53 protein-coding genes and 1 other RNA gene (1 of these 54 cut by a window edge) are annotated in these 56,650 nt (G+C 68.1%); 27 read left to right on the plus strand and 27 right to left on the minus strand.

Translation table 11 applies throughout. The annotated features are described in order from the left end of the window. Positions 1–108 precede the first annotated feature (108 nt). On the plus strand, positions 109–873 hold the full coding sequence (locus tag SBI80_RS27160) for an HNH endonuclease family protein (protein ID WP_318978182.1): 765 nt from the start codon (positions 109–111) through the stop codon (positions 871–873). On the opposite strand, the gene SBI80_RS27165 is transcribed toward SBI80_RS27160, so the two are convergent. Both SBI80_RS27165 and SBI80_RS27170 read right to left on the minus strand, forming a co-directional pair. Beyond that, on the minus strand, positions 870–1,973 hold the full coding sequence (locus SBI80_RS27165) for a hypothetical protein (protein ID WP_318978183.1): 1,104 nt from the start codon (positions 1,971–1,973) through the stop codon (positions 870–872). The two genes, SBI80_RS27160 and SBI80_RS27165, sit on opposite strands and share 4 nt — an antisense overlap. A 2-nt stretch (positions 1,974–1,975) precedes the next feature. Next, positions 1,976–3,292: a DNA cytosine methyltransferase gene (locus SBI80_RS27170; protein ID WP_318978185.1), complete on the minus strand. Its 1,317-nt coding sequence runs from the start codon at positions 3,290–3,292 to the stop codon at positions 1,976–1,978. A gap of 626 nt (positions 3,293–3,918) precedes the next feature. Between SBI80_RS27170 and SBI80_RS27175 the strand changes: the two genes are divergently transcribed. Further along, on the plus strand, positions 3,919–4,161 hold the full coding sequence (locus tag SBI80_RS27175) for a hypothetical protein (protein WP_318978187.1): 243 nt from the start codon (positions 3,919–3,921) through the stop codon (positions 4,159–4,161). After that, positions 4,158–4,481 carry a hypothetical protein gene (locus SBI80_RS27180; RefSeq protein WP_318978188.1) on the plus strand — a complete coding sequence of 108 codons (324 nt, stop codon included), beginning with the start codon at positions 4,158–4,160 and terminating at the stop codon, positions 4,479–4,481. Before SBI80_RS27175 ends, SBI80_RS27180 begins: the two co-directional genes overlap by 4 nt. A gap of 122 nt (positions 4,482–4,603) precedes the next feature. Here SBI80_RS27180 and SBI80_RS27185 read toward each other — a convergent pair whose 3' ends face one another. After that, on the minus strand, positions 4,604–5,176 hold the full coding sequence (locus SBI80_RS27185; RefSeq protein WP_318978189.1) for a class I SAM-dependent methyltransferase: 573 nt from the start codon (positions 5,174–5,176) through the stop codon (positions 4,604–4,606). Here SBI80_RS27185 and SBI80_RS27190 point away from each other — a divergent pair. The 3 genes from SBI80_RS27190 to SBI80_RS27195 all read left to right on the plus strand — a co-directional run bounded on the left by SBI80_RS27190 (position 5,170) and on the right by SBI80_RS27195 (position 8,338). After that, positions 5,170–5,784 carry a dihydrofolate reductase family protein gene (locus SBI80_RS27190; RefSeq protein WP_318978191.1) on the plus strand — a complete coding sequence of 205 codons (615 nt, stop codon included), beginning with the start codon at positions 5,170–5,172 and terminating at the stop codon, positions 5,782–5,784. The genes SBI80_RS27185 and SBI80_RS27190 overlap by 7 nt on opposite strands. A 115-nt stretch (positions 5,785–5,899) precedes the next feature. After that, entirely contained in the window at positions 5,900–6,172 is a 273-nt protein-coding gene (locus SBI80_RS28275) for a CDGP domain-containing protein (protein ID WP_413232828.1), read from the plus strand. A gap of 498 nt (positions 6,173–6,670) precedes the next feature. Beyond that, positions 6,671–8,338, plus strand: a complete 1,668-nt coding sequence (locus SBI80_RS27195; RefSeq protein WP_318978193.1) for a cellulase family glycosylhydrolase — start codon at positions 6,671–6,673, stop codon at positions 8,336–8,338. A gap of 7 nt (positions 8,339–8,345) precedes the next feature. Here the strand turns inward: SBI80_RS27195 and SBI80_RS27200 are convergent, their stop codons facing one another. From SBI80_RS27200 to SBI80_RS27210, 3 genes are read right to left on the minus strand one after another with little or no spacing between them, the layout of a single operon-like run. Next, positions 8,346–9,170, minus strand: coding sequence for an SURF1 family cytochrome oxidase biogenesis protein (locus SBI80_RS27200; RefSeq protein ID WP_318978194.1), 825 nt, complete (start codon positions 9,168–9,170; stop codon positions 8,346–8,348). After that, positions 9,170–9,667 carry a low molecular weight protein-tyrosine-phosphatase gene (locus SBI80_RS27205; RefSeq protein WP_318978195.1) on the minus strand — a complete coding sequence of 166 codons (498 nt, stop codon included), beginning with the start codon at positions 9,665–9,667 and terminating at the stop codon, positions 9,170–9,172. The genes SBI80_RS27200 and SBI80_RS27205 overlap by 1 nt, the downstream gene beginning before the upstream one ends. Then, positions 9,660–10,307: an HAD-IA family hydrolase gene (locus SBI80_RS27210; RefSeq protein ID WP_318978196.1), complete on the minus strand. Its 648-nt coding sequence runs from the start codon at positions 10,305–10,307 to the stop codon at positions 9,660–9,662. The genes SBI80_RS27205 and SBI80_RS27210 overlap by 8 nt, the downstream gene beginning before the upstream one ends. A 47-nt stretch (positions 10,308–10,354) precedes the next feature. Between SBI80_RS27210 and SBI80_RS27215 the strand changes: the two genes are divergently transcribed. From SBI80_RS27215 to SBI80_RS27225, 3 genes are read left to right on the plus strand one after another with little or no spacing between them, the layout of a single operon-like run. Further along, positions 10,355–11,488, plus strand: coding sequence for a Nif3-like dinuclear metal center hexameric protein (locus SBI80_RS27215; RefSeq protein ID WP_318978197.1), 1,134 nt, complete (start codon positions 10,355–10,357; stop codon positions 11,486–11,488). Then, entirely contained in the window at positions 11,485–12,231 is a 747-nt protein-coding gene (locus SBI80_RS27220; RefSeq protein ID WP_318978198.1) for a zinc ribbon domain-containing protein, read from the plus strand. Before SBI80_RS27215 ends, SBI80_RS27220 begins: the two co-directional genes overlap by 4 nt. Then, positions 12,228–13,307: a bifunctional RNase H/acid phosphatase gene (locus SBI80_RS27225; RefSeq protein ID WP_318978199.1), complete on the plus strand. Its 1,080-nt coding sequence runs from the start codon at positions 12,228–12,230 to the stop codon at positions 13,305–13,307. Before SBI80_RS27220 ends, SBI80_RS27225 begins: the two co-directional genes overlap by 4 nt. Before the next feature lie 6 nt (positions 13,308–13,313). Here SBI80_RS27225 and SBI80_RS27230 read toward each other — a convergent pair whose 3' ends face one another. Continuing rightward, the gene (locus tag SBI80_RS27230) at positions 13,314–13,889 is read right to left on the minus strand and encodes a helix-turn-helix domain-containing protein (protein ID WP_318978200.1); all 576 of its coding nucleotides are present in this window, start codon (positions 13,887–13,889) and stop codon (positions 13,314–13,316) included. Positions 13,890–13,936: 47 nt separating this feature from the next. Here SBI80_RS27230 and SBI80_RS27235 point away from each other — a divergent pair, with 47 nt between their 5' ends. From SBI80_RS27235 to SBI80_RS27245, 3 genes are all read left to right on the plus strand, one after another. After that, positions 13,937–14,908 carry an NAD(P)/FAD-dependent oxidoreductase gene (locus SBI80_RS27235; protein ID WP_318978201.1) on the plus strand — a complete coding sequence of 324 codons (972 nt, stop codon included), beginning with the start codon at positions 13,937–13,939 and terminating at the stop codon, positions 14,906–14,908. Beyond that, positions 14,895–15,527: an SAM-dependent methyltransferase gene (locus tag SBI80_RS27240; RefSeq protein ID WP_318978203.1), complete on the plus strand. Its 633-nt coding sequence runs from the start codon at positions 14,895–14,897 to the stop codon at positions 15,525–15,527. Before SBI80_RS27235 ends, SBI80_RS27240 begins: the two co-directional genes overlap by 14 nt. A 137-nt stretch (positions 15,528–15,664) precedes the next feature. Beyond that, complete coding sequence (locus tag SBI80_RS27245; protein WP_318978204.1) at positions 15,665–17,119, plus strand: HNH endonuclease signature motif containing protein; 1,455 nt, start codon at positions 15,665–15,667, stop codon at positions 17,117–17,119. On the opposite strand, the gene SBI80_RS27250 is transcribed toward SBI80_RS27245, so the two are convergent. Together SBI80_RS27250 and SBI80_RS27255 are read right to left on the minus strand one after the other, a co-directional pair. Then, a complete protein-coding gene (locus SBI80_RS27250; RefSeq protein WP_318978205.1) occupies positions 17,116–17,535 on the minus strand; it encodes a VOC family protein in 420 nt (139 codons plus the stop codon). The two genes, SBI80_RS27245 and SBI80_RS27250, sit on opposite strands and share 4 nt — an antisense overlap. Before the next feature lie 10 nt (positions 17,536–17,545). Continuing rightward, positions 17,546–17,998: a helix-turn-helix domain-containing protein gene (locus tag SBI80_RS27255; RefSeq protein ID WP_318978207.1), complete on the minus strand. Its 453-nt coding sequence runs from the start codon at positions 17,996–17,998 to the stop codon at positions 17,546–17,548. A 29-nt stretch (positions 17,999–18,027) separates the two neighbouring features. On the opposite strand from SBI80_RS27255, the gene rnpB reads away from it, so the two are divergent. Continuing rightward, positions 18,028–18,421, plus strand: an RNA gene (gene rnpB, locus SBI80_RS27260) — RNase P RNA component class A. A gap of 196 nt (positions 18,422–18,617) precedes the next feature. On the opposite strand, the gene SBI80_RS27265 is transcribed toward rnpB, so the two are convergent. After that, the gene (locus SBI80_RS27265; protein WP_318978209.1) at positions 18,618–18,818 is read right to left on the minus strand and encodes a three-helix bundle dimerization domain-containing protein; all 201 of its coding nucleotides are present in this window, start codon (positions 18,816–18,818) and stop codon (positions 18,618–18,620) included. Between the two features lie 109 nt (positions 18,819–18,927). Here SBI80_RS27265 and SBI80_RS27270 point away from each other — a divergent pair, with 109 nt between their 5' ends. After that, entirely contained in the window at positions 18,928–19,122 is a 195-nt protein-coding gene (locus SBI80_RS27270) for a hypothetical protein (RefSeq protein WP_318978210.1), read from the plus strand. Between the two features lie 102 nt (positions 19,123–19,224). Continuing rightward, positions 19,225–19,509 (plus strand): ANTAR domain-containing protein, encoded by a 285-nt coding sequence (locus tag SBI80_RS27275; RefSeq protein WP_318978212.1) that lies wholly within the window; start codon positions 19,225–19,227, stop codon positions 19,507–19,509. A gap of 119 nt (positions 19,510–19,628) precedes the next feature. On the opposite strand, the gene SBI80_RS27280 is transcribed toward SBI80_RS27275, so the two are convergent. Then, positions 19,629–21,140 (minus strand): CYTH and CHAD domain-containing protein, encoded by a 1,512-nt coding sequence (locus SBI80_RS27280; protein WP_318978265.1) that lies wholly within the window; start codon positions 21,138–21,140, stop codon positions 19,629–19,631. Between the two features lie 118 nt (positions 21,141–21,258). On the opposite strand from SBI80_RS27280, the gene SBI80_RS27285 reads away from it, so the two are divergent. After that, on the plus strand, positions 21,259–22,038 hold the full coding sequence (locus SBI80_RS27285; RefSeq protein ID WP_318978214.1) for an enoyl-CoA hydratase/isomerase family protein: 780 nt from the start codon (positions 21,259–21,261) through the stop codon (positions 22,036–22,038). On the opposite strand, the gene panB is transcribed toward SBI80_RS27285, so the two are convergent. Next, positions 22,035–22,877, minus strand: coding sequence for a 3-methyl-2-oxobutanoate hydroxymethyltransferase (gene panB / locus SBI80_RS27290; protein WP_318978216.1), 843 nt, complete (start codon positions 22,875–22,877; stop codon positions 22,035–22,037). The genes SBI80_RS27285 and panB overlap by 4 nt on opposite strands. Before the next feature lie 157 nt (positions 22,878–23,034). Between panB and SBI80_RS27295 the strand changes: the two genes are divergently transcribed. The 6 genes from SBI80_RS27295 (at position 23,035) to SBI80_RS27320 (ending at position 34,185) form a co-directional block, all read left to right on the plus strand. Next, positions 23,035–24,426, plus strand: a complete 1,392-nt coding sequence (locus tag SBI80_RS27295; RefSeq protein WP_318978218.1) for a WS/DGAT/MGAT family O-acyltransferase — start codon at positions 23,035–23,037, stop codon at positions 24,424–24,426. 55 nt (positions 24,427–24,481) lie between these two features. Beyond that, positions 24,482–25,990, plus strand: a complete 1,509-nt coding sequence (locus SBI80_RS27300; protein WP_318978219.1) for an alpha/beta hydrolase — start codon at positions 24,482–24,484, stop codon at positions 25,988–25,990. Positions 25,991–26,112: 122 nt separating this feature from the next. Then, a complete protein-coding gene (locus SBI80_RS27305) occupies positions 26,113–27,621 on the plus strand; it encodes an alpha/beta hydrolase (protein WP_318978220.1) in 1,509 nt (502 codons plus the stop codon). 48 nt (positions 27,622–27,669) lie between these two features. Then, positions 27,670–29,010 (plus strand): type I glutamate--ammonia ligase, encoded by a 1,341-nt coding sequence (glnA, locus tag SBI80_RS27310; protein WP_318978222.1) that lies wholly within the window; start codon positions 27,670–27,672, stop codon positions 29,008–29,010. A 22-nt stretch (positions 29,011–29,032) separates the two neighbouring features. Beyond that, complete coding sequence (locus SBI80_RS27315) at positions 29,033–31,996, plus strand: bifunctional [glutamine synthetase] adenylyltransferase/[glutamine synthetase]-adenylyl-L-tyrosine phosphorylase (RefSeq protein ID WP_318978224.1); 2,964 nt, start codon at positions 29,033–29,035, stop codon at positions 31,994–31,996. Positions 31,997–32,661: 665 nt separating this feature from the next. After that, entirely contained in the window at positions 32,662–34,185 is a 1,524-nt protein-coding gene (locus tag SBI80_RS27320) for an Ig-like domain-containing protein (RefSeq protein WP_318978225.1), read from the plus strand. Positions 34,186–34,274: 89 nt separating this feature from the next. On the opposite strand, the gene glnA (SBI80_RS27325) is transcribed toward SBI80_RS27320, so the two are convergent. Further along, positions 34,275–35,711 carry a type I glutamate--ammonia ligase gene (gene glnA / locus SBI80_RS27325; RefSeq protein WP_318978226.1) on the minus strand — a complete coding sequence of 479 codons (1,437 nt, stop codon included), beginning with the start codon at positions 35,709–35,711 and terminating at the stop codon, positions 34,275–34,277. A 128-nt stretch (positions 35,712–35,839) separates the two neighbouring features. On the opposite strand from glnA (SBI80_RS27325), the gene SBI80_RS27330 reads away from it, so the two are divergent. Next, the gene (locus SBI80_RS27330) at positions 35,840–36,334 is read left to right on the plus strand and encodes an RDD family protein (protein ID WP_318978227.1); all 495 of its coding nucleotides are present in this window, start codon (positions 35,840–35,842) and stop codon (positions 36,332–36,334) included. On the opposite strand, the gene SBI80_RS27335 is transcribed toward SBI80_RS27330, so the two are convergent. The 6 genes from SBI80_RS27335 to sucB form a co-directional block, all read right to left on the minus strand. Then, positions 36,331–38,157: an amidohydrolase gene (locus SBI80_RS27335; RefSeq protein ID WP_318978229.1), complete on the minus strand. Its 1,827-nt coding sequence runs from the start codon at positions 38,155–38,157 to the stop codon at positions 36,331–36,333. The genes SBI80_RS27330 and SBI80_RS27335 overlap by 4 nt on opposite strands. 71 nt (positions 38,158–38,228) lie before the next feature. Next, on the minus strand, positions 38,229–38,984 hold the full coding sequence (locus SBI80_RS27340) for a DUF4191 domain-containing protein (protein WP_318978231.1): 756 nt from the start codon (positions 38,982–38,984) through the stop codon (positions 38,229–38,231). Between the two features lie 32 nt (positions 38,985–39,016). Then, a complete protein-coding gene (gene lipA / locus SBI80_RS27345) occupies positions 39,017–39,949 on the minus strand; it encodes a lipoyl synthase (RefSeq protein WP_318978267.1) in 933 nt (310 codons plus the stop codon). 41 nt (positions 39,950–39,990) lie between these two features. Next, positions 39,991–40,680, minus strand: a complete 690-nt coding sequence (gene lipB / locus SBI80_RS27350; protein WP_318978232.1) for a lipoyl(octanoyl) transferase LipB — start codon at positions 40,678–40,680, stop codon at positions 39,991–39,993. A 19-nt stretch (positions 40,681–40,699) separates the two neighbouring features. Beyond that, on the minus strand, positions 40,700–41,608 hold the full coding sequence (locus SBI80_RS27355) for a TIGR01777 family oxidoreductase (protein ID WP_318978234.1): 909 nt from the start codon (positions 41,606–41,608) through the stop codon (positions 40,700–40,702). Between the two features lie 3 nt (positions 41,609–41,611). Continuing rightward, entirely contained in the window at positions 41,612–43,372 is a 1,761-nt protein-coding gene (gene sucB, locus SBI80_RS27360) for a 2-oxoglutarate dehydrogenase, E2 component, dihydrolipoamide succinyltransferase (RefSeq protein ID WP_318978236.1), read from the minus strand. 145 nt (positions 43,373–43,517) lie between these two features. Here sucB and SBI80_RS27365 point away from each other — a divergent pair, with 145 nt between their 5' ends. Beyond that, entirely contained in the window at positions 43,518–43,871 is a 354-nt protein-coding gene (locus tag SBI80_RS27365) for an oxidoreductase (RefSeq protein WP_318978269.1), read from the plus strand. A 15-nt stretch (positions 43,872–43,886) separates the two neighbouring features. Here SBI80_RS27365 and SBI80_RS27370 read toward each other — a convergent pair whose 3' ends face one another. Further along, a complete protein-coding gene (locus tag SBI80_RS27370) occupies positions 43,887–45,395 on the minus strand; it encodes a leucyl aminopeptidase (protein WP_318978237.1) in 1,509 nt (502 codons plus the stop codon). Between the two features lie 27 nt (positions 45,396–45,422). On the opposite strand from SBI80_RS27370, the gene gcvT reads away from it, so the two are divergent. Together gcvT and SBI80_RS27380 are read left to right on the plus strand one after the other, a co-directional pair. Next, complete coding sequence (gene gcvT / locus SBI80_RS27375) at positions 45,423–46,532, plus strand: glycine cleavage system aminomethyltransferase GcvT (RefSeq protein WP_413232827.1); 1,110 nt, start codon at positions 45,423–45,425, stop codon at positions 46,530–46,532. A 22-nt stretch (positions 46,533–46,554) separates the two neighbouring features. Continuing rightward, positions 46,555–47,661, plus strand: a complete 1,107-nt coding sequence (locus SBI80_RS27380) for a branched-chain amino acid aminotransferase (protein WP_318978240.1) — start codon at positions 46,555–46,557, stop codon at positions 47,659–47,661. Here the strand turns inward: SBI80_RS27380 and SBI80_RS27385 are convergent. Then, on the minus strand, positions 47,658–48,017 hold the full coding sequence (locus SBI80_RS27385; protein ID WP_318978242.1) for an ArsR/SmtB family transcription factor: 360 nt from the start codon (positions 48,015–48,017) through the stop codon (positions 47,658–47,660). The genes SBI80_RS27380 and SBI80_RS27385 overlap by 4 nt on opposite strands. Before the next feature lie 97 nt (positions 48,018–48,114). Here SBI80_RS27385 and mgtA point away from each other — a divergent pair, with 97 nt between their 5' ends. Beyond that, positions 48,115–50,757, plus strand: coding sequence for a magnesium-translocating P-type ATPase (mgtA, locus tag SBI80_RS27390; protein WP_318978244.1), 2,643 nt, complete (start codon positions 48,115–48,117; stop codon positions 50,755–50,757). A 4-nt stretch (positions 50,758–50,761) separates the two neighbouring features. Here mgtA and SBI80_RS27395 read toward each other — a convergent pair whose 3' ends face one another. From SBI80_RS27395 to SBI80_RS27420, 6 genes are all read right to left on the minus strand, one after another. Beyond that, positions 50,762–51,070, minus strand: a complete 309-nt coding sequence (locus tag SBI80_RS27395; protein WP_318978245.1) for a hypothetical protein — start codon at positions 51,068–51,070, stop codon at positions 50,762–50,764. A 169-nt stretch (positions 51,071–51,239) separates the two neighbouring features. Further along, positions 51,240–52,901 (minus strand): NRAMP family divalent metal transporter, encoded by a 1,662-nt coding sequence (locus SBI80_RS27400; protein WP_318978246.1) that lies wholly within the window; start codon positions 52,899–52,901, stop codon positions 51,240–51,242. Next, positions 52,894–54,192 (minus strand): magnesium transporter MgtE N-terminal domain-containing protein, encoded by a 1,299-nt coding sequence (locus SBI80_RS27405; protein ID WP_318978248.1) that lies wholly within the window; start codon positions 54,190–54,192, stop codon positions 52,894–52,896. The genes SBI80_RS27400 and SBI80_RS27405 overlap by 8 nt, the downstream gene beginning before the upstream one ends. Positions 54,193–54,362: 170 nt before the next feature. After that, on the minus strand, positions 54,363–55,088 hold the full coding sequence (locus tag SBI80_RS27410) for an adenosylcobinamide-GDP ribazoletransferase (RefSeq protein ID WP_318978250.1): 726 nt from the start codon (positions 55,086–55,088) through the stop codon (positions 54,363–54,365). Further along, positions 55,085–56,143, minus strand: a complete 1,059-nt coding sequence (cobT, locus tag SBI80_RS27415; protein ID WP_318978251.1) for a nicotinate-nucleotide--dimethylbenzimidazole phosphoribosyltransferase — start codon at positions 56,141–56,143, stop codon at positions 55,085–55,087. Before cobT ends, SBI80_RS27410 begins: the two co-directional genes overlap by 4 nt. Beyond that, a protein-coding gene (locus tag SBI80_RS27420; RefSeq protein ID WP_318978252.1) for a bifunctional adenosylcobinamide kinase/adenosylcobinamide-phosphate guanylyltransferase crosses the window boundary here: on the minus strand, positions 56,140–56,650 show its 3' portion. The gene runs 23 nt beyond the window's last position; 511 of the gene's 534 nt are visible here — the last part of the coding sequence; its start codon lies beyond the right edge, outside the window; its stop codon occupies positions 56,140–56,142. The genes cobT and SBI80_RS27420 overlap by 4 nt, the downstream gene beginning before the upstream one ends.

Here is a 56,650-nt window from a genome sequence, read left to right on the forward strand (position 1 = left end):
CGAGTTCGAAGCCGCATTCTACGATGCACAGCGGACCGACCAAACCCTGGTCGAAATCCAATAGCTCGAGCCTCCGACAGAACCAGGGCGTTTCAGGAGGGTGTCCGAATGCTCGGTGCGAAGGTGTTGCTGCCCGCGCTGCTCTCTGGGCGGGCAGTGCTTGCAGACGAAGCACCCAAAGAGAACCTTCGCGCTCTGGCCTCGGCCCTGACGACACTATTCGTCCGACACACCGTCATCGGTGGTCGGGAGTCGACCACGCTCGAGTCGACCGTCTACTCAGTGGCAGCCGAACTTCGCGAGGGCAAGGACTTCGATGCTGCTATCTCCGCCTTGCAGTCCTTCGCGCCAGACGCCGATGATTTCGTGGCCCGATTTGCACGCGCCAGCGTGAGCCGCACCGCCACGGCTCGCTATCTGCTACGCGAAATTGAGCACGCTAAGCGCGTGACTCAGGAGGTCGCCGTTGAGTTAGGTGATCGCGTCCATGTAGAGCACATCTACCCCCAGACCCCTGAAGAAGGTGCCCGGTGGAGCAACCATGCACAGATGGTCAACCGGCTCGGAAACTTGACACTGCTCGGAAAACGAATCAACACCTCACTAAAGAATGCGGACTTCGAGACCAAGAAGAAGCTAGGGTACAGCAGTTCGGAAATTCTTCTCACCAAAGATCTTCTCGCACAGAATATTTGGTCGGCGGACGCGGTGGAACAGCGCCAAAAAGAGCTGGCGAAGCTGGTATTCGATATTTGGAAGTTTCCCGGCGAAGCATCCCCCACTACCGCACAGACCGCCGAGCTGGCGGACTCCATCTCGAAGGACGAGAACGATGCACAAGTCCTCGACGAACTTCCTGAAGTGCCAGCTTAAGGGTCGACCCGCGCACCAAGGCGTGAGAGCCAGGCCTCAAGACTCGCTATGCGTCCCGAGTCGATATAGTCTAACGCGCGCGTAACGCCGCTGTTCTGCCGCTGAGCGGCTGCGCTGACCGACGTCTCGTAAACAACCCGCGGTCCCCGCGGATTCACATGGACGACGTCACTGAAGATCGCTTGATTGAGTCGCCGCATGTCACAGGCGGCCGCGAGTCGAGCGGGGTCGAACTCATTGGTGACCAAGACGTAGTCGAAGGAACGGCCGCTCGCCTCAAGGCGCGCGTAAGTGTCGAAGTCCGTGGCGAACTGTTCTTCACGATCGCTGCGTACGGACCATTTGCAACTCACGAGCACGCGGCGCCGATCTTGACGTTGCACAAGTGCCAGATCTACCTTCCGGGTCTTCTCACCACCGCGTGGCGGGTTGAATCCCGGCAGCTCATGAAGAGCGGGACGCACGAGTATCTCGTAGTTCGCCTCGATGGCCGGCAGGCGCCTAAATAAAACCGCGAGTGTGTCCTCGAATCCCTCTCCCACCAGGTTCTTTCGCTTGTTTTCGCTGCTTCTGTAAGCCTGTATTCGCTGGGAAAGGAGGCGGATCAACTCCATGGGTGGAACTTCACCAAGACCGGAAACGAGCGTGTCCTTGATTAGTGCTTCGAGCTCGAGATCCTCGCCGGGAAGTGGCATGTTGTCACGCGCGTATAGCTCTCGCTGGCCCCGGGCCCGCTCCTGAAGAGTTATCGCCCTCGTGTTAGCGGCGCGAGCAAGGTCCTCGGCAGCTGCCGTAAACAGCCAGTCGATTTCATCGGCCAGACCTCGTGCGGATGCGCCGAGCTCACCAGCCAGCCACTGATGGAACCTCAATGACCTTGCGTACCAGGGCCGGCCAGGCTGGCACTTATCACTCTCATAGCAATGTGCCAATCCGATCGTCCGGTCGATCCACATCAGAAGGCGATATGTGTGCCGCCACGCGGACTCTGCGGAGACAGGCTCACTCGCGACCGACAGAAAGTAGATGTCGAGCAGCCTCGCCCGGTTCTCGGCGCCAAAGGCCCTGTCGACATCAAAATCGACTCGCCGCTCAGCCATTGTCAGGCGCGGATTGTCGTTTTTAGTGGCAAGTATTCGAGGACGGAATCAGCGATAGCCCGGGCCAGTAGCGGGGGCACTGCATTGCCGATCTGTCGGTACCTACTGTGTGTTGCGCCGTTGGGCAGGCGGCCGGGTATCTCGCCCCGTCTCTCATCAGTGATGACTACGAAGTCGTCGGGGAACGATTGAAGCCGACAGAACTCCCTGACGCTCAACGCTCTTGATTCCGCATAGTGATAAACCGCGTCTGCCTTAGTATTAAGGGTCCACGCCCATAGTCCGGGGTGGAGCCGCCGATAAGCGTAATAGTGCTTACGGGCGAGGAAATCAGAGCCGGTGCTGGGTCCCCATTTCTGCCCCGTGAGATACCGCGCCTTCAGCGATTCCGGCAAGTCACGGTAGTTGCCCCCGGGCGGAATTCCATCAAGCCGAAGCCTGGTGTCCCCGTTAATTTTTGGCACGCTCAAGTTAGATACCGTCTTCGAGGTACGCATGAGTCTTTGATAAGCGGACGTCGCGGACCGGAGTTGCCTTATCTGGAGCGTGTCCTCACGATTCCCAGCTAGGAGAAAATTCAAGTCGCCGATTGCCTGCTCCGCCGAAACCACCCCGAGGTCGCGAGGCTGGCGTAGGCGATCGAGTAGCTCCTCTGCGACTACGTCATTGCGCAATCCGAGACGGTAGCCGCCGCCCTGTACCGCGTCGTTCATCAGGGTTAGCGCGACGCTAGCCCCGGACCCGACTATTTCTGGTGGTTCTTGCCTGAGGTCGCGATGCAATCCGACGAAGATGAGGCGTTTGCGCGTCTGCGGCACGCCATAGTCCACAGCATCGAGCAGTTGAGCGCGCACTCGGTACTTTCCGGACTGCGCGAGGTCCTGCAGGACCTGCTCCTTCACTCCCATCTGGGCCATTCCCTGCACGTTCTCCATCACAAACGCACGTGGCTCAATCTTGCCGACCACACGCACGAACTCGCGGTAGAGCGAGTTCCGCGGGTCGTCGATGAGACGCGAGTGATTTCGAACTTGAGAGAACGCTTGGCAAGGGGGCCCGCCCACGACCACGTCGGCACCCCTGCCTGCCTCGATCACCTCACTGCGGATCTGGGGCTTGCGAATGTCTCCTACGACGATCGCGGCCGCAGGAAAGTTGCGAGCAAACGTGGCCATCGCATCAGGGTCGTGGTCAGAGCCGGCCAGAACCTCGAAGCCCGCCTGCTTAAAACCGACGGACAAGCCGCCCGCCCCGCAAAAGAGGTCCACTACCGACGGACGACGGCCACCGTCAGAGGGATTGCTGCTGCTTCTGGACACGAAAGTACTTTGTCATCCCCTGCCGACAGGTCAGGTGAGACACGCTTGGCCACGCGCCAACTCTGTCTCCCGTGCTTGAGCGGTAATGGCTTGAGGACTCAAGACGTGGGAACCATCGCAATCGCAATCAGCGACGATGGCGAGATTGATGAGGCCGAGCAAGCAACATTCGCTAACTGAGCGGGAGCAGGGTCGTGTCACACCCGGTATCGGCCCGCCCGAATGTCAAGGCTCGGCACAATGCGCTTACGTTCTGCTTCTCTTGACGGTCCTAGTGGAAGGCTACTGACTGCGTGACGCGCTCATAAGGGGGCCGCTCGTCGCCGTGAGGCACGACGCCTTACGTTAAATGCGGTGCTTCGTCGACAACCGAACGCCCCAACGAGGGCCAAAAAGTACACCCCCGCTGTGCCGAAAGTGTGCCAAGAAGGGCAAGTGCAGATGAAACGCCGTCGACGCCGTGAACGGCTGCGACCAGCTGACCTGCGCAGACCCAGAAGTAAAGCACCAGACGAGACGCCAGAGATACGTCAGAAAACCATTTACAAACCAGCGGTCGTGGGTTCGATTCCCTCTGAGCCCGCTAGTTGGGTCGCAGCACCCGCGCGGCCGGTAGCCTCGGGCGCGTGATCGCGTGGATCAACGGTACCCATGGCGTCGGCAAGACGACGACCAGCTACCTCGTCCAGGCGCTCATCGCGGATTCGCGCGTGTTGGATGCCGAGAAGGTCGGCGAGACGCTCATGAACATCACGCCGGGTCTGCCCAGCACGGACAACTTCCAGCACTGGCCGCCGTGGCGGACCCTGGTGGTCGAGACCGCCCGCCAGGTCCTCGACTACACTGGCGGCACGCTTGTCTTCCGATGACCGTCCTCGTCGAGCGGTACTGGCGCAAGATCAGCTCCGGCCTTGCCCGGCATGCGATCCCGGTGCGGCATTTCGTCATTCACGCCGACCAGGACACCCTGCGGCGGCGCATCGACGATGACGTCGTGATGGGCTCGTCGCCGTTCCGGCACGAATACTTCGAGCCCTACGCCGAGGCGGCCCGCACCTGGCTACATGCCGAGGCCGAGGTCGTCGACACCGTACGCACCACACCCGAGCAGGTGGCGAGGAGCCTTGCCGCAGCAGTCAACGAAGGGGCCGGCGGGCGATCAGGACCTCCAGGCCGACGGGTTCGGTGAGGACTCCGGACGGAGAGAGGGCGAGAATGGGCTCGGCGACCGCCTCCTCGAAGGCGGGTCTACGGTCGCCGAGTAGCCGGCGCAGGGGCAGCGACGTCGAGTACAGGTAGCCGATGACGTGGTCAGATGGTCCACGTCCGCGAGAACTCGTACACCCGTCGATCGACGTGGCGGAAGGCCGAGCCGGCCAGCACCCGTTGGTGCGTCGGGCCGCCGAGTGCAGCCGGCGCCGGGTTGGGCGGCAGGAAGCGTGCCTGCACCTGCTCGATGGCGCGCTGCCACGGGGCGTTCGCCTGCACGAGGCAGCCGTCGTTGACGATGACCAGGGCGCCACCGTCGACGACCAGATCGTCCAGGGCTTCCAGGACCCGTTCGCGGTCCATCCAATGGAAGCACCGGCCCATGGTGACCAACCGGAAATAGCCGAGGTCGGCGGGTAGATCGTTCGAATCACCCTGTGCCCAAATCACATTGAGGACACCCCCGTCGCCTGCCCGGCGGGCTGCTTCGGCGAGCATCTCGGGTTCGGGGTCGACACCGACGGCCTCGGCGACGTGGGCGGCCAAGGGGAGCGTCAGTTGCGATCGGTCCCGCCCAAGACGATCCCCCCTCGCCGGTCCGATGAGTTCTTCGGTCCGCCTCAGTCTGCATCGGCGAGACTTAGTCGACCACCCCCACCGGAGGACACGTGCCACGAACCAATCTCTCGATGTCGATCTCGGCCGACGGCTACGTCGCTGGGCCGGACCAATCCGCGGACCAGCCGCTCGGCGTCGGCGGCCTGCGACTTCACGACTGGCACATCGGGCCCGCCAAGGACCATCCCGTCAACCAGCAGGTGGTCGCCGACATGATGGCCGGCATGGGGGCAACGATCATGGGCCGCAACATGTTCGGACCGATACGTGGCGAGTGGGGGGACTCGGACTGGACGGGTTGGTGGGGTGACGAGCCGCCCTACCACTGCCCGGTGTTCGTCCTGACCCACTACCCGCACGACCCCATCGAAATGCAGGGCGGCACCACGTTTCACTTCGTCACCGACGGAATCGAGTCGGCCTACGCGCAGGCCGAGGCGGCGGCGCAGGGCCGCGACATCTCGATCGCCGGAGGGGCGTCGTGCGCGCGGCAGGCGATCACCGCGGGACTGGTCGACGAGATCGACCTGCAGATCAGCCCGGTGATCCTCGGGTCGGGTGAGCGCCTGCTCGACGGATTCGAGACGGGTGCACCGGAACTCGAGCTAGCCCGGGTGCTGGAGGCCCCCGGCGTGGTCCACGTGCGCTACCGCGTCGTGAGGTGAGCCGAGTCCGGGACCTTCGTCCCTAGAGGGCCGACGTCCTCGGTGGTCCAATCGACTCGAGGATCCATCGCCCTCGGGGGTGCCCATGACTTCGACGATCAGGACGTCAGCCGGGATGGTACGGGCGTGCCGGCCCTCGGCGGCCCGGCTGGGTGCGACGGTGTGCCTCATCCTCCTTCTCGGCCCGCTCGGCACGGCCACGCTTCGAAGCGTGACCCCGCAGGTCGTCGCGGATCCTTGCGGCGGAGCTGTGGTCCTCGGCAACGGTGGATCCCAATGCGACGGGCCGCCCGCGCCCGACGGCAGCTTCCAGCGATGCGTCTCGGTGTACGTGCTCGGGATCGGTGGATGGAATTGCTACACGGTGTATCCGCCCGTCCCGCGGTGACCTCGCATGGGTCGCCGTCCCGTTGACGGTCGCGATGATTCTGGCGAACGTCGCAACTTTGCCACGAGGGACCTCTCGCCCGCTCATGGGCCGTCGATTTCACGAATTCGATAACTGCCTGGCAAACACCTGATCGTGATTCCAATTGATGTTGAAAACCTGTGCTCAGCTGTTTCATTTTCTGAACTGAGCAAACGAATATGCCGATCGGAGGCAATGCCTAGCCGGGCCAAGCGAACGGGACTTTGTTTGCTGAAAGTGTCTGGCGACGTCGAATTTCGAGGCACGTCAGCTGGAGTTCGGGCCATGTAATGGCTGTTCCAGCCTGTTTTCCTCCAGAAACGTGGGTTACGTCACCGAGCGATGGGGAACAGAACTGAGTAGTGGTGTTCGGCTCAGGGCGGGACGCCGACGTGAAGAAAAGGAAACGGCAAGATCATGAAGCAAATGAGTGGGAGTAGCTGGCGCCCGAACGTCACCCGACTTTTCGTGGCGGGCGTGGCTACCTTTGCAGTATCAGGTCTGGGAGCGTTGGCCTTGATGCCCTCGAGCGCGCAGACGGTAGCGATCGAGAACACGGCCGCGATTGACGAGTCCAATACGACCGTCGGCATCGCAGACTCCGACCTCTACTTCGCGTCACCGGCGCAAATGGATGCGGCACTGGACGAGATGCAGGCGATGGGCGTCAACACGGTCCGCGTCGGTATTCCGTGGGCGGGCATCAACCCGGTGCCCGGGTATTACGACTGGTCGCACTCGGACTATCTGATCAATGCCGCGGACGCCCGTGGCATGGGTGTTCTCGCGGTCATCACCACTACCCCCGGTTACGCGCAGAACCCCGCGTCACCCGGGGTCTACAGCGCCCCGACCAACCCGGCGGACTTCGGGACCTTCGCCGGCCTGGCAGCCCAGCGCTACGCCGGAAAGGTGGGCGCCTACGAGATCTGGAACGAGCCCAATGCCGCCCCGTTCTACGGCCCCCAGCCCGATCCCGCCGGCTACACCCAGCTGCTCAAGGCGGCGTATCCGACCATCAAGGCCGCCGATCCGAATGCGACCGTCGTCGGCGGCGTCGTCGGCTCGACCGTCACCTACGGCAACCTGACGATGAACCCGGTGGACTTCGTCGACGGCATGTATCAGGCCGGCGCCGCGGGTTCCTTCGACGCGCTGTCGTTCCACCCTTACCAGTACACGACACCGTTCTCCCAGGGTGAGCCCCTGCCCAACTCCCCGCTGAACCAGTTGGAGGACATCCGGGCGCTCATGGTCGCCAACGGCGACGCCGGCAAGACGGTGTGGGCCAGTGAATACGGCGAGCCGACTGCGGTCGCCAGCGAGGCCCAGCAGGCGGCCTATTTGCAGGACATGCTGTCGACGTGGCGGACGCTGAGCTACACGGGCCCGGCGTTCGTCTACACGCTGCAGGACACCGACAGCAGCAGCTCCGATCCCGAGGCGACGTTCGGGCTGATCCGCAGCGACGGGACCTGGAAGCCGGCGGCCTACATCGTCCGGGACCTGGCGACGAACCCCGGCACCACCGCGACGATGGCGAAGATGGCGCTCGCCATGCCGCAGGCGGCCCAGGCCGACCCGGCTGACCTCGCGACCCTCACTCAGCTGGCCGCCTCGGCGCCGGCAAACGTGCCGACCGCCACGACCACCGAGGCGACGACCGCAACGGCTCCAGTCATGCAAGCTCCGGTGCTACAGGCGCCCGTCATCCAGGCTCCCGTGCTGCAGGCGCCCGCCCTGCAGGCCTCGGCAACGCAGGCCCCGGCAACGCAGGCGCCGACGGTCACCGCACCGACGGCCGCCAAGACCGTGCCGACCGTGGCTGTGCCGGCGCCGACGACCGCCGCCACCACGGCGCCGACGACCCAGGCCCCCGTCATCCAGGCGCCGGTGTTGCAGACACCCGTGCTGCAGGCGCCCGCGTTGCAGTCCTCGCCGACGGCCGTTCCCTCGACGCAGCTGGCTCCGTCGATCAGCGTGGCCAGCACGCCGACGAAGACGGCCGCTCCCTCGAACACGGCCGCTGCCTCGAAGACGGCCACTGCGCCGAAGCCGAGTGCCCCGGCATCGAAGCCGGCGGCGAAGAGCGGCTCGTCCAACGGTCAGTCGCAGCCGAAGAACGTCAAGCAGCGCCGCGGTTGAGAACCCCTCAGGACCGCTTTCCGTAGCGGTCGGCGAGCTTCTGCTCGGTGGTCAGCGGCGCCGTCGCGGCAGCCCGGGAATCACTCTCGGCCTTGTCGCGGCGGCGTTGCTTGATCTCGGCGAACACGAAGTACCCGACGCCGATCGGCGCGATGATCCCGAACGCGATCCACTGAATTCCGTAGGACAGGAAGGGGCCGGCATCCAGGTGCGGCAGCGCGATGGCGCCCAGACCGCCGGGTTGCCCGTCGACGAGCTGCAGGTAGGAACCGGCCAGCGGAATTCCGGTCACCTGGGCGATCTGCGCGGTGCTGATGGAGTAGACCTGCTGGACCCCGTCCTCGCGCAGCGGGTCCTTGCCCGCGACGATGCCCTCGGAGTCCCGCAACCGGGCGACGATCGTGACGGTGCCCGTCGGGGGCGGGGCGAATTCGGGCACCCGGGTACCCGTCACCGGTTTGACGTAGCCGCGGTCGACCAGGATTGTGGGGCCACCGTCGACGCGGAACGGCACCAGCACCTCGTAGGCGGGGTTGCCGTCGATCACCCGGAGCCTGGCGAGCACCTGGGCGTCGTTCAGGTACCTGCCCGTCGCGCTGACTTGGCGCCACTGCGCCCCCGGTGCCGACGAATCCTGATGCGGCAGAAGGGTGGTCACCGGGACCGGCGGTTGAGCCAGGGAAGTGGAGATCTGCTGGTTCTCCCGGGAGGTCTTCGTGTTCTTGCCGAGCTGCCAGGGCGCCAGCACGGTGAAGCACAGGTAGGCGAACGCGATCGCCACCACGTACAGCGCGAGCCACTGTGGCTTGAACAGGAAGGTCAACCGGCGCATCAGCTGGCGAACCCCCGTTGGTCGAGCTGGTCGTCGACCCAGGCATGCAGTCCAGGCAGCGACGCCTCGATGACGGCGAAGGTCTCCTCGTAGTCCTCGAGCGACCCGTAGTAGGGGTCCTCGACGTCGAGCGGATGGGCGGTCGAACGCGGGTCGAACGACCGCATCATCCGTAGACGTTCAGATGGCACGCCCAGGTCGCGCAGGATGCGGACGTGGTTGCGGCCCATGGCCACCACCATGTCGGCGGCCAGGTGGTCGTCGTCGAGCACCGAGGCGCGGTGCGCGGTCGGATAGCCCTGCTCCCGCAACACGTGGACGGTGCGGTCGTGGGCGGGGTCGCCCGCGTGCCAGCTGCCGGTGCCGGCGCTGCTGACCCGCACCACGCCGGACAGTCCGCGTTCGTCGATCTGGTGGGCGAACATCTTCTCCGCCATCGGCGATCGGCAGATGTTTCCCGAGCAGACGAAGGTGACGTGTAGCGGCTGGTCAGACACCGAGCACCTCGCGGAGGTCGTCGACGGTGGCGACGTGACGGTACGGGACCAGATCATCGGGGCCACCGAAATCCGAAGCCCCGTAACCCCATTGGACCACCACCGTGTCGATGCCATGGACGGCGGCGCCCTCGACGTCGTGCGAGCGGTCACCCACCATCAGCACCTGGTCCGGCAGCGGCCCCAGCTGAGCCAGCGCGTGTGCCACCACGTCGGCCTTCGCCGAACGCGTTCCGTCCGTGCTGGCCCCGGCGATCACCTCGAAGTGATCCTCGATGCCGAAGTGTTCGATGATGCGACGGGCCGTCACCTCGTTCTTCGACGTCGCCACGGCCAGTCGCACGCCCGCGGCGCGCAGGTCGGCCAGCAGCTCGGCGATGCCGTCGAAGAGGCGGTTGTTCGACCAGCCCCGCACCGTGTAGTCGGCGCGATAGGCGGCGAACGCCTCCGGCGCGCGATCCCCGAGCCCCATCGACGTCAGCGTCTGGTGCATGGGCGGCCCGACGACGCGGCCGGCGAGGTCGCCCTCGGGCACGGTGGCACCGATCTCCCCGAGTGCATGCCGGAAGCTCGCCACGATCCCGGCGGCGGAATCGGTCAGGGTGCCGTCGAGGTCGAATATGACTAGCTGGGGACTCACCGGTCCATTGTCTACTGTCTTCTTGTGGACGAACGCAGAGGTGCAGGGTGAGCGCACGGCTGTCCGACGTCATGGCCGTGCTGGACGGGGCATATCCGCCCGCTCTGGCCGCGGACTGGGACTCGGTGGGTCTGGTGTGCGGCGATCCCGCAGAGGCGGTCGATTCCGTGACGATCTCGGTCGACGCTACGGCCGCCGTGGTGGCCGAGGTGCCGCGGCGGGGTCTGCTGCTGGCCCATCACCCGCTGCTGCTGCGCGGGGTGGACACGGTGTCGGCCGATACCGCGAAGGGTGCCGTCGTGCACGAGCTGATCCGGGCCGGAAGCGCGCTGTTCACCGCACACACGAACGCCGACTCGGCCGCTCCCGGGGTGTCCGACGCGCTCGCCGGGGCACTCGGCCTGCACGTCGAGGGCGTGCTCTCCCCGGTGTCCGACGGCGCTCGGCTGGACAAGTGGGTGGTGTTCGTTCCCGGCCCGCAGGCCGAGAGGGTGCGTGAGGCGATGTTCGACGCGGGAGCCGGCCGCATCGGCGATTACGCCCGTTGCAGCTGGACGGTGACCGGCATCGGTCAGTTTCTGCCACTCGAAGGCGCGACCCCGGCGATCGGCACGGTCGGTGCTGTCGAACACCTCGCCGAGGACCGCGTCGAGATGATCGCACCCGCTGGGCGCCGCCGTGCAGTGCTCGCGGCGATGAGGTCCGCGCACCCGTACGAGGAGCCCGCCTTCGACGTGCTGGCGCTGGCGCCGTTGCCGTCGGAGGTCGGCATCGGACGCATCTGCGCACTGTCCGAGCCGGAGCGCTTGTCGGCGTTCGTCTCTCGGGTCGCACGCGGTCTGCCCGCGACGTCGTGGGGGGTGCGGGCGGCCGGCGATCCCGACGCGCTGGTGTCGAGGGTCGCGGTGTGCGGGGGAGCTGGCGATTCGCTGCTGGTTACGGTGGCGAGCGCCGGCGTGGACGCCTACGTCACCTCCGACCTGCGCCACCACCCGGCCGATGAGCACCTGCGGGCCTCCGACGTCGCGCTCGTCGACGTGGCGCACTGGGCCAGTGAGTTCCCGTGGTGTGATCAGGCCCGGGCACTCTTGAGCGCACACTTCGGCGACGCGCTCGACATTCGCATCAGCCAGGTCCGTACGGATCCGTGGAATCTAGAGAAGGACGCACTGAGCACATGAAGGCCGAAGAGGGACAACAGCGTTCGGTTCTGCAATTGGCGGCGATCGATGCCGAGCTGAGCCGCCTCGACCATCGCGCCAAGCACCTCGAGGAGCAGGGGGCCCTCGATGCGATCCTGGCCTCGCACCGGGAGGCCGAAGACGCGCTGGCCGCGCTCGACATCGCGCTCGACGACCTCGAGGGGCAGGTCGCGAAGTTCGAGAGTGAGATCGACTCGGTGCGCAAGCGCGAGGACCGGGACCGGGCGCTGCTCGACGGTGGCACCGTCGACGTCAAGCACGTCGGCGAGATTCAGCACGAGCTGGAGACGCTGCAGCGCCGCCAGGGCAGCCTCGAGGACTCGCTGCTGGAGATCATGGAGCGTCGCGAGAGCCTGCAGAACGACCAGGCCGAGCAGCGCGGCAACGTCGAGGAGCTGAAGAACCAGGTGGGGTCGGCGACGACCGCGCGCGACGAGGCGTTGGTGCTGATCGACGAGGCCCGTCATCAGGCCGTCGCCCGGCGCGAGGCGGTGTCGGCGTCGCTGAACCCCGACCTGCTGGCCCTCTACGAACGGCAGCGAGCCAACGGCGGGCCGGGAGCGGGGCAGCTGCAGGGACGCCGCTGCGGCGCCTGCCGCATCGAGATCGACCGGGGCGAGTTGGCCCGCATCTCAGCCGCTCCGGAAGACGAGGTGCTTCGTTGTCCCGAGTGTTCGGCAATCCTGGTGCGGGTCAGGGACTTCAAGGACTGGGGCGAATGAAGGTCGTCGTCGAGGCCGACGGTGGATCCCGCGGCAACCCCGGGCCGGCCGGTTACGGCGCCGTCGTCTGGAACGGTGACCACGACCGCGTGCTGGCCGAGGCCAAGGCCTTCATCGGCCGGGCCACCAACAATGTGGCCGAGTACCGGGGCTTGATCGCCGGTTTGGAGGCGGCCGCCGAGTTGGGGGCCACCGAGGTTGCGGCGCAACTGGATTCAAAGCTGGTGGTCGAGCAGATGTCGGGCCGGTGGCGCGTCAAACACCCCGATCTGATCCCGCTGCGCCAACGCGCGGTCGAGCTCGCGGAGCGGTTCGACCGCATCACCTACGCCTGGATCCCGCGCGAGGAGAACGCACACGCCGACAGGCTGGCCAACGAGGCGATGGACGCTGGTGACGATCCGCCCGAACCCAAGGCGGCCGAGGCGGTCTCGCCTGCGGGGTGGACGGGTGCCCGCGGCGAGCCCACCAAGATGCTGCTGCTACGGCACGGGCAGACCGAGCTGTCGGTGGGACGGCGCTACTCCGGCCGCGGCAACCCGCCGCTCACCGAACTCGGCCAGCGACAGGCCGCCGCGGCCGCCCGCCACCTCGGCCAGCGTGATGACATCGCCGCGGTGGTCTCGTCCCCGCTGCAACGCGCGTACGACACCGCCACGGCTGCGGCCAAGGTACTTGGGCTGGACGTCACCGTCGACGACGACCTCATCGAGACCGACTTCGGTGACTGGGAGGGTCTGACGTTCGGCGAAGCAGCCCAACGGGATCCGGGCGTGCACGGTCAGTGGCTGCGCGACACCAGCGTGGCACCGCCCGGGGGTGGCGAGAGCTTCGACGCCGTCGCATCGCGGGTTCGCCGCGCGCGGAGCCGGATCGTCTCCGAGTACGGCGGGGCCACCGTGCTCGTGGTCTCGCACGTCACGCCGATCAAGACGCTCTTGCGACTGGCCCTCGACGCGGGGGAGGGCATCCTCTACCGCCTGCACCTCGATCTGGCATCGCTGTCGATCGCCGAGTTCTACCCAGACGGTGGCTCGTCGGTGCGACTGGTCAACCAGACCGCCTACCTGGACTGAGACCGCTCAGGTGTGCAGGTGCAACCGCTCACCGTGGGGGCCGAAGATGGCGACGGCCTCGACGGGCCCGTCGACCGTGCCGAACCAGTGTGGCGTCCACGTCGAGAACTCAACGGCCTCACCGGGTTTGATGGTGAAGTCGCGGTCCCCGAGGATCAGCCGCATGCGGCCGGACAGTACGTACATCCAGTCCTGACCGTCGTGCACGGGGAGCGGGTCCGGCGGAGTGCGGCGCCGTGCGCTGACCCGGATCTTGTAGGCGTGCAGGCCGCCGGCGGGGCCGCTGTTGGTCAGCGGCCAGTACGTGACGCCGTGGTGCGTCTGGGCCGCGTGCTTGACCCGAGGATCCTCGGCCTCCGGCGTGCGGAGTAGGTCGTCGGTGGTCACCGACAGCGCGGACGCCAGTCGCGGCAGGTGGTCGAGGGCGAGCCGGCGCTTGCCGGACTCGAGTCGGCTCAGCGTGGACACGTCGATGTCGGCGCGGGTGGCGACCTCTTCGAGTGTGAACCCGCGCTGAGTGCGCAACTCGCGCAGGCGTCTTCGCACTCGTAGATCGACGTCGTCGGCTTGGTTTGCCTGCATGGCAAAAGATGTTGGCAGATTCGGCGGCCGGGGGCAAGGTGGATCCCATGAGTGCCGAATGGGATTGCGTGGTCGTCGGAGGCGGAGCCGCCGGCCTGAGTGCCGCGCTGGTGATGGGCCGGGCCCGCCGCCGCACCCTCGTGGTGGACGCGGGACGGCAGAGCAACCTGGCCGCCCCTGGCATCGGTGGTCTGCTGGGCAACGACGGGACCCCGCCCGCCGAGCTGTACGCCACCGGGCGTGCGGAGTTGGCGAAGTATCCGACGGTAGTGGTTCGCCGCGGTGAGGTGGTGGACGGTGCCGCAGATGGCGGGGGATTCGTCCTGGAGCTCGGTGACGGTTCGCGCCTGCGCTGCCGGAAGGTCGTGTTGGCGACCGGGATGGACTACCGGTCCCCGGCGGTGTCGGGGCTTGCCGACGGGTGGGGGAGCTGGGCGTTCCACTGTCCGTTCTGCCACGGTTGGGAGATGCGCGACCAGCCGCTGGCGGTGCTCGCCGGTGGGGACCGAGCCGTGCACATGGCGTTGATGCTGCGCGCCTGGACCGAGGACGTAATCGTACTCACCGATGGCACTGCGGGTTTCGACGCGGGCCAGCAGGATCGGCTCGCCGCAGCCGGGATCGGCGTCGACGAGCGTGCGATCGCCGAAATGCGCTCCGAGGTAGATCGCTTGGTATCGGTGGAATTCGAGGACGGGGCCAGCGTGGCGCGCAGCGGTGTGCTGGTGGCGACCACGCTGTCGCAGCGCTCGCGGCTGGCCCAGCGGCTGGGTGTCGCGTTCGCTGCTCCGGGTCCGCTCTCCGAGGACGCCGTCGAGGTCGATCAATTCCACCGGACGTCGGTGCCCGGTGTGTTCGCCGCCGGTGATGTCTGCGCTCAGATGCCCCAGGTGGCCGCGGCGGTCGCGAGTGGTTCGCTGACCGGGGCGGCCGTCGTTCAGAGTTTGTTGGCCGACGACGTCGGTCTGCCCATGCCCCCGTGGCCCATCGAGAAGGAGAACGTGAATGTCGACGCATGACCAGAGCGCCACGGAGTACTGGGAGGCGCATTACGGTGAGCGGGAACGGATCTGGAGTGGCCGGGTCAACGTTCAGCTCGCCGGCATCGCGTCGGCGCTGACCCCGGGCCGGGCGTTGGATCTCGGGTGTGGTGAGGGCGGCGATGCCTTCTGGCTGGCCGAACAAGGCTGGCAGGTCACGGCGGTCGACGTCTCGGAGACCGCGCTCGGGCGGGCCGAGGCCGAGGCGGTGTCCCGCGGCATCCGCGAGCGCATCGTGTTCGAGCGCCACGATCTCTCGGACAGCTTTCCCGACGGCACCTTCGACCTCGTCTCCGCGCAGTTCCTGCACTCGACGGTGCGGCTGGAGCGGCCGCAGATCCTCCGGCGCGCGGCGAACGCGGTCGCCCCCGGCGGCCGGCTCGTCATCGTCGACCACGCCGCGCCGCCGCCGTTCTCCAAGAAGGTGCCGCACGATCACCCGTTCCCCAGCCCGGAGGAAGTGCTGGCCGAGCTGGATCTGCCTGCCGAGCAATGGGATCGCGAGCGCGTCGAAGTGGTGGAGCGACCGGGTATCGATCCCGACGGGCAGCCGTTCACCTGGCGTGACAACGTGATGGTGCTGCGCCGCAGGGCGTGACCCCACACGGTCCGCAGCGGCGACGCCGCTGACGGAATGACCTTCGACGGTGGGTTCGCGTCGACGCCGGCTTCACGACGGTCTCGCGGCCGAATCGATGCTCGGGGTTGTCGGTGGGGTGGTCTAGGTTCGAACGTATGAGCGAGTCGGATGGGTCGGCGGCGGCGGTGGTGTTGGGGCGGGTGGTCGCCGCGGTGCGGGCGCAGTCGTGTGCGGCCGCGGCGCGGCTGGTGGCCATCGGGGAGCTGTTCGCTGTGCGGATGGCGCAGTGTGGGGAGACCGAGGATTGGGCCGTCGATGCCGAGGACGCGGTGTGCGCAGAGGTGGCGGCGGCGTTGTCGATCAGTCACGCGATGGCGGCCAGTCACCTGCGTTACGCCCGGGCCTTGCGCGAGCAGCTGCCGCGGGTGGGGGCGGCGCTGGTGGCCGGGGAGGTGGATGAGGCGGCGTTCCGGGTGGCGGTGTTTCGGACCGGGTTGATCACCGATCGGGACGTTCTCGCGCGAGTGGATGCCCGGTTGGCCGTGTGCCTGCCGCGGTGGGGATCGGTCAATCGGCCGCAGTTGGCGAATCGGATCGACGCGGTGGTGGCGCGGGAGGATCTCGATGCGGTGCGCCGGCGGGCGGATCGGTTGGCGGGGCGGCAGTTGGTGACCGGCGACGTGGACAACGGCCTGTCGGAGATCACCGCCACCGTCTACGCCCCGGATGCGTACGCGTTCGCCGAGCGGGCCACCGCGTTGGCGGCCACGGTGTGTGACGGGGATCCGCGCACGCTGGCCCAGCGGCGCGCCGATGCGGTGGGGGCGATGGCCGCCGGCGCGGATCGATTGGGGTGTCGCTGCGGTGATCCGGGATGCCCGGCGGGGGGTCGGTCGGCCAGTGCGGTGACCATCCACGTGATCACCGATCAGAACACCGTCCAGCGCGATCGGGCGGGTGTGGGGGCAGTGGTGGGGATGGACGGGTTGCTGCCCGGGGAGATGGTCGCCGAGTTGGCGGCCTCGGCGCGGGTGCGTTCGCTGACGCCCCCGGGGGACGCGGCTGCGGAGGCGGGGTACGTGCCGTCGCGTGGGTTGGCCGCGTTCGTGCGGGCCCGGGACATGACGTGTCGGTTTCCGGGATGTTCGGTGCCGGCGACGCGCTGCGACGTCGACCACGTCATCCCCTGGGCGGTTGGCGGGCCCACCCAGGCCGCGAACCTGAGCTGCAAGTGCCGTACCCATCATCTGCTCAAGACGTTTTGGGGGTGGCGTGATGAGCAACTCGCCGACGCGACGCTGATCTGGACCTCTCCGGATGGACAGCGCTATGTCACCCATCCGGGCAGCGCGATCCTGTTTCCCGGGCTGTGCGCACCCACCGGCGCGCCCGCTAGGCGGGCGCCGGGGATCAGGCGGTGTGGGGATCGGTCGGTGATGATGCCGCGCCGACAACGGACCCGCACCGCCCAACGCGCCAGTGACGTCACCGCCGAGCGGCGCCGCAACCACCAGGCACGCACCAATCCACCGCCACCGGTGGTCTACGACGAGGACCTGGACTACCAGGACACCTTCGCCCCACCACCGCAACCACCCCCACCCTTCTAGGGATTGAGCTGGGTGAGCCGGACGCTGTTGCCCGACGGGTCGCGGAATCCGGAGTCGATGCCGTACGGCATCTGGTTGGGCGGCTCGGTGAACTCGACGCCGCGCGCGGTGAGCTGTTCGTAGCTCGCTTGGGCGTCATCGGTCGTGAGGAACACCGTGCCGGCGAAACCCTTGGCCGTCAGGTCCAGTACTTGGGCACGGGTGGCGTCGTCCATCAGCGGAGCGCCCGGCACCGCCATGAGGACGATGCTCACGTCGTCCTGGCCGGGTGGTCCCACGGTCAGCCACCGGAAGTCGCCCATCTCCTCCGGGAACGAGACGTCCTCGCGCACTTCCATGCCGACCTTCTTGGTCCAGAACTCGAGTGCGACGGCTTGGTCGTGCACCCAGAGATGGACGCTTGCGATTCTCATCATGGGCCCGACGCTACGGCCGGCCGTGGCGATCCGTCTTCTCCCCATGTGCTGTCTTGATCCTGCTGTCGGGCCGGGGCCGGGTGTCGCGTTGCAGGATGCAGCTCGGCACCCGGGCGCGGCTGGCCGCCGGCGGCAGGCTCGCGCGATAGGCCGCAGGTGGCTTGCCGTAGGTGCGGGCGAAGCTGGTGGTGAACGACCCTACGCTCTGCAATCCGACCAGCACGCAGATCTCGGCGACCGATCGATCGGTGTAGCGCAGCAGCGCCGCGGCGCGCTCCAACCGGCGGGTCTGCAGATAGGCCCGCGGCGACTCTCCGAACGTCCTGGTGAACATGCGGGAGAAGTGCGCGCGCGACAGGCCAGCCGCGGCCGCGAGGTCGTCGACGGTCAGCGGGTCGGCGTAGCGCGCGTCGACCAGGTCCTTGGCGCGGAGCAGATACCGGGCCGGTGGCAGCCGTGGCACGACCCTCAGAGTACGGTGATCGACGCGGACGAGTTGGCCGGGCGGCCGCGGACCCCAGGTTCGCCTGGGTTTCGAGGAAAGTCCGGACTTCACAGAGCAGGGTGATTGCCAACGGCAATCCGAGGTGACTCGCGGGAAAGTGCCACAGAGAACAGACCGCCGGAAACGGTAAGGGTGAAACGGTGCGGTAAGAGCGCACCAGCGCTCCGGGTGACCGGAGTGGCTAGGCAAACCCCACCCGAAGCAAGGCCAAGAAGGCCGCAACCTGGTTGCGGCTGCGCAGACGTTCGAGGGTTGCTCGCCCGAGTCTGCGGGTAGGCCGCTCGAGGCACCCGGCGACGGTGTGTCCAGATGGATGGTCGCCGCCGCGCCACCACTCGTGATGGCGCGGAACAGAATCCGGCTTACAGGCCAACTCGTTCGCCTCGACGCGCTGAACTGCGTGTTCATGCGCCCGCATGATCGACAGGTGTCGAAACGAGCGGATGCGCGCTCGCGTTGTAGTCGGCACTGGCCGTTCCCGGCGACCGCAAGTCGTACGCAAGCAGTCATCGGTTCAGGCGAAGCTGCGAAATGCGGGGGTTCGTACGGATGATGCGGGTGAGGATCGACTGATGATCTAACGAGCGGCGCTGGCCAGCTCCGCTCGGGCCCGGCGTTCGACGAGCAGAGGGACGAAGTCGCGAATCGGGCTTGCGTCGAACCGTGCTCGCGCGTTGTCTATGGCGGTCGATACGCGATCTGGCGGCAGTTCCGCGAAGGCGTTGACGAGCCGCTGCTTCACGTCGGCCAGCATCATCTGCTCGCTAATCTCGGCCACGCCGTCATCTTCCGCCGGCCATCGACGACCGTCAACCCGGCGTCTAACCCTCGTCAACCGATTGCCCGGTGCGCGCGCGAGCATCAAGAATTGACGAGACGATCCCTTGATGGTCGACGACGCGGGTGCTGCGCAGGCACGGGTGCTCCTGCTGGAGCTGAACAGACATTCCGACGACATCTCGCGCCACTCGAAGCCGCAGATGATCGCAATCGGCGCGCTCACCTGCGAGGAATCGCCCGTAGGGACCCGAGCGCAAGCATTCTGCGCCTCGACCCAGCAGCGCACAGCGACGCACTACTAGCGATGAGATGTCGCATCCGGCCTAAGGCGATTTGTAGCCGTGCGTTCATCTAACAGAGGTGTTCACGACACACGGCAGGTATGAAGTTGAGGGATGCCGGCGATGAGTGAAAAGGGCCTACGGGGCGACCAAACTTCCCGCCGCGTGATCGACATGGCGATCGGCATACTGATGGGCGTGCGTGGATGCACCGAGCGGGAAGCGTTCGACGACTTGGCGAGTGCCGTACGTCAGACAGGTATCGGCCTCGGTGCCATCGCGGGTGCTCTCGTCGATCTCGTCGGCGGGGCTGGGGGCGCCTCCCCTTTCCGAGACCAAGCGTTGGACGTCTGGGGTCACATGCTGGCAAGCCGCGGGATGCGCGCGAATGGCATAGCGGCTACCTAAGGACTAGCAGGCGGGTCGGCCCGACACTCGGGGAGGAATGTCGGGCCGACGCACCCTGCGGCGCCCACAGCCGCCGTCGGGAACTTACGGACCCAACACTTTGAACACCCGCCCCTGCGTCACTTCGCGGAGCGGACCGCCTTCTTCAGCGCCTTCAGCGCTCCGCCCAGCCGCTCCTCTGCACGCTCGGCGACCTCGGACTCCAGCTGGTAGAGCACCCCGTAGGTGAAGGTGTCCTCGCCGGCCGCGTGCGCGGCGATCGCCTCCTCGGACAGGTGCGTCCGGCTGACCACGCTGTCCTGATGGTCACCCAGCAAGGTCTGGATCGTCTTGGCTGCCGACGCGGCCTTCTCGTCGCTCAACGCCGACGCAGTGTAGCGAAGTTGCTTCGCGCGCTTGCGAATCTTGTGCAACGCCTCGTCTGCGTGCTCGGCGGAGACGGTCTCGTCCGCGGCCGCAGCGGCGGCCTTCTTCGCGGCCTTGCGCACACCCTGGTATGCAGCGTCCACGGTCAGCGGCTCCGGCTCGGCGCCCGGTTCGGCCTGCGGCGGCGCGACCGCGACCAGCTCGTCCAGCCCGTCGAGCAGGCGGAAGTACCGTTCGGACCGCATCGCCACCAAGGAGCGCTTCCACCCCGAGTGGTAGCGCCGCTTGGCGCCCTCGACCAACCGCTCTCGGACGGGACCGCGAACGAGTTCGTCGGGCAGGCCGTCGAGCGCCTTCTCGTACTTCTCCGCAAGCACCTCGGCGTCCCGCGCGACGCCGAGGATCCCGGCCAGCTCCTTGAGCTCCTCCAGCAGCCAGGAGTCGTCGGCGATGCCGAACGAATCCTCCGACGCGCGAAGCAAACTGCGGATCTTTCGGGTCGTCACCCGCATCTGGTGCACGGAGTCCCACACGTCGGCGCGGACCGCCCTGTCCCAGCGCAGCAGCTCCTGAATCTGCTCGGCCACGGCGCGATGGACCGGATCGGCCGCGCGCGCAACCGGTTCGGCCGGGGTGGTCCCGAGCACCTTCGCCAGCTTGGAGCCGTGCCCGGCAGGTTCGGCACCTGCGTCGAACAGGCGATTGGCCAACCGGTCCAGCAGCGCGTCATCCCCGCCACCATCCTCGGTGAGCTCGAGCTCCCACTCCCGCCACTGCTGCGGTTCGTCGTCCCCCTCGGCGGCGGCCTGCACGGTGTCGTCGCAGAACTCCGCCAGCGCGTTGCCGTCGGGTCCGTAGAGCATGTCGACGGTGCGGCTGGTGGAGATGCGGGCTACCGGCCGCAGCGGCCGATCCCGAACGATCGCGAGTACGACGTCGCGCAGTTCTTCGGGCACCGTGTCGTCCGGGGCACCGTCGTCACCGAGGGGCAGCCGCACCTCGGTCCTCGCATCCGGTCCCGCGGGCAGCTTCAGGTGCCAGCCGGCATCTGGTCCGCCGGTTCGGCGACGCAGCGTGACGCGCTGGGCGGCGAGGTCATGATCGGGAGTGTCGTAGTAGACCGCATCCAAGTGCTGCACGGGGGAGCGCTGTACCCGGGCGACCGCCGACAAACCCTCGAACGACGGCGACACGCTGGCCTCGCCGACCGCGAACTTGCGCTCGACTTCGGTGTGGCGGGATGGGTTGCGCTTGTCGGCTGGCATCTTCACCTTCGGTCGTGCGGGGGCAGTGGCTCGAACTCGTGAACAGGTTGCCACATCCAGGTGAACGAACGGCGGCGCGCGCCCGAGGGGGTGCCTACCCGTGCGCTAACGTCGCGTGATGGCCGCCTTCGAAACGCTGACGTTCACGCAGTCCGGATCCATCACCAGCATCGTTCTCGACCGCCCCGAGGCGGCGAACGGGATGAACGACACGTTGACACGCGAACTCGCCGAGGCCGCGGCGCTGTGTGACACCGACGCGACCAAGGTGGTCACGCTGACCGGCGCGGGCAGGTTCTTCTGCGTGGGAGGCGATCTCAAGGCGATGGGCGCCTCGGCCGATCCCGGGGCCTACGTCAAGGGCATGGCCGACGACCTGCACCGCGCGATGTCGATCTTCGCCAGGATGGACGCCGTGCTGATCACCGCCGTCAACGGTGTCGCCGCGGGCGCGGGCTTTCCACTCGGGGTCTCCGGCGACCTGGCGCTGGCGGCGGAGTCGGCGTCGTTCACGATGGCCTACACCAGGGCCGGGCTGAGCCCGGACGGCGGCTCGTCCTACCTCTTGCCGCGCCTCGTCGGGCTGCGCAGGACCCAGGAATTGATGATCACCAATCGCGTGCTGACCGCCGCCGAGGCGCTGGACTGGGGACTGGTCACCGCCGTGGTTCCCGACGCCGACCTCGGTACCGCCCTGGCTGACCTTGCGGCCCGGACCGCCACGGGCGCAAGGGGATCCAACTCGGCAGTCAAGAAGCTGCTGCTGTCGACATACGCGGCTCGCTACGAGGATCAGCTCGACCTCGAGGCCCAGCTGATCGCCGAATGCGCCGACTCCGCGGACGGTAGGGAAGGCGTCGGCGCCTTCCTCGGCAAGCGCGAGCCGGAATTCTCCTAGAAGGAGTGCTCCTGCGCCGGGAACGTTCCGGTCGCCACGTCGGCCGCGTATTGCGTTGCCGCACGCCGTAATTCGCCACCCACGTCAGCGAAGCGCTTGACGAACTTCGCCGTCTTGCCCGCGGTCATGCCCGCCATGTCCTGCCAGACCAGCACCTGCGCGTCGCAGTTGGGTCCCGCACCGATGCCGATCGTCGGGATCGTGAGCTTGCCGGTGATCTGCGTGGCCAGCTCGGCGGGCACCATCTCGAGCACGACCGCGATGGCGCCTGCCTCCGCGACGGCGATGGCGTCGTGGATCGTCTGCTCGGCAGCGTCGCCCCGGCCCTGCACCCGGAAGCCGCCGAGTCCGTTGACGCTCTGCGGGGTGAAGCCGATGTGCGCGACGACCGGGATGCCCGCCTGGGTCAGCGTGGCGATCTGGTCGGCGACGCGCTCGCCACCCTCCAGCTTCACCGCCGCAGCGCCGGTCTCCTTCATGAAGCGCGTCGCGGTGGCCAGGGCCTGCTGTGCGCCGGCCTCGTAGCTGCCGAACGGCAGGTCGGCCACCACCAGTGCGTGGGGTGCACCGCGGACCACGCCGCGGACCAGCGGAATCAGCTCGTCGGCCGTCACCGGCACCGTGGTGTCGTATCCGTAGACGACGTTGGCTGCCGAGTCGCCGACTAGCAGCACCGGAATCTCAGCCTCGTCGAAGATGCGTGCGGTGGAGAAGTCGTAGGCCGTCAGCATGGCCCACTTGTGGCCTTCTGACTTCCACTTTTGCAGGTGGTGGGTACGGACCTTCAGCCGTGGCTTGGAAGTTTCCGTGACAGCACCATAGACAGTCTGCTCAGACATCATTGTCCCTAATCTCGCCGGTTCGATTCCTCGAGGCCCAGCAGGGTCCCCGGGTTCGTCTGACCCCACCAGTGTGGCATCACGGTCGGCCAAGATGAACAGGTGATGAAGTGCGGTTCCTCACACTTGCTCCAGGCGGCGGGCCTACCATCGCGGCATGCAACGGCTCAGCGGACTCGACGCCAGCTTCCTCTACCTCGAGACCCCGAGCCAGCCGCTGCACGTGTGCTCGATCCTCGAGATCGACACCTCGACCATTCCCGGCGGATACACCTTCGATCGGCTGCGCGACGCGCTGAGCCTTCGCATCAAGGCGATGCCGGAGTTCCGCGAGAAGCTCGGCGACAACCGGTTCAACCTCGATCATCCGGTGTGGGTAGAGGACAAGGACTTCGACGTCGATCGGCACCTGCACCGCATCGGGTTGCCGGCCCCCGGCGGCCGGATCGAGCTGGGGGAGATCTGCGGGCACATCGCGTCACTCAACCTGGACCGCAACCGGCCGCTGTGGGAGATGTGGGTGATCGAGAACGTGGCGGGCACCGACGCCTACGACGGCGGGCGGCTCGCGGTTCTGACCAAGGTGCACCACGCCGGGGTCGACGGGGTGACCGGTGCCAATCTGATGTCGCAGCTGTGCTCCACCGAACCCGACGCGCCGCCGCCCGACCCGGTCGAGGGCGTGGGCGGCGGCACGGACCTGGAGATCGCCATCAGCGGGGCCATCAAGTACGCCACCCGGCCGCTCAAGCTGTTCAACGTGCTGCCCTCGACCCTTTCCACGGTGGTCGACACCGTTCGCCGCGCCCGCAGCGGACTGACCATGGCCGCGCCCTTCGCGGCACCGAAGACCAGGTTCAACGCCACTCTCACCGCGCACCGCAACGTCGCCTTTGCCCAGCTCGACCTCGAGGACGTGAAGGCCGTCAAGAACCACTTCGGGGTCAAGGTCAACGACGTGGTGATGGCGCTGGTCTCGGGGGTGTTGCGCCGCTTCCTGCTCGACCGTGACGAACTGCCCGACAGCACGCTCGTCGCCATGGTTCCGGTGTCGGTCCACGACAAGTCGGATCGGCCGGGCCGCAACCAGGTTTCGGGCATGTTCGCCAGCCTGGCGACCGACGTGGAGGATCCGGCGGAGCGGCTCAAGGTCATCGCGAGTGCGAATTCCGTTGCCAAGCAACACAGTGCGGCCATCGGTGCCACCTTGCTGCAGGATTGGTCGCAGTTCGCCGCGCCAGCGGTGTTCGGCGTCGCGATGCGGGTCTACGCCTCGAGCCGGCTCACCAGCGCCGCGCCGGTGCACAATCTGGTCGTCTCCAACGTGCCCGGGCCGCAGGAGCCGCTGTACTTCCTGGGTGCGTTGGTCAAGGCGATGTATCCGCTGGGCCCGATCTTTCACGGGTCGGGTCTGAACATCACCGTCATGTCGCTCAACGGCACCCTCGACGTCGGCCTGATCTCGTGCCCCGAACTGCTGCCGGATCTGTGGGACATGGCCGACGACTTCGCCGTGGCGCTGCAGGAGTTGCTCGACGCCACCCGCTAGGCACCGGCTGTGCCACTCAACTGCGCGGACGAGTGTTCATGGCAGCATGGCAGCCATGAACCTCAGACGCGGGGTCCTCGCGGCCGTCCTGGTGGTATCGGTCGTGGCGGGCTGCAGCACCGTGGTCAATGGCCGTGGCGTCATCGCCACGCCGCGGCCGGGGTCGCCGGTCGACTGGGCGCAATGCGATCTCGCGTCGTCGGACGTCCGCATCCCAGCGGGTGCGGAATGCGGAATGCTGTCGGTCCCGGTCGATTACGCGAAGCCCGACGGTGACGTGGCGCGAATCGCGATGATTCGGTTCAAGGCCACCGGGCAGAAGATCGGTTCGCTGATCGTCAACCCCGGTGGTCCAGGGGAGTCCGGGGTGCAGGCCGCGGCGTCCGTGGTCGGGTCGCTACCCGATTCGGTGCGGCAGCGCTTCGACCTGGTCGGCTTCGACCCTCGCGGCGTGGGTGCCTCGACGCCCTCGGTCTGGTGCAACTCCGACGCCGACAACGACCGGACCCGGGCCGACCCGCAGGTCGACTACACCCCCGCGGGTGTCGCCCACATCGAGTCCGAGACCAAGGCCTTCGTCGGGCGCTGCATCGAGAAGATGGGCAACGACTTCCTCGCCAACGTCGGAACGGCAAGCGTGATAAAGGATCTCGACGCCATGCGCGCCACGCTGGGCGATCAGAAGCTGACGTACCTCGGTTACTCGTACGGCACCCGCATCGGATCGGCGTACGCCGAGGCCTACCCGCAGAACGTCCGCGCGATGATCCTCGACGGTGCCGTCGACCCGAACGCCGACCCGGTCGAGGCCGACATCCGCCAGGCCGCTGCCTTCCAGACCGCGTTCAACGACTACGCCGCCGACTGCGCCAAGAGCCCGAGCTGCCCGCTGGGCACCGATCCGACCAAGGCCGTCGACGTCTACAAGAGCCTCGTCGAGCCGCTCGTTCGACGACCCGCCAAGACCAAGGACCCGCGCGGCCTGAGCTACAGCGACTCCGTCGTCGGCACCATCCTGCCGCTGTACTCGCCGAACCTGTGGCGCCATCTGACCCAGGCACTCTCGGAGCTCAAGGACGGCACCGGCGACACCATGCTGGCTCTCGCCGACCTGTACATGGGGCGCGACGAGCGTGGCCACTACAACAACTCGACCGACGTCCGGGTCGCGGTCAACTGCGTCGACGAGCCCCCGATCAAGGACCGAAAGACCGTCGTCGACGAGGACCGCCGCTCGCGGGAGGTCGCGCCGTTCATGAGCTACGGACAGTTCACCGGCAACGCCCCGTTGGGCACCTGTGCCTTCTGGCCGGTGCCGCCCACCTCCACGCCCCACCGCATCGACGTGGCAGGTCTGCCGCCGGTGCTGGTGGTCTCGACCACCAACGATCCCGCCACGCCATACCAGGCCGGCGTGGACCTGGCCAAGCAACTGGGCGGTTCACTGCTGACGTTCGACGGCACGCAGCACACCGTGGTCTTCCAGGGTGACAGGTGCGTCGACGACATCGCCGCCAGGTACCTCGTCGACGTGGTGGTGCCACCGCCCGGCGCCACCTGCTGACGGGCAAGCACGCCAATCGGTTTCGCCTTGGGTCGGGTGAGGTCACCAACGCATCACCGTCTGGTTGCCGAGTAGTCTCTGCTCGCACCCGCCCGCTGCCCCGGCACCCACCGCATGCGAGCATGTTCGCCATGTGGTTGGTGGGCAGGCTAATCGCGATGCTGCTCACGATCCCGGTGGCGTCGGTCTTCGTGGCGTTCACCCTTCCGCACGCCTCGGCGTCGCCGGCCCCCGTCTGGGGCAGCTGCTCGGGCTTCGTCGGCGCCATCGTCACCCTGCCCACCGCCCAGTGCGGGATGGTCAGCGTGCCGGTCGACTATGCGAATCCCGAAGGGGCGCAAGCACAATTGGCCGTCATCCGGGTGCCGGCCACGGGCCAGCGCATCGGTGCGCTGATGGTCAACCCCGGCGGGCCGGGCGCGTCGGCCGTGGACACCGTCGCCACCATGGCGGCCAACCTCGCCGGCACCGACCTGACCCGCAGCTTCGACCTGGTCGGGTTCGACCCGCGCGGCGTCGGGCACTCCACGCCCCAGGTCCGCTGCCGCACCGACGCCGAGTTCGACGCCTACCGCCGCGAGCCGCTGACCGACTACAGCCCCGCCGGGGTGGAACACATCGAGCAGGTCTACCGGCAGATCGCCCAGGACTGCGTCGACCGGACCGGGCTGGAATTCCTGGCCAACGTCGGCACGGCGTCGACCGCGCGCGACATGGACGCCGTGCGTGCCGCACTGGGCGATCCCCAGATCAACTATCTCGGTTACTCCTACGGAACCGAGCTGGGCGCCAAGTACGCCGAGCTGTTCGGCGACCGGGTGCGGGCCATGGTGCTCGACGGCGCGGTCGACCCGAACGCCGATCCGACCGCCGAGAACATCCGCCAGCTCGCCGGATTCCAGACCGCGTTCGACGACTATGCCGCCGATTGCGCGCGGTCCTACGACTGCCCGCTTGGGCAGGATCCCACGCAGTTCGTGGCGCGCTACCACCAACTCGTCGACCCGCTGGTGGCCCAACCCGGACCGACGTCGGATCCGCGCGGGCTGAGCTACCAGGACGCCATCACCGGGACCGCGAACGCCCTCTACACGCAACGGTATTGGAAGTTCCTCACCAGCGGTCTGCTCGGCCTGGAACGTGGCACCGACGCCGGTGACCTGCTGTTGCTGGCCGACGACTATCAGCGCCGCGACACCTCGGGGCACTATTCGAATCAGCAGGATGCCTTCCTGGCGATCCGCTGCGTGGACGCGCCATACCCGACGGATCCGGCCGTGCTGGCCGAGGCGGATCGGCAAGCCCGCGCGGCAGCGCCGTTCATGGCCTACGGGGAGTTCACCGGCCTGGCCCCGAAGGATGCGTGTGCGATGTGGCCCGTACCGCCGACGTCGTCACCGCGCCCAGCCACCTCGCCGGGACCCGGAAAGGTCGTGGTGGTGTCGACGACCCACGATCCCGCCACGCCGTACGCCGCCGGCGTCGAGCTGGCGCGCGAGATGGACGCGTCGCTCATCACCTTCAACGGCACGCAGCACACCGTCGTGTTCAACGGCGATGCCTGCGTCGACACCGCGGTGGTGGCCTTCCTGGTCGATTCCACCCAGCCGGCCCCAAACCTTCAGTGCTAGCACCAGGCGTGTAACACGGAATTAACAGCCGGTGCCTACGCTTCGCACATGGATCGGCAGAAGGAATTCGTGCTCCGGACGCTCGAGGAGCGGGACATCCGCTTCGTTCGGCTGTGGTTCACCGACGTGCTCGGATACCTCAAGTCCGTCGCGATTGCGCCTGCCGAGCTCGAGGGCGCCTTCGAAGAAGGCATCGGCTTCGACGGATCCTCGATCGAAGGCTTCGCCCGCGTGTCGGAATCGGACACCGTCGCTCGCCCCGATCCGTCGACGTTCCAGGTGCTGCCGTGGACGACCAGTACCGGCAAACACCACTCCGCCCGCATGTTCTGCGACATCACCATGCCCGACGGTTCCCCGTCCTGGGCGGACTCGCGGCACGTGCTGCGCCGGCAGCTGGCCAAGGCCAGCGATCTCGGCTTCTCCTGCTACGTGCACCCGGAGATCGAGTTCTTCCTGCTGCAGCCCGGTCCGTACGACGGCTCCGAGCCGGTGCCAGCCGACAACGGCGGCTACTTCGATCAGGCCGTGCACGACTCGGCCCCCAACTTCCGCCGCCACGCCATCGACGCACTCGAGTCGATGGGCATCTCGGTGGAGTTCAGCCACCACGAGGGTGCGCCCGGCCAGCAAGAGATCGACCTGCGCTACGCCGACGCCCTGTCGATGGCCGACAACGTGATGACGTTCCGCTACGTCGTCAAGGAGGTGGCGCTCACCGAAGGCGTGCGGGCATCGTTCATGCCCAAGCCGTTCAGTGAGTATCCGGGCTCTGCCATGCACACCCACATGAGCCTCTTCGAGGGCGACACCAACGCCTTCCACACCCCCGACGATCCACTGCAGCTCTCGCCGGTTGGCAAGTCGTTCATCGCCGGCATCCTCGAGCACGCCAGCGAGATCAGCGCCGTCACCAACCAGTGGGTGAACTCCTACAAGCGGCTCGTCCAGGGTGGTGAGGCGCCGACCGCGGCATCGTGGGGCGCGGCCAACCGGTCGGCGCTGGTTCGCGTGCCGATGTACACCCCGCGCAAGGCGTCGTCGCGTCGCATCGAAGTACGCAGCCCCGACTCCGCCTGCAACCCCTACCTGGCGTTCGCGGTGCTGCTCGCGGCCGGTTTGCGCGGTGTGGAGAAGAACTACGTGCTTGGCCCGCAGGCCGAGGACAACGTCTGGAACCTGACCCCCGAGGAACGCAGGGCGATGGGGTACCGCGAGCTGCCGGGCAGCCTCGGGGTGGCGCTCTCCGAGATGGAGAACTCCGAGCTGGTCGCAGAAGCGCTGGGGGAGCACGTATTCGACTTCTTCCTGCGCAACAAGCGCGCCGAGTGGGAGAACTACCGCAGCCACGTGACGCCGTACGAGCTGAAGACCTACCTTTCGCTCTAGTCCGGTGCGCTAACGTCGTGCCGTGCCCAAACCCGCGACGCAGCGACCCACGCTGCCCAGCGTCGGCAGGCTGGGATTGGTCGAACCGCCGGCCCGCGCCGACCTGGACCGGCTGGGTTGGAACACCGATGCCCACGTCGAACTGCTGTGGTCGCTGTCGCGATCACCCGACGCCGATCTCGCACTGCGCGCGATGGTGCGCCTGGCCGATGCCCTCGAGGACGACTGGGACGAGCTGAACCACGAGCTGGTCAAGGACCGCGGTCTGCGCGGCCGGTTGTTCGGCGTGCTCGGGTCCTCCCTGGCGCTGGGCGATCACCTGGTGGCGCACCCGCAGTCGTGGCATCTGCTGGCGGGCCGGGTCACCCTCCCGGCGGCGGCCGAACTGCACCGCATGTTCGCCGAGTTGGCCGAGACATCCTCGGACCCAGCGGTTTTGCGCGTCCTCTACCGGGACCGGCTGCTGGTGCTCGCCGGGCAGGATCTTGCCCCGACGGTGGAGAACGAACCGGTCCTGCCGTTCCCGACGGTCGGGGCGCACCTGTCCGACCTCGCCGACGCGGCGCTGGGGGCGGCGCTGATCGTGGCCACCCGCACGGTGTGCCAGGGCCCCAAGGAAGACCTGCCCGCACCCCGGTTGGCCGTCATCGCGATGGGCAAGTGCGGGGCGCGCGAGCTGAACTACGTCAGCGACGTCGACGTCATCTTCGTCGGTGAGAAGGCCGACGCCGTTGCCACCAGGGTGGCCGGTGAGCTGATGCGGTTCGCCGCCGATGCCTTCTTCGAGGTCGACGCCGCACTGCGGCCCGAGGGCAAGCACGGCCAGCTGGTCCGCACGTTGGAATCCCATGTGGCGTACTACCAGCGGTGGGCCAAGACCTGGGAGTTCCAGGCCCTGCTGAAGGCAAGGCCGGCCGTTGGCGATCCGGAGCTCGGCGAGCAGTACATGGCTGCACTCATGCCGATGGTCTGGGCGGCATGCGAGCGGGAGGACTTCGTCGCCGAGGTGCAGGCGATGCGTCGGCGCGTCGAGGAACTGGTGCCCGCCGGGGTGCGGGCCCGTGAGCTCAAGCTCGGCACCGGGGGATTGCGCGACGTCGAGTTCGCCGTGCAGCTGCTGCAGCTGGTGCATGGCCGCAACGACCCGTCCCTGCACGTGAAGTCCACCGTCGAGGCGCTGGCCGCCCTCGGGGAAGGCGGGTACGTCGGGCGCGACGACGCCGCCAACATGACCGCGTCCTATGAATTCTTGCGACTGCTCGAACACCGCTTGCAACTGCAGCGGCTCAAGCGCACCCACATGCTGCCCGAACCCGATGACGACGAGGCGATGCGCTGGCTGGCGCGCGCCGCGCACATGCGGCCCGACGGACAGCACGACGCGCTCGGGGTGCTGCGTGAGGAGCTCAAGCGGCAGAGTCGACGGGTCTCCCGGCTGCACGCCAAGCTCTTCTACCAACCGCTGCTCGAATCGGTGGAGACCCAATCCGTCGAGCTCTCGCCGACCATGTCACCCGAGGCCGCCGAACGTCAGCTCGCCGCACTGGGTTACGAGGGACCGCAAAGCGCCCTGACCCATCTCGCCGCCCTCACCAGCGCGGGTGGCCGACGTGGCCGGGTGCAGCAGGTGCTGCTGCCGACGCTGCTGGACTGGCTGTCGGACACCCCCGACCCCGACGCCGGGTTACTGGCGTACCGGCGCATCAGCGAGCACCTTGCCGATCAGCGGTGGTTCCTGGCCTCGCTGCGTGACGAGGGGGCCGTCGCCAAGCGACTGATGCGGGTGCTCGGCACGTCGGCGTTCGTCCCCGAACTGCTGATGCGCGCCCCGGAGGTCATCCAGCAGTACGCCGACGGTCCCACCGGGCCCAAGCTTCTCGAGACCGAACCCGAGGGGCTGGCCCGTGCGCTGATCGCCTCCGCGGGCCGGCAGGACGAGCCGACGCGGGCGATCGCGGCGGCTCGGACCCTGCGGCGGCGTGAGCTGGCCCGGGTGGCCTCGGCGGATCTGCTGGGGATGCTCCCGGTGACCGATGTCTGCAAGGCGCTGACCTCGATCTGGGTGGCGGTGCTGCAGGCCGCGCTGGACGTCGTCATCCGCGCGAACACCCCCGCCGGTGGGCCGCCGGCCCGCATCGCGGTCATCGGGATGGGTCGGCTCGGGGGTGGCGAGCTGGGCTACGGCTCCGACGCCGACGTCATGTTCGTCTGCGAACCCATCGGCGACACCGAGGAATCGGTGGCGGTGAAGTGGTCGGTGACCATCGCCGAGCAGGTGCGCAAGGTGCTCGGCACCCCGAGTGCGGACCCGCCGCTGGACGTCGACACCAATCTGCGGCCCGAGGGTCGGTCCGGCCCCCTGGTGCGCACGCTGGCGTCCTATGAGGCGTACTACGCCCGATTCGCCCAGACCTGGGAGGTGCAGGCGCTGCTGCGGGCGCACCGCGTCGCCGGGGACGAGGATCTTGGGCTGCGATTCCTGTTGATGGCCGACAAGACGCGGTATCCGCCGGGCGGCGTGTCGGCCGAGGCCGTGCGCGAGATCCGTCGGCTCAAGGCCCGCATCGACGCCGAACGCCTGCCGCGCGGTGCCGATCCGAACACCCACACCAAGCTGGGCCGCGGCGGACTGGCCGACGTCGAGTGGACCGTGCAGCTGCTGCAACTGCGCTACGCACACCAGATTCCCGCGCTGCACACCACCTCGACGCTGGACGCGCTCAACGCCATCGGCGCGGCCGAGCTGATCGCCGAGGGCGACGTCGACCAGCTTCGGCAGGCGTGGCTGACGGCGACGCGGGCGCGCAACGCGCTGGTGCTCGTCCGTGGCAAGCCGTCCGATCAGCTACCCGGGCCGGGGCGCCAGCTCAACGCGGTCGCGAGCGCGGCGGGCTGGGAGAACGGCGACGGCGGCGAGTTCCTGGACAACTACCTGCGGGTGACCCGCCGCGCGAAGATGGTCGTGCGTCGGGTCTTCGGGGAGTGAGGGCCGACGCAGCAAGCCCCGACAACGGTCTGCTGGCGTTGCTGAAGTCTTCGGTCTCGCAGTTGCGCAACGTGACACGGCACCGTACAGTTTGCTTAGTCAAATTGTCTGGGGGGTCAATTATGTCCGGTCGACATCGCGCGCGGCGCGCTGAGGCGTTCGCGGTGCGGAGCTGGCTACGGGTGGGGGTGGCCTCGGCCGGTATGGGCGCGGCATTGTGGAGTGCGTCTCTGGTCGGCCCACAATTGGGTGTGGCGGCCGCCGACGACACCGGCTCGTCGAGCTCCTCCTCGGCTGGTTCCTCGTCCAGCTCGTCGGCTGGTTCCTCGTCCAGCTCAGCGTCCAGCTCGTCGGCTGGTTCCTCGCCCACCTCCTCGACTAGCTCCGCGACCGGTTCGTCGTCGGGGTCGGCTTCTGGATCGGACGATGACGACTCGCCCGGACACCGGGTAAGTGGCTCGACCGTCTCGGCCCAGACCACGCAGAGCACCCACGTGGCCTCCTCGGCCGCTACGTCATCGTCAACGTCCTCGAATTCCTCAGTGGCAGAGAGTAGTTCGGGAACTAACACCAATGGGCACTCGGCCGGCTCGTCGACGTCGAGCGATAGTCAGCCCACGAATGTGGCCGCTGTAGCCGGTGCCGATGAAACCACCGTTACCGCCTTGCAGTCCACCGTTACCGCCGAGCAGTCCACCGTTACCGCCGAGCAATCTGGCACCCATCACTCGAATCCGACTCCGGCCGAATCCATCTCCGACGTCGCACCGGCAAACGACGAGCCCGCTGCGTCGGTGACGGTCACACCCGTCGCCGCATCGGCGGCACCGTCGGCGGCCGCCATCGTGATACCCACCGCCAACGATCCGTGGGCCATGCAGTACGAACAGCTCAACGCCGACACGTGGCAGCTCAACACCGCGGCGCTCATCACCGCCATGACGGCCAACCTGCAGTTCCTGATCCAACACGCGCCGCTTCCACCCCAGCTGCAAGACGCGCTCACCGGCACCATGTGGACGCTGCGACGGACGTTCTTCAACCTCGCGCCCACGGTGGACCAAACGGTGACCATCACCAACGGGCTCGGCGGCCCCATCGCGGGCCGCATCCTGGCCACCGATCCCGAGAACGACGCGATAGTGTTCGCCCTCGTTCAGGGGCCGAAATACGGTCGCGTCACCCTCAACGTCGACGGCACCTACTTCTACACTCCAGGGCCCAATTTCGAGGGCGTCGACACCTTCAGCATCGCTGCTACCGACCCCGGCCTGCACGTCAATGTGCTCGCGCCGTTCCGGGGTGGCGCCGACACGGGTTTGCTGGTCAATCAGGGCGCGATCACGTTCGACCTGTCCTTCGGCACCGGCGCCAACCTGTGGACCGACGAGGCCAAGAACGCCCTGTACGACGCGGCGCGGCGGGTCGCCGCCTACCTGATCGTCAAGCAGCCCACCCAGTTGACCTATGCGGTCAACTCCGTGTATCAACCCGGTGCGTTCCTCGCCAACGCCGGCAGCGCCTTCGACGGCTCCACCCCCGGCTTCCACGAAACCATCGTGCAGCACAAGCTGCTGACCGGTGAGGACGTCAACCAGGCGGCGGCCGACGGCGTGATCAACTGGAACTGGAGCTACCCGTGGGCGGTCGGTGGCTCCGTGGCGCCGGATCAATACGACATGACGGCCGTGGCGATGCACGAGTTGTTGCACTCGCTGGGCTGGTTGTCGAACGTCAGAGCGCCCGACAGCTTCCCGAGCCTCAACGTCTGGTCGGTCTATGACAAGTTCGTCACTACCTGGGACGGTCAATCTCCCATCGACCCCACGACGTTCCTGTGGAACGACTACTACAACTCCTACATCACCGGATACCAGGGCGGTCTTTACTTCAACGGGTCCGACGCCGTCGAAGCCTACGGAGGACGACCCGTCCCGCTGTTCTCGTCGAATCCCTACAAGCCGGGGAGCTCGACGAGCCACCTCGCCGATTACGTCTTCAGTGGACCGAACCAGCTACTGATGAACAGCAGTACCGGGACGGGCCCCGGGAAGAGGACGATCGGAGAGATCGAGCAGGGCGTCTTGGAGGACATCGGTTACACGGTCGTCGCCAATCCGATGTTCGCCTGGCCCGCCATCACGGTGCCCTCCACGCTGACGCCCGCCGACACGGCGGTGCTGGTGTGAACCAAGCGCTCGACGCCTGAGGGCCGAATGACGAAGGGCCGGATGGAGTTTCGCTCCATCCGGCCCTTTGCCATCGAGGGTGTCTCGGTTTAGACGTCGTAGTACAGGCTGAACTCGTAGGGGTGCGGCCGGATCTGGACCGGCATGATCTCATTCTCACGCTTGTACGAGATCCAGGTCTCGATCAGGTCCTCGGTGAACACGCCACCCTCGGTGAGGTATTCGTGATCCTCCTCGAGACGGTCGATCACGGCCGATAGCGAGGTCGGGGCCTGCGGGATGTTGGCGGCCTCGTCCGGGGGCAGCTCGTAGAGGTCCTTGTCGACCGGGGCGAGCGGCTCGATCTTCTTCTTGATGCCGTCGATGCCGGCCATCAGCATCGCTGCGAACGCCAGGTACGGGTTGCCCGAGCTGTCGGGGCAGCGGAACTCGAGACGCTTGGCCTTCGGGTTGTTGCCCGTGATGGGGATGCGGACGCAGGCCGAGCGGTTGCGCTGGCTGTAGACCAGGTTGATCGGGGCCTCGTAGCCGGGCACCAGACGCTTGTAGGAGTTCACCGTCGGGTTGGTGAACGCCAGCAGCGACGGGGCGTGGTGCAGGATGCCGCCGATGTAGTGGCGGGCCAGGTCCGACAGTCCGGCGTAACCCGACTCGTCGTGGAACAGCGGCTTGCCGTCCTTCCACAGTGACTGGTGGGCGTGCATTCCCGAGCCGTTGTCACCGAACAGCGGCTTGGGCATGAAGGTGACGGTCTTGCCGTTCTGCCACGCCGTGTTCTTGATGATGTACTTGAACAGCAGCACGTCGTCGGCGGCGGCCAGCAGCGTGTCGAACTTGTAGTTGATCTCGGCCTGTCCGGCGGTGCCGACCTCGTGGTGACCGCGCTCCAGGACGAACCCGGCGTTCTGCAGGTTGGTCGCCATCTCGTCGCGCAGGTCGACGTAGTGGTCATACGGCGCGACGGGGAAGTAGCCGCCCTTGGGGCGAACCTTGTAGCCGCGGTTGGGGCTGCCATCGGCTTCGAACGGCTCGCCGCTGTTCCACCAGCCCGACTCCGAATCCACCTCGTAGAAGGTGCCGTTGATCTTCGAGTCGAAGCTCACCGAGTCGAAGATGTAGAACTCGGCCTCGGCACCGAAGAACGCGGTGTCGGCGATGCCGGTGCTGGCGAGGTAGTTCTCGGCCTTGCGCGCGACGTTGCGGGGGTCACGCGAGTAGGCCTCGCGGGTGAACGGGTCGTGCACGAAGAAGCTGAGGTTCAGCGTCTTGGCGGCGCGGAACGGATCGATGCGCGCGGTGTTGGGGTCCGGCAGCAGCATCATGTCGGACTCGTGGATGGACTGGAAGCCGCGCACCGACGATCCGTCGAAGGCCAGCCCGTCTTCGAACACGCTCTCGTCGAACGCCGAAGCCGGGATCGAGAAGTGCTGAACCACACCGGGCAGATCGCAGAAGCGAATGTCGACGTACTCGACATTCTCATCCTTGATCAGCTTGAAGATGTCGTCCGCGGTCTTTTCTGCCACTGAGAATTCTCCTTTTTACAGATGGTCCGCCGGTTGACGCTAGGTACACCATATTGCGCGGCGGTCAAGCACATGTTGCGCTGACGTTACGTAGTCACCCTGGAAGACGGCCACCCTATGCTGGTTTCATGGCCCGCTCCTTCAGCACCTGGCTGTCCGGCCCGCCGCCGTCCGAGGCCGGCGATGCTTCTCAGGGACCCAACGACTTTCCGGGTCAACGGCTCGGTCTGCCACCGCACGGGCCCGGCTCCCTGGTGGGGTTTGGACGACGCGTCGGCGCCCTGATCGTGGACTGGTTCATCGCCTACGGCCTCGCCAGCCTGGCCGTCACCGTCGGGCTTGTCAGCTCCAAGAGCTTTCTGCAGTCGCAGGTCGGATCGACCGCGGTGATGGGCGTCTGGCTGGTGCTGGGCGTCATGTCGGTCCGCCTGTTCGGCTTCACCCCGGGCCAGTACGCCTTCGGACTGCGCGTGGCATCGGTCGATCACCGGTTGCACGTGGGGGTGGGGCGGGCGCTGTGCCGCGGACTGCTCGTCGCCGTGGTCGTACCCGCTCTATTCACCGATGCCGACGGCCGTGGCTTCCAGGACCGCCTGACCGGGACGGCCATCGTCCGTCGCTAGATCTCGTGCCGGATCTGGCCGTTCATCATCGTCATCGTGACGGTGGCGCGGTGAATGTCGTGCGGGTCGATCTCGAGGATGTTGCGGTCCAGCACGATGAGGTCGGCGAGCTTGCCGACCTCCAGAGATCCCACCTCGTCGTCCAGCCTGATCTGATACGCCGCCCCGAGGGTGTTGGCGTGCACGGCCTCGGCGACGGTCAGCCGCTGGTCGGCCGGCGCCAGTACCGGCGCGTCCGGCTCACCGATGAGCTGCCGGGTGACACCGATCTGAATGGAGTCCAGCGGCTTGTACGTCGAGAAGTAGCCTGCCGCGGGCCAGTCGGTGCCCAGCGATATCCGCCCGCCAGACGCCAGCACGTCGCGAGGCCGGTAGAGCAGGTCCTTGCGGGGGGCGCCGTAGCGGGCACCCATGTTGATCAGGGTGTCCGGGTCGGCCGACAGCCAGTTCGCCGAGAACTGGGCGATGACGCCGAGCTTGCCGAACCGCTCGTTGTCGTCACCCTCGACGTAGACGAGGTGGGCCACCGCGTGTCGGCGGTCGCGGGCGGGGTTGGCCGCGATCGCGTCGGCGATCGCGTCGAGCGCCACCCGGACGGTGCGCTCCCCGCATGCGTGCACGTGGACGTCGAAGCCCGCTGCGTCGGCGTCGCGCACGATGCGGTGCCACTGTTCGACGGTGAACGGCGAGCCGCCGGTCGAGTTGGGATCGTCGGCGTACGGCTCGAGCAGCCAGGCGGTGTAACCGCCCTGGGTGCCGTCCCCGACGATCTTCAGCACGTTGGCCCGGACGAGTTCGGTGCCGATCCGGCCGTGCACCTCGGTCATCTTGGCAACCACGTCGTCGACGGGCGGGCCCTTGATCGCGTAGGACGCCACGACGCGGAACGGCAGCTCGCCGCGCTTCTCGGCATCGGTGTACAAGCTCAGGATGGCGGCCTGGTCCTCACCGATGGGCGGCACCCCGGCGTCGAACACCGAGGTGATGCCTGCCGCGGCCGCCTTGGGCGTCCAGGACGCCAGTAGCTTGGCCATCGTCTCCGTGGAGATCGGCTCGACGGCGTTGACCACCTGCAGCTCGGCCACCACCTCCAGCACGTATCCGGTCGGATCGCCGTTGCGGTCGCGGGCGTAGTAGCTGAATCCGGGAATCGGATCAGGGGTGTTGCGGTCGACCCCGGCCATCTGCAGGGCCTTGCCGTTGACCCACAGGCTGTGCCCGTCGATGGCGAAGAAGAACCCCGGCCGGTCGGGCAGGATCTCGTCCAGATCGGCGCGACTGGGCCCCTCCGGGCCGAACATGTCCACCCGCCAGCCAAATCCGCGGACCGGCCCCTCCGGATTCTCCTTGGCGTACTTGGCGATCGCGGCCAGTGCGTCGGCGCCGGTGGGCACCTGCAGGTCCAGGCCCGACGTCAGGAAGGCGCCCATGAACGGGTGGATGTGGGCCTCGACGAAGCCGGGCATCAGCAGCCGACCACCGAGGTCCACGACCCGGGTGCCGTCCCCGACCAGCCTCATCGCGCCGGCCTCGTCACCGGCATGGGTGATGGTCTTGCCGGTGACCGCCAAGGCCTTCACCCACGGATTGGCACCTGCGACGGTGTAGATCGGGCCGTTGCGGAAGACGAAGTCCGCGCGCCCGTCATCGGCGCCGTCGTCCACCGGACCGCTCGACGGGGCAGACGGCTCGCCGCTCGTGGCGCAGGCGGCCATTGCCGTCGCGGCCGCCACCACCCCGGCGACGGCCAACGCCGTCCGCCTGCTGGCCCTGGCCGCTCCGAACGCTGCGAAGTGTGGTGCCCACTCACACGCAGTACACATCTGCACACCCCCCAAAGGCGTTGGCCGAAATGGCCTTTCGAGCCTGCTCTAGACGGAGAGGCGCAAGGGGACTACTTGCGCCGCACGGTGCGCTGGACGCCGCGCGTCTTGGCGCCTGCGGGCAACGGTCCCTTCGGCATGGCGGCCGGGCCCATGCGCGAGCCCAGTGCCGCGAGCCGTGACTCCAGCGCATCCATCTGCTTGACGGTGATGTTGGCGGGCAGCTTGGTGAGGTGGCGTTCCAGCTTGGACAGCGGCACCTCGCCCTCGCCGTTGCCGACCACGAAGTCGTAGATCGGGGTGTCACCGATGAGCCGCGCGGTGCGCTTCTTCTCCTGGGCCAGCAGGGGCTTCACCCGGGTCGCCGAACCCTCGCCGACGAAGATCACCCCCGGCCGACCGATGACGCGGTGCACCGCGTCGAAGTGCCCGGTCGCAGCCACCCCGGGGGTGACCCGCCACTTGCCGCGCAGGTTGTCCAGCGCCCACGCCGCGGCTCCGGTCTGGCCTTCGGCCTTGCGGTACACCGACTTCTGCGCGCGCCGGCCGAAGATGATGAACGCCACCAGCGCGCCGAGCACCACGCCCAAGGGGATCAGCGTCGCCATGGTGAACACGCTGCCGCTGACGACGCCGACGACCACGGCCACCGCCACGATCAGCACGAACGCGCCGATCATGTAGGGCAGGAGCCGGGTGTCCTCCTTGCGCTGGATCTGGAACGCCTGCCAGAGCTGACTCCGGCGCTCCTTGGAAGCAGCCTTGCGCGCGGCCTTCGCCTCGGCCTTGGCGGCCTTGTCCGCGACGGGTTTGCCAGTCTTCGCCATCGGTCCAGGATACGGGTGGGCAGCGCGTGAAATCAGGACGGGTTGGTTCGCAGTCGAGCCGCCTGGGCGTACAACTTGCCCGCGCGATAGGAGGACCGCACCAGCGGGCCCGCCAGGACTCCGGGAAAACCGAGCTCCTCGGCGAAGCGGGCGTGCTCGACGAACTCCTCGGGCTTGACCCACCGCTCCACCGGATGGTGGCGAAGCGAGGGACGCAGGTACTGGGTGATCGTGATGATGTCGCATCCCGCGTCGCGCAGATCGCGCAGCGCGGTCCGCACCTCCTCGGGCGTCTCGCCCATGCCGAGGATCAGGTTGCTCTTGGTCACCAGCCCGTAGTCGCGCGCCGCGGTGATCACCGCGAGGCTGCGGTCATACCGGAAGGCGGGACGGATGCGCTTGAAGATCCGGGGTACCGTCTCCACGTTGTGCGCCAGCACCTCAGGGCGCGTCTCGAAGACCGTCTCGAGCTGCTCGGGAATGGCGTTGAAGTCCGGGATCAGCAGCTCGACACCGGTATTCGGGTTGAGCGCCTTGATCTGGCGCACCGTCTCGGCGTAGAGCCAGGCGCCACCGTCGGGTAGGTCGTCGCGCGCCACCCCGGTGACCGTCGAGTAACGCAGGCCCATGGCCTGCACGCTCTCGGCGACGCGGCGGGGCTCGTCGCGATCCAGCTCGGCCGGCTTGCCGGTGTCGATCTGACAGAAGTCACAGCGTCGGGTGCACTGCTCACCGCCGATGAGGAAGGTGGCCTCGCGGTCCTCCCAGCATTCGTAGATGTTGGGACACCCCGCTTCTTCGCAGACGGTGTGCAGACCCTCGCGCTTGACCAGCTTCTTGAGCTCGGTGTACTCCGGGCCCATCTTGAGCTTGGTCTTGATCCACGGCGGCTTGCGTTCGATCGGGGTCTCGGCGTTGCGGACCTCCAGGCGCAACAGCTTGCGTCCGCTGGGGGAGACCGGCAAGCCGGCGATCTCGCTGCGCTGCTGCGTTCCGCCGTCGATGCTCACTCGGTCAATGCTAGCGCCGGGCTGCCGTCGAGGGCGTCGCAGACCGCTCGGCCGACGGTGTCGGCAACCTCGTCGACGGTGACGCGGCGGCCGAGTTCTGCGGTCAGAGACGTCACACCTGCGTCGGAGATGCCGCACGGCACGATCGACGAGTACGCCGAGAGATCACAGTCACAGTTGAGCGCGAAGCCGTGCAGCGTGGTCGCGCGCGCCACCCTGATGCCGATGGCCGCGATCTTTCGGGCCGGCCGGCGATCGTCGGCGGGCACCCACACGCCCGACCGACCCTCGACGCGACCGGTGGGCAGACCCACGCTCGCGCAGACCGCGATCAGCGAGTCCTCCAGGCGGCGAACGAACTTCACCACGTCCAGCGGCTGAGCCAGTCCGATGATGGGGTACCCGACCAGTTGGCCGGGTCCGTGCCAGGTGATCTTGCCCCCGCGATCGGTGTCGACGACCGGCGTCGCCGCCGGACCCGAGTCGACCGGGCGCTCGTGGGGTTCGGTGCGCTTGCCCGCCGTGTACACCGCCGGATGCTCGAGCAGCAGAAGCGTGTCGCGACCGCCCGCGACGCGTTCGTCGAACAGTTCGCGCTGCAGCTGCCAGGCGCTGAGATAGTCGACCGAGCCCAGCCGCCGTACGTCGACCACCGTGTCACTCGACCGAACCGAAGGTGCCGCCATGGCGTCGACGTTACGCGCGTCAGGCGCCCTGGGGTGCGGTGACGTAACTCAGCGCCTCACCGATCGTGTTGTGGTGGAACTCGAACCCCGCGCGTTCCAGTGCCGCCGGGATCGCACGCTGCCCGCCGAGCAGTCCCTCGTCGGCGAACTCGCCGAGCAGGGCTCGGATCGCGAACGCCGGGGCTTGCAGCGGGGTCGGTCGATGCAGGGCGCGTCCGAGGGCGGCGGTGAACTCGGCGTTGGTCACCGGCGCCGGACCCGTCCCGTTCACCGGGCCGGACAGCTCGTCGCCGCCGATCGCGAACAGCAGCGCCCGCACCTCGTCCTCGAGGCTGATCCACGGCATGTACTGCCGGCCGCCGCCAAGCCGGGCGCCGAGGCCGAACGAGAAGAGCGGCTTGAGCCGGGCGAGCATCCCGCCGCGGGGCGACAGGACCAGCCCGGTGCGCATCAGCACCACGCGAACGCCTGCGCCCCTTGCGGTTTCGGTCGCCGCCTCCCAGTCCTGGCACAGTGTCGCGAGAAAGCCGCGGCCCGCCGGCGCCGATTCGTCGAGGACGCGATCGCGCGCGTCGCCGTAGTAGCCGACGGCGCTGGAGTTGATCAGCACCGGCACCCCTGCCTCGACGACGCACCGTGAGAGCACCTCGGTCGGACCGATCCGGCTGTCGCGAAGACTCTGCTTGAACGCCCCGGACCACCGCTTGTCCGCGACGCCGACCCCGCATAGGTTGACCGCTGCGTCCACCCCGCGCAGGGCTCTGGCGTCGAGCTCGCCGGTGTCGGGGTTCCAGAAGACCTCGTCGGCGTTGGACGGCGCGCGACGGACCAGTCGCAGCACCCGATGGTCGGCTGCGCGCAGTGCCGTCGTCAGCGCCGAACCGATGAGCCCCGAGGAACCCGCGATCGCGATGACGGCCTGAGCCACGATCTAGAGTCCGAGATCGGCCTCGAAGGCTCCCTCTTCGAGGCGTCGCTTGATCGTCGTCAGGAAGCGGCCGGCGTCGGCACCGTCGATGAGGCGGTGATCGTAGGTCAGCGGCAGGTAGCACACCGACCGCACGCCGATCGACTCGTTGCCGTTCTCGTCGACCACGACCCGCGGCCGCTTGACGATTGCCCCCGTGCCCAGCATCGCCGCCTGCGGCGGCACCAGGATCGGCGTGTCGAACAACGCGCCCTGGCTGCCGATGTTGGTGATGGTGAACGTGCCACCGGACAGCTCGTCGGGCTTCAGGTTGCCCGACCGCGCGCGGGCCGCGATGTCGGCGATCGCCCTCGCCAGCCCGCCCAGTGACAGGTCACCCGCGTTGTGGACCACCGGGGAGAGCAGGCCCTGCTCGGTGTCGACCGCGAAGCCGAGGTGCTCGGCGTCGTAGTAGGTGATCTGCTTGGAGTCCTCGTCGTAGCTGGCGTTGACGTTCGGATGCGCCTTGAGCGCGTCGATGACGGCGACGGCGAAGAACGGGAGGAACGTGAGGTTGACACCCTCGCGCTCGGCGAAGGTGGCCTTCGCGCGGGTCCGCAGCGCCACGATCTTGGTCAGGTCGACTTCGTGGGTCTGCGTCAATTGCGCTGTGGTCTGCAGAGACTCGCGCGTCTTCTTGGCCGTGATCTGGCGAATGCGGTTGGCCTTCTGCGTGGTGCCACGCAGGTGTGCCAACGCAGGTGCCGGCGTCGGCGCCTTGGTAGCCGGTGCCGCTGCGGCGGCCGGCTCGGGAGCCGACGGGGCGGGCGCCTTCTTGGCCTCGGCGGCGGCCAGGACGTCCTGCTTGCGGATGCGGCCGCCGACGCCGGTGCCCTTCACCGAGGCCAGGTCGACGCCGTTCTCCGAGGCGAGCTTGCGAACCAGCGGCGTGACGTATGGGCTGCCATCGCCGTTGGACTCGGCCTTCGGTGCTGCCTTGGGCTCGGGCTTCGGTTCCGGCTTGGGCTCGGGCTCGGGCTTCTTCTCCGGTGCGGGCTCGGCCGCCTTCGGTGCGGGCTCGGGCTCCGGTTCGGGTTCTGGCTCGGGCTCTGGTTCCGGCTCGGGGGCTGGTGCGGACTTGGCCGGCGCGGCGTCGGCACTGCCGACCTTGGCCAGCTCGCCGCCGACGGCGACGGTGTCGTCCTCCTCGGCGGTGATGGACAGCAGCGTGCCCGCGACCGGAGACGGAATCTCGGTGTCGACCTTGTCGGTGGAGACCTCGACCAGCGGGTCGTCGACCTCGACGGTGTCGCCAACCTTCTTCAGCCAGCGCGTGACGGTGCCCTCGGTGACCGACTCGCCCAGCTCGGGCATCACGACCGAGGTGGCGTCACCGCCGCCACCGCCACCGCCACCGGCACTGGCTGCAGGCGCGGCGGGCTCGTCCTTCGCCTCGGGTTCTGGTTCTGGCTCCGGTTCGGGTTCTGGCTCGGGCTCCGGCTCGGACTTCTCGTCGGCGGCCGGGGCGCTGTCGCCACCGCCCTCGCCGGCCTCGCCGATGGTCCCCAGATCGCCGCCGACCTCGACGGTGTCGTCCTCGTTGGCGATGATCTTGGTCAGGACGCCCGCGGCGGGTGAGGGGATCTCGGTGTCGACCTTGTCGGTCGAGACCTCGAGAAGTGGCTCGTCGACCTCGACGGTGTCACCCTCTTGTTTCAGCCATCGCGTGACGGTCCCCTCGGTGACGCTCTCACCGAGTGCGGGCATCTGGACGGTGATGGCCATGTGCGTTGACTCCTCGAACGGTCGCTCGTGATGGGCCGAAATTGCTCACTGCCCATCCTGTCATGTCCGCGCGCCTGGGTCGCCGTAGACCGCCCGACTGGTTGCTCTGGCACCATTGAAGGCAGCCGAAGGGAGTTCGATCGCGTTGGGATTGTTCGACAGGGTTCGCCTTCGCGGGACCAAGCGCGCGGCCGGGCCCGATCCCGGCGCCGACCTGAAGTACCTGCGCCAGTGGGTCGCCGAGCATCAGGGCGTCGAGGCATTCGTCGAACCGAAGACCACCGTCACCGAGGTCACCGTCGTCCTCGTCGCCGCCGACGGCGAATGGACCAGGCGCCGCGCCGGCGGCGAGAAGGGGGCACGCAAGCTCAGCGACCGGTTGAACATCCCCGTGTACGACGTTCAGAAGACCGGCTACCCCCAGCGCATGCGCGACCATGACGCGCGCCTGCGCATCGAGCGGGACCGCGCCCGCCGCCGCGAGCTCGACACGGACTGAGTCCTCTTCGCCGAGTCAGCCGTTCTGGGCGATGTCCTCGAGGACGGCGAACATCGTGCGCGTCGGCACCCCGGTGCCGCCCTTGCCCGTGTAACCCCATGGACCGCCGGTGTTGTAGGCCGGTCCGGCGACGTCGATGTGGGCCCACTGCACCCCGTCGGCGACGAACTCGCGCAGGTAGACGCCCGCCACCAGCATGCCCGCGTAGCGCGACCCGCTGACGTTGGCGAGGTCGGCGACCGTCGACTTGAGGTCGTCCTTCAGCTCGTCCGGCAGCGGCATGGCCCAGCCGTTCTCGCCGACGGCCTGCGACAGCGTCGCCACCCGGTCGCGGAACTCGTCGCTGCCCATCACGCCCGGGGTGCGGCCGCCGAGCGCGACGGTCTGCGCACCGGTCAGCGTCGAGGTCTCGATGAGGTAGTCGGGGTCGTCCTCGCACGCCCGCACGATCCCGTCGGCCAGGATCAGCCGGCCCTCGGCGTCGGTGTTGAGGACCTCGACGGTGATGCCGCCGTACTGGGTGAGCACGTCACCGGGACGCTGCGCGGTCGACGACGGCATGTTCTCGGCCATCGGCACCGTCGCGATCACGTCGATCGGCAGCTGCTGCTTGGCCGCAAGCACCACCGTCGCGATGACGGCGGCGGCGCCACCCATGTCGGAGGTCATCTGGTGCATGTTGGCCGCCGGCTTGATCGAGATGCCGCCGGTGTCGAACGTGATGCCCTTGCCGACCAGCGCGACGCGCTTGCCCTTGCGCTTGGCGCCCCGGTAGGTCAGCCGCACCAGCCGCGGGGGACGCGAGGATCCCTGGCCGACGCCGACGATGCCGCCGTAACCGGCCTTGGCAAGCGCCTTCTCGTCGAGCACCTCGACCTCCAGGCCCGCCGCTTCGCCGAGAGCCCTTGCGCGCTTGGCGAATTCATCGGGGAAGAGGTGGCTGGGCGGGGTGTTGACCAGATCGCGGGCCGTCGCCACCGCGGTGGCGACGTTGGTCGCGCGCACGGCGGCGGCCTTGGCGCCCCGGTCGGTGGACAGCGCGGTGATGCTCGTCAGCCGCGGGTCCTTGGGTGCGGTCTTCGGGCTGCGGAACTCGCTGAAGCGGTAGGCGCCGAGGATCAGTCCCTCGATTGCGCCGTCGAGGTCGAGCTCCGACAGCAGGGTCACGACGTTCTCGGTGCCACTCAGCGCGCGCGCGGCCACTCCGGAGGCCCGCCGGATGACGTCACCGGGCCATTCGTCGCGGGCCTTGCCGAGCCCGACCGCCAGCACGCTGGCCACGGGAAGGGACGGCGCCAGCACCCGGGTGGTCTGGTCGCTGCCGCCCTTGGCGCCGAGGGACTCGAGCGCCACCTCGATCTCGCCGACCGCCTCCGCGTCGAGGAACGGGTTGGCGACCACGGTCGCCCGGTCGTCGTCGCCCGTGACCACGGGAACGATCAACACCGCCGATCCGATGCGGCGCTTGGGCAGCGTCGCGGCGACGGTGACGGTGGGGGACTGGTAGCCGGGTGCGGTGCTCACGAACTTCACCCTAATGGTCAGGCATTAGTGTGGTTCGGCGTGACCGAGAACCTGTTGAAGGGCCCGCTGGAGGATCGCCACCGTGAGTTGGAGGCGAGCTTCGCCGAGTTCGGGGGCTGGTCGATGCCGGTCGCCTACGGCGGCACCGTCGGCGAGCACAACGCGACCCGCAGCGCAGTCGGACTGTTCGACGTCAGCCACCTGGGCAAGGCGCTGGTCACCGGACCGGGCGCGGCGGCATACGTGAATTCCGCGCTGACCAACGACCTGCGTCGCATCGGCCCCGGCAAGGCGCAGTACACGTTGTGCTGCAACGACTCTGGCGGTGTCATCGACGACCTCATCGCCTACTACGTCTCCGACGACGAGATCTTCCTGGTGCCCAACGCCGCGAACACCGCTGCGGTGGTGGCGGCGCTGCAGGCCAAGGCGCCCGCCGGGTTGAGGATCACCGACGAGCACCGGTCCTACGCCGTCCTCGCGGTGCAGGGCCCCAAGTCCGCCGAAGTGCTCGGCGCGCTGGGCCTGCCGACCGACATGGACTACATGGGTTATGCCGACGCCGAGTTCTCCGGCGTGCCGGTGCGCGTCTGCCGCACCGGTTACACCGGTGAACACGGCTACGAGCTGCTGCCGGTCTGGGATCGCGCGGCGGTCGTGTTCGACGCCCTCGTCGAAGCCGTGACGGCGGCCGGGGGTCAGCCCGCCGGGCTCGGCGCCCGCGACACGCTGCGCACCGAGATGGGCTATCCCCTGCACGGGCACGAACTGTCACTGGACATCTCGCCGCTGCAGGCTCGGTGCGGCTGGGCGATCGGCTGGAAGAAGGAGGCCTTCTGGGGCCGCGAGGCGCTGCTGGCCGAGAAGCAGGCCGGCCCCAGGCGGTTGCTGCGTGGGCTCAAGGCGGTCGGCCGCGGTGTGCTGCGCGCGGACATGACGGTGCTCGACGGCGAGCGTTCGGTAGGTCGCACGACGTCGGGAACCTTCTCTCCGACACTGAAAGTCGGCATCGCGCTGGCGCTGATCGACGCCGATGCCGGGATCGCCGACGGCCAACGCGTCGCGGTCGACGTCCGGGGCAGGGCCCTGGAGTGCGAGGTGGTGTCACCCCCGTTCGTCGAGGCCAAAACCCGATAGCCATGGGTTATACAATCGGCCCATGACTGATGGCCCCCTCGAGTTCACGCTTGCCCGCTCTGCGAACCCGGCAAGCGACGAGGTACGTGCCGGCATCCTGGCCAATCCTGGCTTCGGTCGCTTCCACACCGACCACATGGTGTCGATCGACTACACCGAGGGACGCGGCTGGCACGACGCCAAGGTCATCCCGTACGGCCCGATCGAACTCGATCCGTCGGCGGTGGTGCTGCACTACGCGCAGGAGGTCTTCGAGGGTCTGAAGGCCTACCGCTGGGTGGACGGCTCCATCGTCTCCTTCCGGCCCGAGGCCAATGCGGCCCGGTTGCGCACCTCGGCCCGGCGGCTGGCCATTCCCGAGCTGCCCGACGAGGCGTTCCTCGAGTCGCTGCGGCAGCTGATCGCCGTCGACGCCGACTGGGTGCCCGCGGCGGGCGGCGAACAGTCGCTGTACCTGCGGCCGTTCATCTTCGCCACCGAGCCCGGCCTCGGCGTGCGCCCGGCACTCGAGTACCGCTACCTGGTGATCGCCTCGCCGGCTGGCGCGTACTTCAAGGGCGGCATCAAACCGGTGTCGGTGTGGTTGTCCACGGAGTACGTGCGGGCCAGCCCGGGTGGCACCGGCGCGGCCAAGTTCGGCGGCAACTACGCGGCGTCCCTGCTGGCCCAGGCCGAGGCCGCCCAGCACGGGTGCGACCAGGTGGTCTGGCTGGACGCGCTGGAGCGGCGCTACGTCGAGGAGATGGGAGGCATGAACCTGTTCTTCGTCTTCGGCAGCGGTGGCACGGCCCGGCTGGTGACCCCCGAGTTGTCCGGTTCGCTGCTCCCCGGAATCACCCGAGACTCGTTGCTGCAGTTGGCAACCGACGCGGGTTTCTCGGTGGAGGAGCGCAAGATCGACGTCGACGAGTGGCAGAAGAAGGCCGCGGCTGGCGAGATCACCGAGGTGTTCGCGTGCGGCACCGCCGCGGTGATCACCCCGGTGTCACACGTCAAGTCCGGTGACGGCGAGTTCACGATCGCCGATGGCGAGCCCGGGGTGGTCACGATGGCGCTGCGCGACACGCTGACCGGCATTCAGCGCGGCACGTTCGCCGATACCCACCACTGGATGACCCGACTGGACTAACCGGCGGATGCCCGTCCGGTCCGGCGCCGCGGGGTGGCCTTAGGCGCGTCCAGGTGCGCGTCGACCGCGACGCGGACGACTTCGAGTGCCAACGGATCGCTGACGTAGTAGACCTGCCGACGGCCGTCGCGCCGGGCGTTGACGTATCCCGCGAGCTTGAGCTTGCCCAGGTGATGACTGACGGTCGCCATGGATTGGCCGGTCTCCTCGGCGAGGGTGCCCACGTCGCGATCGCCACGGGACAGCAGCCAGACCAGGTGGAGGCGCACCGTCGCCGACAGCATGGCGAACAACCCCGCAGTATCCTGGATGAGCTGTTCGGATACCCCGTCCTCGGGTGCATGGCCGACGGGCACGGACGCTCCTTCGCAGACGATGTCCAGATAGGTTCCCGCAAGTTGGACACTTTTACAACCGTTTGACCGCTTCGTCTCCGTCGGGCAAGGATCTGACATGGCAACGACGTCACTCGCGTCCGCCCCGCGCTGGCCGGAGGAGTCGGATGAGGGGTCGCTGGTGGCCGAACTCGCCTACGCCCCGGTGTTCGTCGCCTTCCAGCGTCTGGGCAGTTCGCCGCACGGTCTGACCGAGCAGAACGCCGCCGAGCGAGTCGTCCAATACGGGGAGAACCGGCCCGGCCGCTACGTCGACGACGGCGTGCTTGGGCGTTTCTGGGACGCCCTGCGGAGTCCGTTCGTCGCGCTGCTCGCCGTCTTCGGGGTGGTCCTGGTCGCCGTCGGGGACGGGGACGGTGCCGTCACCGTCGCGGTCGTGGTGACCTCTGCGGTGGCACTTCGGTTGTGGCAGCAGACGCGCGCGGTCCGTGCCGTGCGCGCGCTGCGCCGGCGGGTGTCGACGACGGTGACCGTGCGACGCCGCGCCGGCGACGGGCAGCCGGCCACCGACCGCGAGGTCCCGGTCGAGGACCTGGTGCCCGGCGACGTCGTCGTGCTGGTCGGCGGTGACGTCGTCCCCGCCGATCTGCGGGTCGTCGCGTCGGCCGGCCTGCTGGTGGACCAGGCCGTAATCAGTGGCGAATCCCGGCCCGTGGCGAAGGGCCCGCCCATGGCAGGCGCTGGGGACGCCCCGGGCGACGTCGGGTTCGACACCGCATCGCTGTGCTTCACCGGAACCACCGTGGTCGCCGGAACGGGCACGGCGCTCGTGGTCGCGACGGGCACCGGCACGTGCGCCGATGCCCTGGCGCGCACCGTCGCGAGCCTTCGGCCCGATTCGAGCTTCGACCGCGGGGTGCGCACGGTCGGGTTGGTGCTGGTTCGCTTCATGCTGGTGATGGCGCCGATCGTCTTCGCAGTCAACGGCTGGGTGCACGGGGACTGGCACCAGGCCGCGCTGTTCGCGGTGGCGGTGGCGATCGGCTTGACCCCGGAGATGCTGCCGGTGATCGTCACCGCCAACCTCGCCCGTGGAGCCACCAGGCTGGCGCGTGACCGGGTGATCGTCAACCGGCTCGAGGCGATGCAGGACCTCGGGGCGATGGACGTGCTGTGCGTCGACAAGACCGGCACCCTCACCGAGGATCGGGTGGCCTACGCGCACGGCGTGGATCCCGCCGGGGCCATCGACGAATCCGTCGGCGAGATCGCCCATCTCGCGGTGTCCCTGCAGGATCGCCCCCACAACGCCCTCGACGACGCCATCGCCGAACGGTTGGCCGGCCAGGGCATGGCGCTGCTCGCCGAGGCGGTCTACGACAAGGTCGACGAGATCGGCTTCGACCACACCAGGCGGCTGGCCACCGTGGTCGTGCGCAGGCAGCACGACGAGCACATCATGATCACTCACGGTGACCCCGCCGAGGTGATCTCACGATGTGATCGAATTCGACTGGCCGGCAACGTGATCGAGCTCGATGACGATGGAGTGGCCGAGGCCATGGCGGTGGTGCGGGACTGCGGGGCCCGTGGCATGCGGACGTTGGCGGTCGCGGTCCGCGACGGCAGCGCACGTCTGGAGCGCTACACCGAGCGTGACGAGCACGGGCTGGTCCTGGTCGGGTTACTGGGGTTCGTCGACCCCATCCGCGATGGTGCCGCCGCGGCCATCGGGACGCTGGCCGGCCACGGCGTCACGGTGAAGATCCTGACCGGCGACGGTGAGGACGTCGCGCGCACGGTGGCCGAGGGGGTGGGGTTGGCGCCGGGCGTCCCGGTGCTGGGCCGTGACCTGGACGCCGTGGGCGACCTCGCGCTCGGCGACCTCGTCGAGGCGGCCACCGTCTTCGCGCGGTTGACGCCCGCCCACAAGGCCCGGATCGTGGGGGCGCTGCGGGCGCGCAGGCACACCGTCGGCTTCCTCGGTGACGGCGTCAACGACGTTCCTGCGCTGCGCATTGCGGATGCGGGCATCGCCGCCGACGACGCCACCGATGCGGCCAAGGCGGCGGCCGACCTGATCCTGCTGGACGACGGGCTGGACGTTCTGGCGCAAGGGGTGGTCGAGGGTCGCCGCACGCTGTCGAACACCATGAAGTACGTCAAGATCACCGCCAGCTCGAACTTCGGCAACGTCGTCACGGTGATGGTGGCCGCCGCGTTCCTGCCCTTCCTGCCGATGCTGCCCATTCAGCTGATCGTGCAGAACCTGCTTTACGACGTCGCACAGCTCGCGCTGCCGTGGGACCGTGCCGAGGACGACTACCTGCGTGCGCCCCGGCGCTGGAATCCGCGCGGCCTCGTCCGCTTCATGCTGTGGTTCGGTCCGCTGAGCTCGCTGTTCGACCTGGCGACGTTCGCGGTGCTCTGGTGGGTGTTCGACGCGGCCGACCGGGTGGCACTGTTCCACACCGGATGGTTCGTCGAGGGGTTGCTCACCCAGTTGCTCATCGTGCTCGTGCTGCGGGTGCGCACCTGGCCGTGGCGTGGTGCGCGGCCGTCGCGGCCGGTCGTGCTCGCCGCGCTGGGGGCCGCCGTGGTGGGTGCCGCGATTCCCCTCATGCCGCTGGGGCCGCGGCTGGGACTGGTCGGGCTGCCGGTGGGCTACCTACTTTGGATCGCCCTTGCCGCAACGGTTTACGCGTTGGCGGCGCAGCTGGTCAAGCGAGCCTACCTGCGCCTTCACGACGACTGGCTCTAGTCGGTCACGGGCACTGCCCGTTGTTGACGCAACCCGCCGCCGCGGTGGCCTTCATGGTCGGTGACGCCACCGAGGTGGCCAGGGCGGTCGGTGCGGCGTCGCTGCTCTCTACCGGCGTCTCGACGACGGTCGACGCCAGCTTCATCGCCGACACGCTCGGCTGGACGAACGAGGTGGTGGTGGCCGACGCGCCGGAGCCGCCCGCGACCGCCTTCTGTGCGGCCGGGGTGGCGGTGGTGACGATCGCGATCGCGGTGACGATGGCGCCGCCAGCCACGGCCGCGGCGAAGGACTTTCGGCGTTCGATGGTCATGACTCGCTCCTTGGGCTCGGGCCACCGCCGCAGGACGCGGTCGGATCGATGGCTTCACCTCGATATAAACCCTTGCTCGAGGTAATAGTCAAACGGTTCTATAACTATTGGAAGCAAGTTTGCAGCCGTTTGACATCGTCGTCGGACCGTTGGTCCGGTGGCCGAGGGGTCATCCACGACTCAGTTGAACGGCCTTCACGATCAGCAGGACGGCGCCGACGACGAGGTACCCGCGCAGGGCGAGCATGCCGAGCTTGGTTCCGGTCGACCAAGTCACGGGTTCCAATAGCACGAGCGGCGGCATCCGCCACTGCATCACGTCCTGACCCGTCACCACCGGCGGGGGCGGGGGACCGGCTGGTCGTCGGCGGGCCAGCCATCGAAGGACGCCGACTGCCAAGACGATCAGAGCGACGATGGCCGCCGCGAGGTACTCGGTGACCGTCACGACGTCGAGGTCGGGGAAGAGGGTGGTGGCCATCAGGATGCCCGAGAGAAGCAGCAGGACCGAGACGATGAACACCGCCACCACGTTGAGCCAGCGACGATTCACCCAGGGCCCCAGCACCTCTCGGTCATTGCACAGCAGCAGCAGGAACACGCTTGCGCTGGGCAGTAGCAGGCCGGCCAGTGCTTGCACCGCGGTGGTGATCAATCCCAGCGGCGCGCCGGGGATCAACACGATCCCGGCGGCGGCGGCAACCATCGCGGTGTAGGAGAGATAGAAGGGTTTGGCGTCGGAGAACCCGCGGTGCAAGGAGTGCTTGAGACCGAACACGTCGCCGAAGGCATAGCTGGTGGACAGCGTGACCGCGGCAGCGCCGACGATGGAGGCGTCGAGAAGCACGATGGCGAAGATGCATCCCAGCGCGCCGCTGTGTCGGGACAGCAGCTCGGCGATGTTGCCGGCGTCGACGAAGTTGCCCTCGTTACCGGTGGAGCGAGCCGCCCAGTCCGCGGTCATCACCAGCGCCGCCGCGCCGATCACCACGACGAATGCTCCCAGTGTCGTGTCGGCGCGTTCATAACCGATGAAGCGCGGGGTGATCCGCTTGTCGACGATGTTGGACTGCTGGAAGAACAGCTGCCACGGCGCGACCGTAGTGCCGACGATCGCGATGATCAGCAACACCGCATCCGAGCTCAGCCCGCCCTTGATGCCGGGAACGACGAAGTCGCGGGCCGCGGTGCCCCACTGGGGATGCGACAGCAACACCATCGGGATCTGCAGCAGGGTGATGGCGATGAACACGAACATCGCTCGCTCCCAACGGCGGAAGCTTCCCGAGGCCATGATCGCGACCAGCGCCACACCGGCGGTGGGTACGACGACGTACTTCGAGATGCCGAAGTAGTCCGCGGCCAGCGAGACGCCGATGAACTCGGTGACGATCGTCAGGAAGTTCAGCAGGAACAGGTCGCCGACGCTGAACCACCCCCAGCCGCGCCCGAACCGCTCGTTGATCAACCGGGCATGGCCGACGCCGGTGACCGCGCCGAGGCGAACCACCATCTCCTGGTTCACGATCAGCACCGGAATCAGCAGGAGGAGCACCCACAGCAGGCTGTAGCCGTAGTTCTGCCCCGCCTGGGCGTAGGTGGCCACCCCGCCGGCGTCGTTGTCGCCGACCATGACGATCAGCCCAGGTCCCACGATCGCCAGCATCGTGAGGATGCGGGTCTTCATCGTGCGGCCCTGATCTGTCTCTGCGATGCGCACCCGGCCGAACGCGCCCTCGATGTCGCCGAGATGGGCGCTGTCCAGCACCGCCGATGCTCGCGTGGAGGGGGTGGGGTTCTCGACCCCCGACGTCGGGTCGACTTCAGTCATGACCCGGCTCGTCCTGGGTTCCGACGACGTCGCGAATCGGACGTGGGGCCGGTTCGCGACGTCGCCAATCCTCCGGGATGGTCGCTTCGAGGACGTCGTCGAAGGTCACCACGCCGACCACCCGGTCACCGTCGTCGACCACGGGGATGGCGACCAGGTTGTAGTCGGCCATCAGGAGGGCGATGTCGGTCAGGTCGGCTTCGGGGGTGACCCGAACCGGGTCCAGGTCGAGCAAGTCCTTGACCGGTGTGTCGGCGTCGGACTGCAGCAGGCGGATGATCGAGACGACCCCGACCAGTTCGTCGGCGTCGTTGAGGGCATGCATCTTCAACAATGCCTCGGGCTGCATCGAGCGAGCGTTGGCGATTATCGAAAGAGCTTGTCCCGCCGTGCTATCCACTGGGCAGGACGCGACGTCCACGCTCATCAGCCCGCCCGCAGTGCTGGGGTTGAAACCCATCAGGGTGATGACCTTGGTGCGCTGACCTGCGGGCAGCAGGTCCAGTACCCGACGGCGCCGGGCCTGGCGTAGGTCGGCGATCGCGTCGGCGGCGTCGTCGGCGCGCATCCTGGCAAGCACCGCGGCGACCTCGGTGTCGGTCATGTCGTCGAGGATCTTGGTGGCCTTGTCGGGGTCGAGTTCTTCGAAGACGTCGGCTTCCAGCTCGGGGTCGCCGTGAATGCGATCGAGGATCTCTCCGCCCTCGTCCTTGTCGGCGTCTTCCAGCAAATCGGCGATCTGCGCCGGTTTCAGCGTCGACACACGACCCCCAGCACGGCGGTCCAGGATGCTCCCGCGATGCCCGATGAGTGGTTCGAAGGCCTTCCAGTCGCGGCTGGCGTGGCCGCCGGCGGACTTGATCAACCCGAACAACCGAGCGGGACGACGGGTGTCCAGCCGGGCCAGCACCCAGCCAGCCCCGGTGTCGTCCAGTTCTATGTCGTAGGCGTGCACCAACTCTGCGGCCGCCACGTCGATGAGCCGGTGATCGAGAACGTCGGCGCGCAGCAGCACCTCGCCGTCGCGGCGTTCGAATTCGCGCAGATCGACCTTGTTCTTCGACAGATGGACGTGTTCCTGGGTCAGGTCGGTGATCTGACGCGACGACACGTATACCCGGCGCCCGCCGATTCCGACCACCAGGCCGGTGACGGGTGGGTACTCCCGGGCCCCGCGCAGGCTCACGATGACGTCCTCCACGCGGCCGACGGTGTCACCCGAGCGGGCCACGACGGGGCGGCCCAGCAGATCGGACAGGTGGATCGTCTGCGACGAGGGGATTGCGGTCATGACGACCCTCCTTCTCGATGACGGAATCGGCGATGGATCCCAAAGATGACTGGGGCCCACCCCCAGGCGGTGGCGATCGAGATCAGCGAATCTCGGACGTGCGCTCAGTGTGCCCAGTCGTACTCAAACCGTCAAACAGTTCTACAACTGTTCAACTTACGACGTTCTGGTTAGCGGACCGCCAGCCCGAGCGCCACCAGTGTCGTGGTCACCTCGACGCAGGCGCCGAGGACGTCGCCGGTGATGCCGCCGAACCGCCGCACGCAGTGTGCCACCAGGGCCGCCGTCGCCAGCAGGGCCACCGCCACCGCGAGCGGTCCCTGCCACGGTCGCGAGGTCACCACGGTGGCGGCGGCAGCCAGCGCGATCGTCCAGGCGCCCACCACCCACCACGGCTGGGTGCCCGCGACCAGCGCACCCAGCGTGCTACCCGTCGCCGCGGGCACCGAGCGCCGGCAGGCGAGCAGCACCGCCACCCGGCCGGCCGCCACCGCGACGACGATGGCGAGCGGCTGCAGCATCGAGAACGCCAGGCCCTGCACCACGACCGTCACGACGATCGCGGCGACGCCGAAGGGGCCGGCCGACCCGTCGCGCATCACCGCCAGTGCCCGCTCCGGCGGTCCGTAGCAGCCGAGCCCGTCCACCGTGTCGGCGAAGCCGTCGACGTGCAGGCCACGGGTGGCCAGCAGCAGCATCGCGACCACGAGCACACCCGTCAGCGGATTGCCGGCGCCGAACGCCTGGGCCGCCAGCCACGCCGCGGCGGCGGCCACCCCGCCGAGAGCCACGCCGACCACCGGCAGCGCCGCCAGCGCACCGCGGCCGAACGGATGCCCGGTCCGCACCGGCAGCACGGTGGCGAATGCGAAGGCCGAGGCCAGTGAACCGATCACGACGCGTTGTCGGACACGTTCGCCTCGTCGAAGGTGGCCATCGACGCCAGCGTGGCGACTGCTGCGCGCAGCACGGGCAGGGCGACCGCGGCGCCGCTGCCCTCACCCAGGCGCATGCCGAGCTCGACGATCGGGTCCAGTCGCAGATGCTGCAGCGCCAGCGTGTGCGCGGGTTCGGTCGACCGGTGCCCAGCCTGCCACCAGGCCGACGCGCCGGGAGCCAGGCGAGCCGCGACCAGTGCCGCCGCCGTCACGACGACGCCGTCCAGTAGCGCCGGCGTGCGCCGTACCGCAGCTTGGGCCAGGAAGCCGGCCATGGCCGCCAGATCGGCGCCGCCGCAGACCCGCAGCAGCCCGACGGGATCGGCGGACACGTCGCGCGCGCGGTAGAGCGCGTCGCGGATCGCCGCGGTCTTGCGGGCCCAGCCGGCGTCGTCCACTCCGGTGCCGCGGCCCACCACGGCAACGGGTTCCGATGACGTCAGCGCGGCGATCAACGTCGTTGCCGCCGTGGTGTTTCCGATACCCATGTCACCGGCGATCAGGAGATCGGCACCGCCGTCGACCTCTTCGTCGGCGATCGCCCGACCCGCCGCGACGGCGGCCGTCACCTCCTCGACGCTCAGCGCGTCCTCGACGGCGATGTTGCCGCTGCCGCGCCGCACCTTGTGCGCACCGATCGCCGGGGACAGCGGCTCGTCGGCATCGACCGCGACGTCCACTACCCGCACCGACGCCCCGGCGAGTTCGGCCAAGACGTTGATCGCCGCGCCCCCCGCATCGAAGTTCGCCACCATCTGGGCGGTGACCTCGGCCGGGAAGGCGGACACTCCGGCCGCGGTGACGCCGTGGTCACCGGCGAACACGACGATCCGCGGACGCTCGAATTGCCTTGGCGGGCAGGTGCCCTGGCAGGCGGCCACCCAGATGGACAGGTCCTCGAGGCGACCGAGCGCACCGGGCGGCTTGGTCAGCCGGCCCTGGCGAGCTCGCGCGGCGGCCTCGGCCCCGGCGTCGAGGGGCGGGACGTCGGGAATCGGCTGCTCGTCGGTCACGAGGTCTCCTTGATGGTCAGAGGCTGCCCGGCGATCACCAGGACGACGCGGTCGCACACCGCAGCGAGCCGCTGATTCAGCGAACCGAGGGCGTCGGTGAACCGTCGGCCGGATTCCGTCGCGGGCACCACCGTGAGTCCGACCTCGGGGCTGACCAGCGCAAGCGGCCCGCGGAACGATTCGATCGCGTCGAGCAGTCCGTCGACGTCGTCACCCAGGTCCGGAGCGCCGGTCCAGGCGTTTCGGCGGTCCATCGCCGCGACCAGCCAGCCGCCGACGTCGTCGACCAGGGTGGGGACGTCGTCAACGGAGCGCAATTGCCCTGCCACGTCCGGACTTTCGACCGTAGACCAGTGCGGTGGCCGGCGGTGGCGGTGGGCCGCCACCCTGGCCGACCAGTCGGGATCGGTCGAAGTGGCACCGGTGGCGAGATAGCGCACCGCGCCATCTGGCCCGGCGGCCGCGGTGATCGTGGTCTCGGCCCATTGCGACTTGCCGGACCGGATG

It is taken from the genome of Mycolicibacterium sichuanense, from assembly GCF_033741125.1.
In the GTDB taxonomy this organism is placed as follows: Bacteria; Actinomycetota; Actinomycetes; order Mycobacteriales; family Mycobacteriaceae; genus Mycobacterium.

Coding starts and splice junctions, on each gene's coding strand:
- SBI80_RS27335 (WP_318978229.1), bottom strand. CDS start 38,157: ATGTGTACTGCGTGTGAGTGGGCACCACACTTCGCAGCGTTCGGAGCG.
- SBI80_RS27225 (WP_318978199.1), top strand. CDS start 12,228: ATGAAGGTCGTCGTCGAGGCCGACGGTGGATCCCGCGGCAACCCCGGG.
- SBI80_RS27220 (WP_318978198.1), top strand. CDS start 11,485: ATGAAGGCCGAAGAGGGACAACAGCGTTCGGTTCTGCAATTGGCGGCG.
- SBI80_RS27245 (WP_318978204.1), top strand. CDS start 15,665: ATGAGCGAGTCGGATGGGTCGGCGGCGGCGGTGGTGTTGGGGCGGGTG.
- SBI80_RS27180 (WP_318978188.1), top strand. CDS start 4,158: ATGACCGTCCTCGTCGAGCGGTACTGGCGCAAGATCAGCTCCGGCCTT.
- SBI80_RS27395 (WP_318978245.1), bottom strand. CDS start 51,070: ATGACCATCGAACGCCGAAAGTCCTTCGCCGCGGCCGTGGCTGGCGGC.
- SBI80_RS27270 (WP_318978210.1), top strand. CDS start 18,928: ATGGTCGACGACGCGGGTGCTGCGCAGGCACGGGTGCTCCTGCTGGAG.
- SBI80_RS27235 (WP_318978201.1), top strand. CDS start 13,937: ATGAGTGCCGAATGGGATTGCGTGGTCGTCGGAGGCGGAGCCGCCGGC.
- SBI80_RS27305 (WP_318978220.1), top strand. CDS start 26,113: ATGTTCGCCATGTGGTTGGTGGGCAGGCTAATCGCGATGCTGCTCACG.
- sucB (WP_318978236.1), bottom strand. CDS start 43,372: ATGGCCATCACCGTCCAGATGCCCGCACTCGGTGAGAGCGTCACCGAG.
- glnA (WP_318978222.1), top strand. CDS start 27,670: ATGGATCGGCAGAAGGAATTCGTGCTCCGGACGCTCGAGGAGCGGGAC.
- SBI80_RS27250 (WP_318978205.1), bottom strand. CDS start 17,535: ATGATGAGAATCGCAAGCGTCCATCTCTGGGTGCACGACCAAGCCGTC.
- SBI80_RS27400 (WP_318978246.1), bottom strand. CDS start 52,901: ATGACTGAAGTCGACCCGACGTCGGGGGTCGAGAACCCCACCCCCTCC.
- SBI80_RS27300 (WP_318978219.1), top strand. CDS start 24,482: ATGAACCTCAGACGCGGGGTCCTCGCGGCCGTCCTGGTGGTATCGGTC.
- SBI80_RS28275 (WP_413232828.1), top strand. CDS start 5,900: ATGGTACGGGCGTGCCGGCCCTCGGCGGCCCGGCTGGGTGCGACGGTG.
- SBI80_RS27230 (WP_318978200.1), bottom strand. CDS start 13,889: ATGCAGGCAAACCAAGCCGACGACGTCGATCTACGAGTGCGAAGACGC.
- SBI80_RS27275 (WP_318978212.1), top strand. CDS start 19,225: ATGAGTGAAAAGGGCCTACGGGGCGACCAAACTTCCCGCCGCGTGATC.
- SBI80_RS27280 (WP_318978265.1), bottom strand. CDS start 21,140: ATGCCAGCCGACAAGCGCAACCCATCCCGCCACACCGAAGTCGAGCGC.
- SBI80_RS27380 (WP_318978240.1), top strand. CDS start 46,555: ATGACTGATGGCCCCCTCGAGTTCACGCTTGCCCGCTCTGCGAACCCG.
- SBI80_RS27160 (WP_318978182.1), top strand. CDS start 109: ATGCTCGGTGCGAAGGTGTTGCTGCCCGCGCTGCTCTCTGGGCGGGCA.
- SBI80_RS27295 (WP_318978218.1), top strand. CDS start 23,035: ATGCAACGGCTCAGCGGACTCGACGCCAGCTTCCTCTACCTCGAGACC.
- SBI80_RS27405 (WP_318978248.1), bottom strand. CDS start 54,192: ATGACCGCAATCCCCTCGTCGCAGACGATCCACCTGTCCGATCTGCTG.
- SBI80_RS27330 (WP_318978227.1), top strand. CDS start 35,840: ATGGCCCGCTCCTTCAGCACCTGGCTGTCCGGCCCGCCGCCGTCCGAG.
- lipB (WP_318978232.1), bottom strand. CDS start 40,680: ATGGCGGCACCTTCGGTTCGGTCGAGTGACACGGTGGTCGACGTACGG.
- mgtA (WP_318978244.1), top strand. CDS start 48,115: ATGGCAACGACGTCACTCGCGTCCGCCCCGCGCTGGCCGGAGGAGTCG.
- SBI80_RS27165 (WP_318978183.1), bottom strand. CDS start 1,973: ATGGCTGAGCGGCGAGTCGATTTTGATGTCGACAGGGCCTTTGGCGCC.
- SBI80_RS27340 (WP_318978231.1), bottom strand. CDS start 38,984: ATGGCGAAGACTGGCAAACCCGTCGCGGACAAGGCCGCCAAGGCCGAG.
- SBI80_RS27240 (WP_318978203.1), top strand. CDS start 14,895: ATGTCGACGCATGACCAGAGCGCCACGGAGTACTGGGAGGCGCATTAC.
- panB (WP_318978216.1), bottom strand. CDS start 22,877: ATGTCTGAGCAGACTGTCTATGGTGCTGTCACGGAAACTTCCAAGCCA.
- SBI80_RS27200 (WP_318978194.1), bottom strand. CDS start 9,170: ATGCGCCGGTTGACCTTCCTGTTCAAGCCACAGTGGCTCGCGCTGTAC.
- SBI80_RS27285 (WP_318978214.1), top strand. CDS start 21,259: ATGGCCGCCTTCGAAACGCTGACGTTCACGCAGTCCGGATCCATCACC.